The organism is Streptomyces sp. NPDC048650, assembly GCF_043199095.1.
Lineage (GTDB): Bacteria > Actinomycetota > Actinomycetes > Streptomycetales > Streptomycetaceae > Streptomyces.
In genome coordinates this window covers 57,672-111,989 of record NZ_JBICVM010000012.1, presented here as the reverse complement: position 1 = coordinate 111,989, position 54,318 = coordinate 57,672, and the positions used below count along the sequence as shown (strand labels likewise).

Annotated in this window: 57 protein-coding genes, 1 tRNA gene and 1 pseudogene (1 of these 59 cut by a window edge); 28 read left to right on the top strand and 31 right to left on the bottom strand. The window is 70.5% G+C overall.

Going from position 1 to position 54,318, the window contains the following annotated elements; translation table 11 throughout:
• Positions 1-116 precede the first annotated feature (116 nt).
• Positions 117-950, top strand: a complete 834-nt coding sequence (locus ACGFML_RS28965) for a helix-turn-helix transcriptional regulator (protein ID WP_393548546.1) — start codon at positions 117-119, stop codon at positions 948-950.
• A 486-nt stretch (positions 951-1,436) separates the two neighbouring features.
• A pseudogene (locus ACGFML_RS28960) lies at positions 1,437-1,871 on the top strand (transposase); the annotation flags it as partial.
• On the opposite strand, the gene ACGFML_RS28955 reads toward ACGFML_RS28960, so the two are convergent.
• From ACGFML_RS28955 to ACGFML_RS28930, 6 genes are all read right to left on the bottom strand, one after another.
• Complete coding sequence (locus ACGFML_RS28955) at positions 1,872-2,339, bottom strand: GNAT family N-acetyltransferase (RefSeq protein WP_393548651.1); 468 nt, start codon at positions 2,337-2,339, stop codon at positions 1,872-1,874.
• Between the two features lie 334 nt (positions 2,340-2,673).
• On the bottom strand, positions 2,674-3,111 hold the full coding sequence (locus ACGFML_RS28950) for a hypothetical protein (protein ID WP_393548545.1): 438 nt from the start codon (positions 3,109-3,111) through the stop codon (positions 2,674-2,676).
• A 142-nt stretch (positions 3,112-3,253) separates the two neighbouring features.
• Positions 3,254-3,448 (bottom strand): hypothetical protein, encoded by a 195-nt coding sequence (locus tag ACGFML_RS28945; protein WP_393548544.1) that lies wholly within the window; start codon positions 3,446-3,448, stop codon positions 3,254-3,256.
• The gene (locus ACGFML_RS28940) at positions 3,445-3,924 is read right to left on the bottom strand and encodes an SRPBCC family protein (RefSeq protein ID WP_393548543.1); all 480 of its coding nucleotides are present in this window, start codon (positions 3,922-3,924) and stop codon (positions 3,445-3,447) included. Before ACGFML_RS28940 ends, ACGFML_RS28945 begins: the two co-directional genes overlap by 4 nt.
• Positions 3,921-4,274, bottom strand: coding sequence for an ArsR/SmtB family transcription factor (locus ACGFML_RS28935; protein WP_393548542.1), 354 nt, complete (start codon positions 4,272-4,274; stop codon positions 3,921-3,923). The genes ACGFML_RS28940 and ACGFML_RS28935 overlap by 4 nt, the downstream gene beginning before the upstream one ends.
• A 184-nt stretch (positions 4,275-4,458) precedes the next feature.
• A complete protein-coding gene (locus ACGFML_RS28930; RefSeq protein ID WP_393548541.1) occupies positions 4,459-4,914 on the bottom strand; it encodes a GNAT family N-acetyltransferase in 456 nt (151 codons plus the stop codon).
• A gap of 449 nt (positions 4,915-5,363) precedes the next feature.
• Here ACGFML_RS28930 and ACGFML_RS28925 point away from each other — a divergent pair, with 449 nt between their 5' ends.
• Positions 5,364-6,065: an SDR family oxidoreductase gene (locus tag ACGFML_RS28925; RefSeq protein ID WP_393548540.1), complete on the top strand. Its 702-nt coding sequence runs from the start codon at positions 5,364-5,366 to the stop codon at positions 6,063-6,065.
• A gap of 39 nt (positions 6,066-6,104) precedes the next feature.
• Here the strand turns inward: ACGFML_RS28925 and ACGFML_RS28920 are convergent, their stop codons facing one another.
• Both ACGFML_RS28920 and ACGFML_RS28915 read right to left on the bottom strand, forming a co-directional pair.
• The gene (locus ACGFML_RS28920; protein ID WP_393548539.1) at positions 6,105-6,632 is read right to left on the bottom strand and encodes a hypothetical protein; all 528 of its coding nucleotides are present in this window, start codon (positions 6,630-6,632) and stop codon (positions 6,105-6,107) included.
• Positions 6,633-6,677: 45 nt separating this feature from the next.
• A complete protein-coding gene (locus ACGFML_RS28915) occupies positions 6,678-7,601 on the bottom strand; it encodes an endo alpha-1,4 polygalactosaminidase (protein WP_393548650.1) in 924 nt (307 codons plus the stop codon).
• 396 nt (positions 7,602-7,997) lie between these two features.
• Here ACGFML_RS28915 and ACGFML_RS28910 point away from each other — a divergent pair, with 396 nt between their 5' ends.
• Positions 7,998-8,234: a hypothetical protein gene (locus ACGFML_RS28910; protein ID WP_393548538.1), complete on the top strand. Its 237-nt coding sequence runs from the start codon at positions 7,998-8,000 to the stop codon at positions 8,232-8,234.
• Positions 8,231-8,554: a putative quinol monooxygenase gene (locus ACGFML_RS28905; protein WP_393548537.1), complete on the top strand. Its 324-nt coding sequence runs from the start codon at positions 8,231-8,233 to the stop codon at positions 8,552-8,554. Before ACGFML_RS28910 ends, ACGFML_RS28905 begins: the two co-directional genes overlap by 4 nt.
• Positions 8,555-8,720: 166 nt before the next feature.
• Here ACGFML_RS28905 and ACGFML_RS28900 read toward each other — a convergent pair whose 3' ends face one another.
• Both ACGFML_RS28900 and ACGFML_RS28895 read right to left on the bottom strand, forming a co-directional pair.
• The gene (locus ACGFML_RS28900; protein ID WP_393548536.1) at positions 8,721-9,623 is read right to left on the bottom strand and encodes a hypothetical protein; all 903 of its coding nucleotides are present in this window, start codon (positions 9,621-9,623) and stop codon (positions 8,721-8,723) included.
• 225 nt (positions 9,624-9,848) lie between these two features.
• Complete coding sequence (locus ACGFML_RS28895; RefSeq protein ID WP_393548535.1) at positions 9,849-10,358, bottom strand: lamin tail domain-containing protein; 510 nt, start codon at positions 10,356-10,358, stop codon at positions 9,849-9,851.
• A 328-nt stretch (positions 10,359-10,686) separates the two neighbouring features.
• Between ACGFML_RS28895 and ACGFML_RS28890 the strand changes: the two genes are divergently transcribed.
• On the top strand, positions 10,687-10,884 hold the full coding sequence (locus tag ACGFML_RS28890; protein ID WP_393548534.1) for a hypothetical protein: 198 nt from the start codon (positions 10,687-10,689) through the stop codon (positions 10,882-10,884).
• Here ACGFML_RS28890 and ACGFML_RS28885 read toward each other — a convergent pair.
• The 6 genes from ACGFML_RS28885 to ACGFML_RS28860 all read right to left on the bottom strand — a co-directional run bounded on the left by ACGFML_RS28885 (position 10,848) and on the right by ACGFML_RS28860 (position 17,224).
• Positions 10,848-11,309: an SDR family oxidoreductase gene (locus ACGFML_RS28885; RefSeq protein ID WP_393548649.1), complete on the bottom strand. Its 462-nt coding sequence runs from the start codon at positions 11,307-11,309 to the stop codon at positions 10,848-10,850. The two genes, ACGFML_RS28890 and ACGFML_RS28885, sit on opposite strands and share 37 nt — an antisense overlap.
• Before the next feature lie 29 nt (positions 11,310-11,338).
• A complete protein-coding gene (locus ACGFML_RS28880) occupies positions 11,339-11,617 on the bottom strand; it encodes an SDR family NAD(P)-dependent oxidoreductase (RefSeq protein ID WP_393548533.1) in 279 nt (92 codons plus the stop codon).
• Positions 11,618-11,653: 36 nt separating this feature from the next.
• A complete protein-coding gene (locus ACGFML_RS28875; RefSeq protein ID WP_393548532.1) occupies positions 11,654-13,777 on the bottom strand; it encodes an acetate--CoA ligase family protein in 2,124 nt (707 codons plus the stop codon).
• Between the two features lie 335 nt (positions 13,778-14,112).
• Positions 14,113-14,709, bottom strand: coding sequence for a TetR/AcrR family transcriptional regulator (locus ACGFML_RS28870; protein ID WP_393548531.1), 597 nt, complete (start codon positions 14,707-14,709; stop codon positions 14,113-14,115).
• 35 nt (positions 14,710-14,744) lie between these two features.
• Positions 14,745-14,960: a hypothetical protein gene (locus tag ACGFML_RS28865; protein WP_393548530.1), complete on the bottom strand. Its 216-nt coding sequence runs from the start codon at positions 14,958-14,960 to the stop codon at positions 14,745-14,747.
• Positions 14,961-15,184: 224 nt separating this feature from the next.
• A complete protein-coding gene (locus ACGFML_RS28860; protein WP_393548529.1) occupies positions 15,185-17,224 on the bottom strand; it encodes a serine/threonine-protein kinase in 2,040 nt (679 codons plus the stop codon).
• Between the two features lie 187 nt (positions 17,225-17,411).
• Between ACGFML_RS28860 and ACGFML_RS28855 the strand changes: the two genes are divergently transcribed.
• Positions 17,412-18,914 carry an alpha/beta hydrolase gene (locus ACGFML_RS28855; RefSeq protein ID WP_393548528.1) on the top strand — a complete coding sequence of 501 codons (1,503 nt, stop codon included), beginning with the start codon at positions 17,412-17,414 and terminating at the stop codon, positions 18,912-18,914.
• Positions 18,915-19,032: 118 nt separating this feature from the next.
• Positions 19,033-19,108 (top strand) — tRNA-Trp (locus ACGFML_RS28850).
• A gap of 200 nt (positions 19,109-19,308) precedes the next feature.
• Here the strand turns inward: ACGFML_RS28850 and ACGFML_RS28845 are convergent.
• Positions 19,309-19,644: a hypothetical protein gene (locus tag ACGFML_RS28845; protein ID WP_393548527.1), complete on the bottom strand. Its 336-nt coding sequence runs from the start codon at positions 19,642-19,644 to the stop codon at positions 19,309-19,311.
• A gap of 279 nt (positions 19,645-19,923) precedes the next feature.
• On the opposite strand from ACGFML_RS28845, the gene ACGFML_RS28840 reads away from it, so the two are divergent.
• Positions 19,924-21,294, top strand: coding sequence for a tetratricopeptide repeat protein (locus ACGFML_RS28840; RefSeq protein ID WP_393548526.1), 1,371 nt, complete (start codon positions 19,924-19,926; stop codon positions 21,292-21,294).
• Between the two features lie 41 nt (positions 21,295-21,335).
• Here the strand turns inward: ACGFML_RS28840 and ACGFML_RS28835 are convergent, their stop codons facing one another.
• Complete coding sequence (locus ACGFML_RS28835; RefSeq protein WP_393548525.1) at positions 21,336-21,746, bottom strand: hypothetical protein; 411 nt, start codon at positions 21,744-21,746, stop codon at positions 21,336-21,338.
• A 171-nt stretch (positions 21,747-21,917) separates the two neighbouring features.
• On the opposite strand from ACGFML_RS28835, the gene ACGFML_RS28830 reads away from it, so the two are divergent.
• The 3 genes from ACGFML_RS28830 to ACGFML_RS28820 all read left to right on the top strand — a co-directional run bounded on the left by ACGFML_RS28830 (position 21,918) and on the right by ACGFML_RS28820 (position 25,704).
• Positions 21,918-22,922 carry a YdcF family protein gene (locus ACGFML_RS28830; protein ID WP_393548524.1) on the top strand — a complete coding sequence of 335 codons (1,005 nt, stop codon included), beginning with the start codon at positions 21,918-21,920 and terminating at the stop codon, positions 22,920-22,922.
• A 133-nt stretch (positions 22,923-23,055) separates the two neighbouring features.
• Entirely contained in the window at positions 23,056-24,657 is a 1,602-nt protein-coding gene (gene dacB / locus ACGFML_RS28825; RefSeq protein WP_393548523.1) for a D-alanyl-D-alanine carboxypeptidase/D-alanyl-D-alanine-endopeptidase, read from the top strand.
• Between the two features lie 252 nt (positions 24,658-24,909).
• Positions 24,910-25,704 carry a carbon-nitrogen hydrolase family protein gene (locus tag ACGFML_RS28820; RefSeq protein WP_393548522.1) on the top strand — a complete coding sequence of 265 codons (795 nt, stop codon included), beginning with the start codon at positions 24,910-24,912 and terminating at the stop codon, positions 25,702-25,704.
• 61 nt (positions 25,705-25,765) lie between these two features.
• Here ACGFML_RS28820 and ACGFML_RS28815 read toward each other — a convergent pair whose 3' ends face one another.
• Complete coding sequence (locus ACGFML_RS28815; RefSeq protein ID WP_393548521.1) at positions 25,766-26,443, bottom strand: TetR/AcrR family transcriptional regulator; 678 nt, start codon at positions 26,441-26,443, stop codon at positions 25,766-25,768.
• A gap of 101 nt (positions 26,444-26,544) precedes the next feature.
• On the opposite strand from ACGFML_RS28815, the gene ACGFML_RS28810 reads away from it, so the two are divergent.
• A complete protein-coding gene (locus ACGFML_RS28810; protein WP_393548520.1) occupies positions 26,545-27,996 on the top strand; it encodes an amidase in 1,452 nt (483 codons plus the stop codon).
• Here ACGFML_RS28810 and ACGFML_RS28805 read toward each other — a convergent pair.
• The 3 genes from ACGFML_RS28805 to ACGFML_RS28795 form a co-directional block, all read right to left on the bottom strand.
• A complete protein-coding gene (locus ACGFML_RS28805; protein WP_393548519.1) occupies positions 27,990-28,619 on the bottom strand; it encodes a GntR family transcriptional regulator in 630 nt (209 codons plus the stop codon). The two genes, ACGFML_RS28810 and ACGFML_RS28805, sit on opposite strands and share 7 nt — an antisense overlap.
• A gap of 482 nt (positions 28,620-29,101) precedes the next feature.
• The gene (locus ACGFML_RS28800; RefSeq protein ID WP_393548518.1) at positions 29,102-29,788 is read right to left on the bottom strand and encodes a class F sortase; all 687 of its coding nucleotides are present in this window, start codon (positions 29,786-29,788) and stop codon (positions 29,102-29,104) included.
• A gap of 124 nt (positions 29,789-29,912) precedes the next feature.
• On the bottom strand, positions 29,913-30,710 hold the full coding sequence (locus ACGFML_RS28795; RefSeq protein ID WP_393548517.1) for a hypothetical protein: 798 nt from the start codon (positions 30,708-30,710) through the stop codon (positions 29,913-29,915).
• A gap of 748 nt (positions 30,711-31,458) precedes the next feature.
• On the opposite strand from ACGFML_RS28795, the gene ACGFML_RS28790 reads away from it, so the two are divergent.
• From ACGFML_RS28790 to ACGFML_RS28770, 5 genes are all read left to right on the top strand, one after another.
• Complete coding sequence (locus ACGFML_RS28790) at positions 31,459-32,748, top strand: ATP-binding protein (RefSeq protein WP_393548516.1); 1,290 nt, start codon at positions 31,459-31,461, stop codon at positions 32,746-32,748.
• Positions 32,749-33,093: 345 nt separating this feature from the next.
• A complete protein-coding gene (locus tag ACGFML_RS28785) occupies positions 33,094-33,798 on the top strand; it encodes a hypothetical protein (RefSeq protein ID WP_393548515.1) in 705 nt (234 codons plus the stop codon).
• A 305-nt stretch (positions 33,799-34,103) separates the two neighbouring features.
• A complete protein-coding gene (locus ACGFML_RS28780) occupies positions 34,104-35,372 on the top strand; it encodes a cytochrome P450 (protein WP_393548514.1) in 1,269 nt (422 codons plus the stop codon).
• 114 nt (positions 35,373-35,486) lie between these two features.
• Positions 35,487-36,206, top strand: a complete 720-nt coding sequence (locus ACGFML_RS28775) for an aspartate/glutamate racemase family protein (protein WP_393548513.1) — start codon at positions 35,487-35,489, stop codon at positions 36,204-36,206.
• Between the two features lie 107 nt (positions 36,207-36,313).
• Entirely contained in the window at positions 36,314-36,559 is a 246-nt protein-coding gene (locus ACGFML_RS28770; RefSeq protein WP_393548512.1) for a hypothetical protein, read from the top strand.
• A 224-nt stretch (positions 36,560-36,783) separates the two neighbouring features.
• Here ACGFML_RS28770 and ACGFML_RS28765 read toward each other — a convergent pair whose 3' ends face one another.
• The gene (locus ACGFML_RS28765; protein ID WP_393548511.1) at positions 36,784-37,014 is read right to left on the bottom strand and encodes a DUF6296 family protein; all 231 of its coding nucleotides are present in this window, start codon (positions 37,012-37,014) and stop codon (positions 36,784-36,786) included.
• A 241-nt stretch (positions 37,015-37,255) separates the two neighbouring features.
• Between ACGFML_RS28765 and ACGFML_RS28760 the strand changes: the two genes are divergently transcribed.
• The 5 genes from ACGFML_RS28760 to ACGFML_RS28740 all read left to right on the top strand — a co-directional run bounded on the left by ACGFML_RS28760 (position 37,256) and on the right by ACGFML_RS28740 (position 41,322).
• Positions 37,256-38,572, top strand: coding sequence for a serine hydrolase domain-containing protein (locus ACGFML_RS28760; RefSeq protein WP_393548510.1), 1,317 nt, complete (start codon positions 37,256-37,258; stop codon positions 38,570-38,572).
• Between the two features lie 358 nt (positions 38,573-38,930).
• Positions 38,931-39,305: a VOC family protein gene (locus ACGFML_RS28755; protein WP_393548509.1), complete on the top strand. Its 375-nt coding sequence runs from the start codon at positions 38,931-38,933 to the stop codon at positions 39,303-39,305.
• 322 nt (positions 39,306-39,627) lie between these two features.
• Positions 39,628-39,813, top strand: coding sequence for a hypothetical protein (locus tag ACGFML_RS28750; RefSeq protein ID WP_393548508.1), 186 nt, complete (start codon positions 39,628-39,630; stop codon positions 39,811-39,813).
• A 551-nt stretch (positions 39,814-40,364) separates the two neighbouring features.
• Entirely contained in the window at positions 40,365-41,051 is a 687-nt protein-coding gene (locus ACGFML_RS28745) for an alpha-ketoglutarate-dependent dioxygenase AlkB family protein (protein WP_393548648.1), read from the top strand.
• 46 nt (positions 41,052-41,097) lie between these two features.
• Positions 41,098-41,322 (top strand): DUF2277 domain-containing protein, encoded by a 225-nt coding sequence (locus tag ACGFML_RS28740; protein ID WP_393548507.1) that lies wholly within the window; start codon positions 41,098-41,100, stop codon positions 41,320-41,322.
• A 22-nt stretch (positions 41,323-41,344) separates the two neighbouring features.
• On the opposite strand, the gene ACGFML_RS28735 is transcribed toward ACGFML_RS28740, so the two are convergent.
• The 4 genes from ACGFML_RS28735 to ACGFML_RS28720 form a co-directional block, all read right to left on the bottom strand.
• Entirely contained in the window at positions 41,345-42,289 is a 945-nt protein-coding gene (locus ACGFML_RS28735; protein ID WP_393548647.1) for an endonuclease/exonuclease/phosphatase family protein, read from the bottom strand.
• A gap of 168 nt (positions 42,290-42,457) precedes the next feature.
• The gene (locus ACGFML_RS28730; protein ID WP_393548646.1) at positions 42,458-43,075 is read right to left on the bottom strand and encodes a flavin reductase family protein; all 618 of its coding nucleotides are present in this window, start codon (positions 43,073-43,075) and stop codon (positions 42,458-42,460) included.
• Between the two features lie 574 nt (positions 43,076-43,649).
• Positions 43,650-43,991, bottom strand: a complete 342-nt coding sequence (locus ACGFML_RS28725) for a hypothetical protein (RefSeq protein WP_393548506.1) — start codon at positions 43,989-43,991, stop codon at positions 43,650-43,652.
• 167 nt (positions 43,992-44,158) lie between these two features.
• Positions 44,159-44,527: a hypothetical protein gene (locus tag ACGFML_RS28720; protein ID WP_393548505.1), complete on the bottom strand. Its 369-nt coding sequence runs from the start codon at positions 44,525-44,527 to the stop codon at positions 44,159-44,161.
• Between the two features lie 539 nt (positions 44,528-45,066).
• Here ACGFML_RS28720 and ACGFML_RS28715 point away from each other — a divergent pair.
• The 3 genes from ACGFML_RS28715 (at position 45,067) to ACGFML_RS28705 (ending at position 47,367) form a co-directional block, all read left to right on the top strand.
• Complete coding sequence (locus tag ACGFML_RS28715) at positions 45,067-45,372, top strand: hypothetical protein (protein WP_393548504.1); 306 nt, start codon at positions 45,067-45,069, stop codon at positions 45,370-45,372.
• A 1,165-nt stretch (positions 45,373-46,537) separates the two neighbouring features.
• Positions 46,538-47,035, top strand: coding sequence for a hypothetical protein (locus ACGFML_RS28710; RefSeq protein WP_393548503.1), 498 nt, complete (start codon positions 46,538-46,540; stop codon positions 47,033-47,035).
• Positions 47,035-47,367, top strand: coding sequence for a winged helix-turn-helix domain-containing protein (locus ACGFML_RS28705; RefSeq protein WP_393548502.1), 333 nt, complete (start codon positions 47,035-47,037; stop codon positions 47,365-47,367). Before ACGFML_RS28710 ends, ACGFML_RS28705 begins: the two co-directional genes overlap by 1 nt.
• Positions 47,368-47,533: 166 nt before the next feature.
• Here the strand turns inward: ACGFML_RS28705 and ACGFML_RS28700 are convergent, their stop codons facing one another.
• From ACGFML_RS28700 to ACGFML_RS28690, 3 genes are all read right to left on the bottom strand, one after another.
• The gene (locus ACGFML_RS28700; protein ID WP_393548501.1) at positions 47,534-48,685 is read right to left on the bottom strand and encodes a hypothetical protein; all 1,152 of its coding nucleotides are present in this window, start codon (positions 48,683-48,685) and stop codon (positions 47,534-47,536) included.
• A gap of 225 nt (positions 48,686-48,910) precedes the next feature.
• Positions 48,911-49,132 carry a hypothetical protein gene (locus ACGFML_RS28695; RefSeq protein WP_393548500.1) on the bottom strand — a complete coding sequence of 74 codons (222 nt, stop codon included), beginning with the start codon at positions 49,130-49,132 and terminating at the stop codon, positions 48,911-48,913.
• Positions 49,129-49,914: a lysozyme gene (locus tag ACGFML_RS28690; protein WP_393548499.1), complete on the bottom strand. Its 786-nt coding sequence runs from the start codon at positions 49,912-49,914 to the stop codon at positions 49,129-49,131. The genes ACGFML_RS28695 and ACGFML_RS28690 overlap by 4 nt, the downstream gene beginning before the upstream one ends.
• Positions 49,915-50,331: 417 nt before the next feature.
• Between ACGFML_RS28690 and ACGFML_RS28685 the strand changes: the two genes are divergently transcribed.
• Entirely contained in the window at positions 50,332-51,627 is a 1,296-nt protein-coding gene (locus tag ACGFML_RS28685; RefSeq protein ID WP_393548498.1) for a DUF3103 family protein, read from the top strand.
• A 231-nt stretch (positions 51,628-51,858) separates the two neighbouring features.
• Positions 51,859-52,560: a FadR/GntR family transcriptional regulator gene (locus ACGFML_RS28680; protein ID WP_393548497.1), complete on the top strand. Its 702-nt coding sequence runs from the start codon at positions 51,859-51,861 to the stop codon at positions 52,558-52,560.
• A 64-nt stretch (positions 52,561-52,624) separates the two neighbouring features.
• On the opposite strand, the gene ACGFML_RS28675 is transcribed toward ACGFML_RS28680, so the two are convergent.
• Positions 52,625-54,318 carry the 3' portion of a GMC family oxidoreductase N-terminal domain-containing protein gene (locus ACGFML_RS28675; RefSeq protein WP_393548496.1) on the bottom strand. Its footprint extends 166 nt past the window's final position, so only the last 1,694 of its 1,860 coding nucleotides appear in the window; the start codon falls outside the window, past its right edge — the gene reads right to left on this strand; it ends in the stop codon at positions 52,625-52,627.

Here is a 54,318-nt window from a genome sequence, read left to right as displayed (position 1 = left end):
GTTCGACTGGTGCGACCCGTCCAGACTGGGCGCGGGGGCGCGGCCCGGGAACCGACCGCTGAGCCCCGGACCACCAGTCCGTGGCTAAGCGTGGCAACGGGTGCCACCATGAACGGGTGAGCAGAAGGGAACTGGCCGACTTCCTGCGCCGTCGGCGGGAGGCGTTGCCTCCGGAACGGTCACCGGGCACGCACCCGCCGGGCCGACGTGCCCGCCGCACACCCGGATTGCGCCGCGAAGAGGTGGCCGAACTCGCCGGGGTGTCGGTCAGCTACTACGAACGGCTCGAGCAGGCCCGTGCGCCGCGCCCGTCCCCGGAGGTACTCACCTCGCTCGGTGCGGCGCTGCAGCTCAGCACAGCGGAGCGCGATCACCTGGCGCGGCTGGCCGGGCAGGTGCCGCCCGTCACGGACACCGATCGACGGCCGGTTCCCGACGAGGCCCACCGGCTCCTTGACCGCCTCGCGCCGACCCCCGCCTACCTGGTCGACGAGCGGCAGGACATCGTGGCCTGGAATGCCGAGGTGGCCGCGCTGATCCCCGGCTTTGAGCAGATGCACGCAGCGGAGCGCAACACGGTGCGGCTGGCCATCCGCCTTGGCGGCACGTTCTGCTGGGCGGCGCAGGGCGCGGAAGGCGAGTTCGCCCGGCAGTTCGCCGCGCAGCTGCGGGCAGCCAGTGTGCGGTACCCGGCCGACCGCTTGCTCGGCGAGCTGATCAACGAACTTGCCGCCCACAGCGCGGAATTCGCGGCCGGCTGGCGCGATCACGACGTACGGCCGGTCCCCACACTGCGCAAGGTGGTGCGCCACCCTCAGCTGGGCGAACTGGAGCTGATCTGCCAAACCCTGCTGCTGCCGGGAACCGATCTGCAGCTGGTCATGTACCAGGCTGAACCAGGCAGCCCGAGCGCCGCCGCACTGGCCCGGCTCGGAGCACGCAGCCGGTGAATCGGTCGCCCCTGAGCAGACGTACCGGGGCCCTCCCCGCGTGGCGCGGGGAGCAGGCCGGGTGCCGGTGCCGCCCCGGAACCATCCCCGCGCCGGCGGGGATGGCCCCGACCTGGTGTGATGGCTCGACAGCCAGTTGCCAGAACGAGCCCCCTCCTGCCGGCGCCGGGTATCCAGCCGGAGTGGTGTGAGGAGCTGACACGGTAATGGTGCCGACCAGTGCGTTCCCGTTCATCGCAACCCAGCACTCGCCTTTGCTCAGGCGGTGCTGTGTGTCCTGCGGACTTTGGTAGGAGGCGAAGAAGACCCGCCCGGCAGCGGTGTGGTCTGCGTAGGCGCGGTGGAGCAGGAGAGTCAGCTGTTCCACCGAACCACCGGTGTGGAAACGCCTGACCCGCACGGTTTCAGACGGACTTACTTCCGCCGAGTTGATGTTCATCTGCGCCGTCAAGCGCACTTCTGGGGTCTGTCCAGCTCAGTCAGGTCGACGATCGCTTGTGGGGCGTCAACCGCCGCAAGAGGGGCGCTGCGAACACGCTGGCCGCGCTGAAATCGATCCACGCCGCACGGCCCGACGACGCACCGATCTACGTGATCATGGACAACCTGTCCACCCACAAGGGCGCCGGCATCCGGCGCTGGGCGAAGAACCACAAGGTCGAGTTGTCCTTCACCCCGGCCTACGCCTCGTGGGCAAACCCGATCGAGGCACGCTTCGGATCGCTGAGGCAGTTCACCATCGCCAACTCGAACCACCCCCACCACACGATGCAGACCTGTGCCCTGCACGCCTACCTGCGCTGGCACACTGCCAACGCCCGCCACCCCGACGTGCTCGCCGCCCAGCGCAAGGAACGCGCCCGCATCCGAATCGAGAGAGGCACGCACTGGGGAGGCCGACCGCTTCCGGCGGAAGCTTGATCAGACAGGAACTTCACATACGAGTTCGAGGCCGTCTTCCTCGTCCCACTGCTCTCCGACCTCCACAAAGCCGAACCCCGAAATCGTGGCCAGGGATGCGGCGTTGTCTGGACTGATCGTCACCCGCACGGTCCTGACTCGGACTTCGGCAACGGCCCGATGGACCAACGCGGTCAGTATCGCCCTGGCGTAGCCCTGACGACGGTAGACGGGGACCACCGAGTAACCGAGCTCCACCATCCCCGCCTGATCCGGCGGCCCATGGAACCCGGCATACCCCACGACGGCACCTTCCGGCTCGGCCACCACAATCTGGGTGAGCCACCCCGTGCAACCCGGGTCCGAGGCCAGCTGATTGACCCGATACTGCCACACCCACTTTGCCGTGTCGGTGACGAAGTACTCGGTGAGAGCGACACCTGCTTCGGCACTGGCGCGAGCCAGGTCGTCCTTCAGCAAGGCGCTCATGGTCGTGCTCGACAACTCAACAAATCGCACGGACTTCGGGCTCGTGGGTGCCGGGGTCCGGCGCTCGACCTTGTCTGTCACAGCTCGAATCGTCGTGGAGAGTCCAGGCCGTGTCCAACCGTTTCCGCAGTGGCTGATGCCAGATCATCGGTGCCAACAGTCACGGTGAGGGCGACGGCGACGGGCATCCGGTCAGCGGCAAGCTGTTCTCTTCGGCTCACCAGGACCATGCGGTGACCGTGATCAACAAGATCAACGAACTCAACTGACGTACCCCGCAACACCGGGGCCTCCGCATCCACGACAGGATGCGGGGGCCTCTTGTCGTGCGGCCCTACTCTGCGGCTGTATCGGTCTTGCGCCTGCGTGCCGCCCACACCACGGCGCCGCCCGTCAGGGCCGAGCCCACTGCCACGGCGAGCGTCTGCGCCGGGCCCGTCGTCCACACGTCGCCCGGCTGCGGCCCGGCAAAACCTGGGTCGATGTCGTCGGCCTTGAGGGTGTTCACCGTCTGCTGGTGGATGTACCGGCCCCGGATCTCGCCGGTGGTCAGCAGCTCCCACCCGTCCGGCTCGGTCTCGCCCGCCTTGTCCAGTTCGGCGGTCCAAGCCGTGACGAGGCCCTGTCGGGTCTGCGGGATGGACGGGGCCGCAGCCTTAGAGGAGACCGTCACCTGCGACTGATGGCCCCAGGGGGAGGCGACCGCGAGTGCCGTCGCCGCCCCGGCCGCGAACGCCACTGCTCCTATCGCCCACGCCTTCTTGCGTGTCACCGCGCCCCCTCCCGTGCCGCGCCCACCTCCACGGTGCCATAGGGGTGGCGCCCTGTGCACTGGAGCGGCTTTCCGCCGTACTGGGCAGGGGAGTTGTGCGGTCCGGCACCTGGCTACTGGATACTGGCGGCGCCCTGTGCCGCTACTCCGGGCGGGCGCCTGCGGTCCGCCGTGGTGCGGCGGCCTCCCATGCTGTGCGGCGTTCCTCCCACCGGTAGGTGTCGTGGTAGCCGACGATGCGGGCTTCGGTGCAGTGGTGGATGTCGGCGACCTGCCACAGGTCGTGTTCGGACCGGCCGATGGTGAGGAAGGTCCGCGCGACCCGCCACAAGATCAATTATCCGACACGGCCTCATCCCGGTCTGCACCCGGTCGCAGTTCGGCCTCCAGGGCGGTCAGTTGGTCGAGGGTGCCCTGCTCCCGCCAGGCCGGCTGTTCGTGTCCGACGACGTAGGCACCTTGTTCGGTGAGCCGCACGCAGGTCCCCTCCCCGGCGGGGAGGAACTCCACCGTCGTGAGCGACACCGTCGACAGGACCTCTCCGTCGTACAGGTGCGAGGTGTGGACGATCCGTTCGTTCGGCACGATGTCGTGGTACGTCGCGGTGAACGTCAGCGCCGAGCCCTGCGGGTCACGGCCGCGGACGATTTCATGACCGCCGACCCGGAAGTCGAGCTCGTACTCGGCGGCGGGGCCGGCGAACCAGCGGGCCTTGACTTCGGGATCGGCCCATGCGGCGAACACACGGGGCGGCGACGCCGCGTACTCGCGTTCCAGGCTGAACGTCGCGTGCGTGAGGGATGTCTCGGTCATGGTCTGCTCCCGTGTTCCGGTGGATCGGACGTGTCGGCGAGGTAGTCGCCGAGCCGGTCGAGGCGCTGCTCCCAGGTCGTGCGCTGCCGGCCGGTCCACTCCTCGGCCAGGCGCAGCGTCTCCGGCTCGATCTGGCAGGTACGGACCCGGCCGACCTTCTCGGACCGGACGAGTCCGCAGTCCTCAAGGACCCGCAGGTGCTGCATCACGGCCGGCAGGGAGACAGCAAAGGGCCGGGCGAGTTCGCTGACGGCAGCCGGCCCGCGGATGAGCCGTTCGATCATGGCTCGTCGGGTGGCGTCCGCCAGCGCCTGGAACACCCGGTCCAGGCGCTCCGCATGGTTAAGCATGTACTTAACTATGCCTCCAGGGCTCGCCACAGTCAAGCATCCACTTAACTATGGCGAGGGGTGCTCCGGCGGCCACATACGGGAGGCGCGGGCAGCGGCGAGTATCCGGCCGGCGGTCGTCCACGTGTGGTCCGAGCTGGGAGGTCGGCGCCTTCCCCGTCGTCGTCGGGAGGGAAGGCTCAGATCAGCCGCATGCTGACCCGGTGCGCCGCAGGGTGATCCAATGAATGCTGTCGCCCGGTAGGAGGTACCGCTCCACCTCGACGAACCCGTGCTTCTCCGCGAACCGCAGTCCGTCCGCATTGGACGCGAGGACGACGGTTTCGATCTCATCGGCGCCCAGCGTGCGCGCCCGGTCCATACCGCGCGTGCAGAGCTCCTCACCGAATCCCCGCCCGCGGTGCTCGGCCAGGACTCGGGCGATCACCGTCGCCGTGGCGGTCTCATCGGCGGGCGGGCGCACCGTCGTACAGCCGACGAGAACATCGTCGAGATACGCCACCTCCAGGTGGTACCGCTGGGCGCGCTCGCGCACGTCTTCCAGGGACAGGACCGCAGTGGGGATGATCACGTTGTGGACGTACTGCCAGTCTTCGAGCGTGGCTTCGTCGTCCGGCTGCCGGATGCGTAGGCGAGACATCGCCACAGGAGACCTGTACGCACCACGGGGCGTCAACTGCATTGCCACCCAGGATGCGATACGACGACTTGGCTGAGGTCGGGCCACGTTGGCTCGTTGGACGCTGACTCCTGGGCTCCTGGGCTCCTGGGCTCCTGGGCTCCTGGGCTCCTGGGCTCCTGGGCTCCTGGGCTCCTGGGCTCCTGGGCTCCTGGGCACGGTCGCCATCCGCCCGAATCGTCGAGAGCTGTCACCGCGACGCACCGGGTTGACATAGAGCGCGCTCCAACTGATGCAATCCACGGCACGGCATGGGCGAGGGAAAGGGCGGGCGGGGGAAAGGGCGGGCGGCCCACCGCCCGACGTCACGCCGAAAGCTGACAACCGGCCGCGATCCGCCCGTGGCCGGCCGGCCCCGACCGGTATCTGTTCTGCCGTCACCACATGCACACTTCCTGGGGGTTACCACCATGACTGAAGCACCCGTCACACTGATCACCGGCGGTGGCAGCGGCATCGGGGCGGCAACCGCCCGGCAGCTGCTGGACCGAGGGCATCGGGTGACCGTCACCGGACGCGATCAACACCGACTTCGCCGGTTTGCCGAGGAACTCGGCTCACCGGCGGGGCTGTTGACCATCCCCGGGGATTCGGCCGATTACGACACCGTCCGGTCGGCCGTCGAATCCACCGTCGAGGCGTTCGGACGGCTGGACACCGTCGTCGCCAACGCCGGTTTCGCCACTCATGACACTCTTGCCGACGGGGACCCCGCCGGCTGGCGGGAGATGGTGCTGACCAACGTGCTCGGCCCCGCCCTTCTCATCAGGGCCTCGCTGGAGGCGCTGAAGGAGACACGCGGCCGGATCGTTCTCGTGGGCAGCGTGGCGGGCTTCGTCCATTCGCCCGGCAACATCTACGGGGCGACCAAGTGGGCGGTCACCGGACTCGCCGAGAACACCCGGCGCATGGTGACGTCCGACGGTGTCGGCGTGACCCTGATCGCTCCCGGACGGGTGGAGACCCCGTTCTGGGACGGTCTGGGCGAACTTCCGGACGGCGATCTCCTGACGGTCGATCAGGTCGCGGAATCCGTTGTGTGGGCGATCGGTCAGCCGAGCGGCGTCGACGTCAACAACGTCATTATCCGGCCCGTGGGTCAGCCCGTGTGACGGTGAAGGCTCGCCCCCGGCCTGTGCGCCCCGGCCGATTCAGGAGGCGGTGATCAGCGCCTTGTAGGAGGTGCCCTCCAGCGCGTTGAGAAGCACGTAGTTGCGGCCGGGGCCGGTTGCGACCTCGTACAGGCGGGTCAATGCCGCTTCCTCGGTGGGGAGTACGAGGCCGAGCGCGGCGGCCGCCGCGTCCCGGTCCGCGAGAAGGTCCGGGTCGTCCTCCAGATAATCCTGGGCCGCTTCCCGGCTCTCCGCCGCCGTGAAGCCCGGGCAGTCCCGCCACCAGGGCACCGTCAGCACGAGCCGGACCAGCTCGGGCAGGCCGATGGCGACCAGGGCGGCGCCGCCTTCCGAGTCGGCGTACAGGACCGGGCGTTCCTCACCGCCTTCGCCGCAGAAGAAGTACGTGCCGCCGCTGCCGTCCCCCGCGAGACCGGTCAGCGGTTCGTCCGAGGCGAGCCGGACCTCCTCCACGTGGTCGGCCGTGTCGAGGTCGAAGTCCCCCGGGCACAGCAGGAAGTCGGTCGCGGACGGATGGCTCCGGAGGGCAGTGAGCAGCGAGGTCATGGCCGCATCCTAACGGGGGCTGCGGCAGGCGGTGATCCAGGTCGGTCAGCACCTGTGGAACGTGTGGCCCTTGGTGCCGGCGGGCTGTACCTCGAGGTCCCGTTGCACGACGGACAGACGCGCACCCCAGGTGTCACACGTCGTCCGGAAGTCGGCGCGGCGGTACTCGATGTCGAAGACCCGCTGGTGATAGGCATCGGCGAACTCCGCGCACTCACCGTACCGACCGCACTCCTCCACCACGGCGAAGTCGAAGCCGATCGACCTGTGTTCGGGCAGCAGGTCGGTGGCGTTCTTCTGTCCTATCGCCAGCCCGGCCGTGTGCGCACGGTCGGTGAGCAGGGCGGCGAAGGCCGCGTTGTCCGCCTTGCCGAGATGGCCGTCCGACCGTTCGTAGGAGTCGAGGTTGTCCGGCTCGACGGCCTGGAAGCCGCTTCTGGCGCAGCCGTCGATCCAGCCGCCCACGATGGCGGCCAGCCTGGTTCGTTTCGTCGCGCTGGAGATGTCGAGGAGCGCCTCGTTCCAGTCGTCGTCGATGATCAGCTCGCCGTCGCTGTCGCGTAGTAGCAGATCGGGGTGGGTGCGCTGCCACCAGTGGAGGGCGTCGGGCTGGGCTTGGAAGGCGTTGACGTAACAGATGTTGTAGAGCCCCTTGGCGGGCGGCGCGGTACGGTCGCGGGCAACGGCCCGCACTCCGGACGGTGGCGCGTAGGGGCCGCCGAGCTGGTAGTCGAACGTCATGTTCGCCGTGGGCACGACCACCGAGCGAGCCGACGCCTTCGAGCCGGTCCCCTTCGGGCCGGTCCCCTTCGTACCGCTGCTCGGCCGGTCGCTCGGTGAACACCCCGCGACGGCCACAACGAGCCCCAGCAGACAGACGAGTGCCACCCCCGCCTTCCCCTTCGGCCGCCGTCTCGCCCTCGCCGGCACGGCGGACTCCGCCGCGCGCCCGTAGACCCTCACGCCCATCTCCACGCGCCCCATGCCGTCCGTTCCTCCCCTGGGCTTCTGCCCCTCACCATGATTCTCGGTGCTCGATACCGGCTCACGGACGCAGCGGCGCAGGAAATACCTCACACCCCCGCGGTGGAACGGAACGGCGAAGTGGGCTCATCCCGGCGTTTGGCAGCTTCCCCGTGCGTTGACGACCGGGATGCTGCGGCGTGGCGCTCCCTTTTCCCCTCCGCTTCCCCCTCCGCTTCCCCCTCCGCTTCCCTCCCCTTCTCATCCGGCTCCCTCTTCGTCGGCGTCACCCTTCTTCGTCACCTTCTTCGTCTCCGCCGTGGTGCGGAAAGCCGTCATGCGGCGGGCGCACCGAATACGGGAGTGGTTCGCGCGCGGCCGGTACCCGCTCGCAGTCGGCGGATGATTACGCTGGACTGGCTGGCTGGCTGGCTGGCTGGCTGGCTGGCTGGCTGGCTGGCTGGCTGGCTGGCTGGCTGGCTGGCTGGCTGGCTGGCTGGCTGGCTGGGACCCTACGGGCCTGTGGGCGTGGAAATGCGCGGGCCGCGTCCGGATCGGCTGACGCCGATGCCGACGACAGCTCCAGCCGCCATGGTGCATTTCGGGAGAAAGCGCGATTGCTTTAGAGTATCCGGATGATCTTTATTGTGGTGAAGTTTCCAGTGAAGCCCGAATACGTCGACGAGTGGCCCGCACGGGTCAGCGACTTCACTCGCGCCACCCGGGACGAGCCGGGCAACCTGTGGTTCGAGTGGTCCCGGAGCCTGGCGGACCCGGACACCTATGTGCTGGTCGAGGCGTTCCAGGACGACGCGGCCGAGGCGCATGTGAACTCGGACCACTTCCGGGCGGCAATGGAGGAGATGCGCCCGCTGCTGCGCCGTACGCCCGACATCGTCAGCACCACGATCAAGGACGCGAACGGCTGGAGCGCGATGGGCGAGCTCACCATCGACTGACGACCGCCGACTCACGACCGTCGGAGCGGCTGCTCGGAAACTCGGGACCCGGTGGGTCGCCCCAGGTGGCGACCCACCGTTGTCACGCCCACGACCCGGCCGGAGCAGGTGCGGGCAGCGGGCAGCGGGCAGCGGGCACCATCAACGGCATGTGGCGAACGCTCGCTCACCGCTGCGGACGGGGCCGGGGCAGCCGCCATGCAAACGGGAGCAGGTCCTTCTCCCAACCGGACATCCCGGTGAGCGCTGAGGCGGCCTCGGGTGCCCGCAGGAGGCAGCGGTTGCGGAGGAGCTCGCGCCGCTCAGCAGGTGTCAACAGTGCCGCTTCTCCGTAGAGGTCCGCCGGGAGGTCGATGTCCCCGTCCTCGGCGACGTTGAGGAGCGGGGACGTCGTTGTGCGGTAGTCGAGGCGGAGGTCCGTGGCCCACTGCGAGTTGCTCCCCCAGCCATGGGAGAGGTCGACTGCGGGCCGGTAGCTCCGCCGGTGGGCCCAGTACAGCGGAAAGCGGTCGGCGACGCCGCGTTGGGCATGGTTCCTTCCGGCGCGGACACGGACTCCGGCCCGGCTGAAGAGCAGGTCACCGAGCATCAGTCCCGGCCATGCGACCTCGGTGACCTGGATGGGCGCGTCCGGGTCGTCGGCCTGCCGGACCTCGACGATCTCATGGTGGAAAGGGTCGAAGACGGTGTGGTCGAACGGCGTCATGCCCAGTGCGGTGAACCCTTCGAGGTACTCGACGAAGGACGCCCCCGGCCATTGGTCCGGCGGTGGCAGGCGCCGGGCCCAGGGCTCCTCGGACGGAGCCTCGCCGGCGGGCTGGAACGCCACGAGGAGCGCGTCGTTCACGCGACTCAGTGCGTAGAGCTCCCGGATGAGCGGCGTGTTCCCCCAGGCTGTCGCCTTGTCGTTCCACCATCCGTCGGGGAGGGCGGCCCGGGCGAGTGCGGCACGGTAGGCACCGGCCGCCCTTTCCACCCATGGCGCGACGACCGCCCCATAGGTTCCCGGTCCGCCGTGGTGGAGTACGGCGCGGAAGAGTTCCCGCGCGGATATCCCGTCCTCGTTCATGAGGGGAGCTTAATTGCGCTGCCGAGCGGTGGATCGGCCTTTCCGGGCGCCTCGCCAACTCCCTTTCCGCGAAGGCGAAAGGGCAGGGAATGGGTTTTCGGGCCACCGGCGAAAGTGGCGTGCTCTCCGAACAGCACAGTGGGCCGCAGGCGACAGGGCCTGCGGCCCACTCGGGCCGATGCTGCGGTATCAGTCGATATCAGCTCACCGACCGGTCACGGATGCTCAGTGACCGTGACCGTGACCGTGGCCGTGGCCCCGGTGGCCGTGACCGTGGCGCCCCCAGCTCTCCTGGTCGACGACGCGACGGTGGTCGTTGCGCAGCGTCGCGCTGTCGCTGTTGTCCCAGACGTAGAAGCGCCGGTCCTGGAAGAGGTCGCGACGGTTGTCGCGGCCGACGCCGGTGTGCACCCGGATCTGACTGCGTCCTTCCAACCGGACATTGCCGAACCGGTAGGCGTGGCCGGACTTGTCCGACAGGGACCAGCCCTTGAGGCTGACCGGCCAGCGGCCGGTGTTCCGGACCGTGACCCACTCCGCGTTGAGGCTGCGGTTGGAGTTGTCGTCGCGTCCGGGGCTGTCGTACTGGATCGGCCCGAGAGCCACCGAGGAGCGGGCATGGTGCGGAGCCGGGGCGTGGCGGTGGCCATCGGCGGCGGCTGGGAGGGCGGCGGCGACCACGAGGGCCGCGGAGCCGAGAACGGCGCCGGCGATGCGCGAAGCGTTGCGGAACACAGATTCTCCCTTACCTGTGGCACCCGCGGAGGAGTGCCCGAAAACCGGAAGCCCAGCCGGTTTGACCGAGCTCCCACACAGTGACGTCTCGTCATGCCTTGGTGGAAGAAATCCAGTTTGGTGTTACAAAACACGGACATATGCACAACCGTATGGCGCCAGGCGTGCACTCCCCCGCGCTCATCAGTGCAAACGCAACACCCCCTACACGCATCCAGTCGCCCCATGGCCTCCCGGCATCCCAGGACGGGCACGCAGCCTCGCGGCGGGGTCGCGCGGCCTCCTGTGCGGCTGCTCCAAGCAGCGTGCCAAGACGGGGAAGCGCGCTGTGGACGCGACCGTGTTCCCGGTGTCCGCCGGAGCGGAGCCTGCGCCGCAGGCGGGTTGCGCGCTGGTGGTGCTCGGACTGCTCGGCCCTGCCGTGGTGCTGGTGGGGCAGGAGCAGGGAGCGCTGCTCGCCGGGCGGTTCGCCCGGTGGCTGGTGGCGACTCAGGAGCCGGACGAGGAGGCCGGCGGTGCGCCGTAGACCTGTCGGCCCAGCCACTGCCCGCCGTCTGCGGTCAGCACTTCGCCGGTGATGTATGCGGCGCGGTCCTCGAGCAGGAAGGTGGCGATGTCCGCGATCTCCTCCGGCGACGCGAACCGGCCCGCCGGAACGCTGCCGGTCACCCGCCGGCGGCTGTCGTCGTCGGGCCAGAGCGTCCGCCCCGCACCCTCGGTGGCGGTGGGGCCGGGCGCTATGCAGTTCACCCGTACCCCGCGCGCCGCCCACTCGGCGGCGAGCGTGCGGGTCATCGCGAGCACGCCTCCCTTGGCGGCCGCGCTGTGCACGGTGCCGGGGTGACCGGTCCAGGCGTACGTCGCGATCACCGAGAGCACGCTGCCACCGCCCTGTTCGAGCATGACGTCGCCGGCGGCGCGGGTGCAGGAGAAGGTGCCGTTGAGGACGATGTCGATGACGGCTCGCCGGCCGTTGGGGCTCAGCTTTTCGGCGGGGCGACGAAATTGCCGGCGGCGTTGTTCACCAGCGCGTCGAGGCGTCCGTGGCGCTCGCGGACCGCCTCGACGGCCCGGCGCACCTCGTCGGCGTCGCGTACATCGAGGCTGAAGGTGTCGGCCCGGCCGCCTGCGGCATGGACCAGGGCTGCGGTCTCGGCCGGCGGTCCGGTGCGGCGACCGCACACGGCGACGGTGCCGCCGCCCTGTGCGTACCGGAGGGCGGCGGCGCATCCGATGCCGGATCCGCCTCCGGTGATCACCGCGACCTGCCCCGGAACGGCGCGGTGGCACTCATGTCAGTTCATCTCCTCGGTGGTGGGGGCGTGGTCCGTCAGGGCGTCCGGCGCCTCGGCGCGCTCGACGAGTACGTCGACCGCGAGGACCCCGTCCGGTCCCGCCCGCAACGGGTTGATCTCGGCTGCGACGACCGTGCGGTCGCACTCGAGCAGCGTGGACAGGGCGGCGACGGCCCGGGCGAGGGCGTCCACATCGCACGGGGCGGCGCCGCGCCACCCGTTCAGCAGCGGCCAGCAGGTCAGCCGGCGGAGCATGGCCGACGCGCCGTCCGCCGTCACGGGGGCGAGGGCGAGCGTGGTGTCCCGCCACAGTTCGGCCGTGGTGCCGCCGGCGCCCACCAGCACCACGGGGCCGAAGCTGGGGTCGTAGCGCACGCCGGCGATCAGCTCGACGGTCCCGGGGCGGGTGTCCATGCGCTCGACGACGACCGAGCGGGCGCCCAAGCGGGTGGCGAAGTCCTCGTAGGCGGCGGCGACTTCGGCTTCCGTCCGCAGGCCCAGCCGGACCCCGCCGACCTCGGTCTTGTGCGGGTGCCCGACGACCTTCACTACGGATGGGCCGTCCCAGCCCCGGGCGATCCGCGCAGCCTCCTGCGCGGACCGGGCCACCTCGGCCGCAGGGAACGGGATGCCGAGCGCCCGCGCCGTCTCGCGTGCCCGGGGGTAGGAGAGCTCCGGTCCTGGCGGCCCGGGTGGTGCGAGGCGCCGTTCACCTGGCCCCCGCGGGATCATCGCGTGCCAACGGGCGCAGCCGGCCAGTGCGCGCAGGGTGCTCTCGATGTCGGAGTGGACGGGGAGGCCGGCGGCGCGCAGCGTCTCGGTGGCGGGCGAGCGGCCGGCCATGGTGTGCACGAATACGGGGAGGGTCCGTGCGACGGCGGCGAGGCGGACGGCCACCGCCGCCTCTGCGGCGGCCGGCGAGGGCGTGTCCTCGCCGTAGCGCCCGAAGTAGCCGGTCAGCACGAGGGCGTCGTAGGTGCCGGCGGCCGCCGCCCATTCGGCGACCGAGGCGTAGACCGTCAGGTCCTGCTCTCCGGCCCCGGCGAGGTCGACGGGATTGCGCGCCTGTACCGGGGCCGGTGGCGGCGTGGCGGGCGGCGGTGTCAGTTCGAGTCCCCCTTCCGTGGCGAGGTCGGCGGCGAGCGCGCCCTGGCCACCGGAGTCCGACACCACGAGGACGCGGTTGCCGCGCGGCCGGACGCCGAGCGCGAGGGCGTGCGCGAGCTCCGCCGCCTGCGCCGGTGTCACGGCCCGGACGGCGCCGACGTCGCGGCAGACGGCGTCGAGGGTCTCGGCGCCGGAGGTGAGCGCCCCGGTGTGCGACATGGCGGCGGCGCTGCCGGCGGGGCTGGTGCCGACGGTGAGGAGGACCAGGGGCTTGCCGGCTGCCCGGAGCCGATGTGCCGCGTCGAGGAACCGCTGGGGGTTGCGGACGCCCTCGACGTAGGCGATCACCGCCTGGGTGGCGTCGTGCGCGGCGAGGCTGTCGAGCAGGTCCTCGGTCGAGAGGTCGGTCTGGGCGCCGGTCGAGGCGAAGCGGGAAATGCCCGAGTCCAGCCGGGCCAGCAGGTACGCGATCTCCGAACCTATCTGGCCGCTCTGGGTCACCACACCCACCGGGGGGCCGGGGCGGAACTGGCCCCAGGCGAGCTGGAGTTCGGCACGGGTGTCGACGATGCCGAGGGAGCTGGGCCCCAGCAGGCGGACGCCGTGCCCGCGCGCCCGGTCGCCCAAGTGGTCCGCCAGTCGGGGGCTTCCGGTGAGCCGTCCGAGCCCGTCGCTGATCACGAGCACACAGCCGGCCCCCACAGCGAGTGCCTCGTCGAACGCCGCCTCGACCGCCGTCGCGGGTACGGCGAGGACCACCAGCTCGGGTGGTGGGGACAGTTCCCCCAACGAGCGGGCTGCGGGCAGACCGCATACCGTCCCGCCGCGCCGGTTGACGAGGTGTACGGAGCGTTTCGCGCGGCCGAGCAGCGCGCCACGCGCCAGCCAGTGCCCCCACTTGGCCGGGTCGTCGCTCGCCCCGACGACCGCCACGGAGGAGGGCCGCCACAGCGAGGCCAGGGCGTCCGGCGCGCTCGGCGACTGCGGCGCGGGGGCGGTCGCCTCAGGCGTGGTCACGGGAGCTCCGCGCGGGGTCCTGGCCGTGACCGATGGCCGCCGGCCGCTCGGGGCTGCGTTGGGTCAACTCGACGGGACGTGTCACGCGGCCAACTCCTCGGGATCGCCCAGCTGTCGGGGGTAGGCGGCGACGGTATTGATAACTGATGCATCAGTCAATAACGTGGACACGGCGACACACGGCGGGACACGGAGACGCTGGAGACGCTGGAGACGGCAGGCCCGCTACCGCCGCACGACGGGGCAGCGCCGACTCGGGAGCGGCGGGGCGACTTCGCGGCGGAGGGAATGAGGGAGAGGGGAAGGAGCGCGGGAGCGGTTCGGCCGGCCCTGGCTCAGGGCGAGACGACCAGGGTGTCGATGAACGCCCGGCAGGTGGCGCGCATCCGCGCGAGCGTCATGGCGTGCGAGCCCGCGAGCACCTGCAACGCCAGTCCGTCGAGCAGGCCGACCAGCAAGTTGGCGACCTCCACCGGGTCCTCCTCGCCCATCCGACCGGCCGCCTGACACTCGCGCACGATGCCGGCGACGATCCGCCGCCACTCCCCGTACGCACGATCGTTGAGGTCACGCAGCTCCATGTCGTGCAGGGCCGAGACCCACAGTTCGGCCCAGACGTGCCAGGCCTCGACGGTCTCGTCGCCCTGCGGCAGATAGGCCTCCACCAGCGCCCGCAGCTTCACCACGGGTTCCCGGCCGGAGTCGAGGACCGCGGCGCGGCGCTCCAGCGAGTGCAGGAAGTTCCGCTCGAACGCCGCGCGGATCAGCGCCTGCTTGGTGTCGAAGTAGTAGTGGACGATCCCGGGCGAGAGGCCCGCCTCCTTGGCCACGTCCGCGACCCGGAACGCGACAATTCCCGTACGGGCGATGACGCTGCAGGTGGACGCCAGGATCTGGGCGCGACGCTCGACTTCGACGTTCGGTCGCGGCATGCTGGCAGCCCTTCTGGGAACGGGGCGGCAGCATATCAAGATCGACTGACGCGCCAGTCAACCGAGTTGCCGGGCAGCCCCAGCAGTTCGATGGTGACGGCCCCCATGTCGGGCACGTCCTGGCAGGAAGCCACAGGATGGCGGCCCCGCGTCGGGACGGGCGTGCCGGTCGCCTGCGCGGTCGGCGCCACGATCAGGGGCGCGAGGGCGAGGGCCGCGGTGGCGGCCCGGAGTGCGCGGCGGCGCGTCATGGGAAGTCTCTTCCGTCCAGGGACAACCGGCTCGAAGGTCGGTGTCTGTTGGACCGGGCGGCCCCGCGGAAGGTTGCCCCTCCCTCTCCCCGTCCCGGCGTCACAGGGCCGCTCCCCCGGCCGCCGCCGGCGCGTTGGAGGGGCGGAGCGGAGGGAGTGGAGAGACCGGAGCGTGGAGGGAGCGGAGACAGCGGAGGAGCGTGGGGCCGGCGGTGCGGGCGGGCTCAGGCGACCTTGGCGCAGATCATGGTGCCGCCGTCGTAGACGTTCCACGAATAGCTGTAGCGTCCCGGTTCGCTCGGGCAGGCGCGCGTTCCCGACGAGGCCGGCAGCACGGCCGTGATCTGCATGACATAACTGAACTCCCGTGGCACCCGGGTCGCGCTGCAGTTCCACAGTGTGAGCAGGTTCGCACCGCCGGGGCGGCCGCCGGAGGATTTGGCCAGGAAGCACTGTCCGTTGCGGAACTGCCGCTCCACGCACAGATTGGTGGACGAGAAGTCCGCGGCCGCATGCCACCAGCCGCCGCGTCCCCCACCGGATGGGCACGTTCCCGACGTGGCCACCGAGTCCACCCGCAGATACGCGTTGGCCGCGCCGCACCCCACCTCCACCGGTGTCGTACGGCTCCAACTGCCGTAACCGTCCTGGTACGCGTCGAGGCAGTCGCCGCTGCGCACGGCCGCGAAGGCCTCGTCGACCGGGCTGAGGGTGCGGGACGCGGCGGTCGTCGGCGCGGCCACGGTCGCGCCGCTCGTCGAGGAGCCGCTCGTCGACGAACCGCTCGTCGAGGAACCACCCGTGGACGAACCGCTGGTGGACGACGCGCCCGTCCCCCCGCTCGTGTACGTATCGGTCGTCGGCGCGGTTCCCGTCCCGCCGCTCGTGTACGTCCCCGCGCTCGTCGAAGAGCTCGTGGCACCGCTCGTCGAGCCGGTGGTGTCCGCCTCGTCCCACGGCCGCCAGACGAAGAGCACCACGGCGACGAGCACGAGCAGAACCCAGACACCGCCGTCGGACGAGGACGTGGAGGGCGTGGAGGGCGTGGAGGACGTGGAAGGCGTGGAAGGCGTGGAGGACTTGGCCTTCGGATCCTGTTCCTTGCGGGCCCGTTCGGCGCGATCGCGCCGCTTTCGCTCCTCGCGCTCCCGACGCTCTTTCTCGGTCTTCTCCGCGGCCGCCTTCCGCTCCCGTGCCTCGGCCTTTCGGCGATTCTCCGCCGCCCTGCGGTCCCCCTCGGCACGGGCCCGCTGCTGCTCCTTCTTCCGGTGGGCGGCCCGCTCCTCGGTGGCGACGCGGGTGCGCTTCGGCGGGGGCACTTGCCGTGTCCGGGCGTCGATGGTGGGCGCGTCGTCCGCGAGCAGCGCCCGCCCTTGTTCCTCGTACTCCTCGATCAGCGCGGTCCAGCGCGGCGGCAGCCAGTGTTCACCGCGCTGCGATGCGGGTGTGCGGTCGAGTTCGGCCAGGAACTGCCCCAGCACGTCGGCGGGTTCGGGGCGCAGGTCCGGTTCGGAGGAGAGGCACGGGCGAATCAGCGGGGCCAGCTCCGCGGGCAGTCCCGTCAGGTCGAGTGCGCCACGCTGTACGAGCGTCAGCAGCCGGATCGTGTCGTCGGTTTCGGGGTAGGGCGGACGGCCGACGGCGAGGTGGAAGAGCGTCGCGCCGAGGGAGTACACGTCGGACGCGGTGGTGGACGGTTCCGCGCGCGCCTGCTCCGGTGAGGTGAAGGCGATGGTGCCCAGCGTCAGTGACGTACGGGTGATGTCGTTGGCGTGCGAAATACCGAAGTCGATGAGGCGGGGCCCGGCCAGGGGTAACAGGATGTTCTGGGGCTTGACGTCCCGGTGGACGATGTCCACGTCGTGCAGCGCCACCAGGGCTTTCGCCGTGCCCGCGGCGATCCAGCGCACCGCCGCCCCGGGCAGCCTGCCCGCCCGGCGGACCAGATCGGACAGCGGGGGCGCCGGGATGTACTCGATGGCCATCCAGGGCCGCTCGGCCTTCGGGTCCGCATCGAGCACCCGAGCCGTGTAGGCGCTGTCGACCCGCCGGGCCAGCTTCACCTCGCGGGTGAACCGCCGGCGGTCGGCTTCGGTGACCACGCCCTCTGCGAGCAGCGTCTTGACCGCGGCGAGCGACCCGTCCGCCGTGGACCGCGCGAGGTAGATCCGTCCCATCCCGCCGACACCGAGTCGTCCCAGCAGTCGGTAGCCACCGATCTGCTGCGGGTCGTCGCCGAGCGGCCTTATCCCCGTACCGGTCATGCCACGCCCTCCCCCTGGCCCGCAGCCGCGGTACCGGTCACACAGTGGCACGGGACGGGGAGCAGAGGAAGCCGGCCAGGGCACGTGGACTCCTGACCGACTCCGGGCAGCACCCTGGGGCTGCCCCCACCACGGACCTCATGCCAGCCGGATGGGCCGGCCCTCCTCCCTCAACGACCCTTGCCCCATGACCACTTCTCCCCACCGTGCACTGCTCCTCGTCCTCGCCACGGCTGCTGTCGCCACGACAGCGACCGCCACCGTGCCCACGACCCGGGCCGAAGCAGCCGCACCCGGCCTGGCATGGCGGGCGTGCGCCCCGCCCGGCGGTCCGGCCGGCCAGGAGTGCGCCGATCTGCGCGTACCGCTCGACTACCGCACCCCCAACGGACCGCAGCTCACGCTTGCCGTCTCCCGGCTACGCAGCGAGCGACCGGCCGCCCGGCGCGGCACGCTGCTGCTCATTCCCGGCGGGCCCGGCGGATCCGGGGTGGATCAGCTGGCGCGCAAGGGAAAGATGCTGCACAAGGAGACGGCGGGCGCCTACGACCTCGTGAGCTTCGACCCCCGCGGGGTGGGCGGCAGTACGACGACGAGCTGCCGACTGCGCGCGGCCGACCGGCGTCTGGTGGGCCTGCGGTCCTGGCCCGGGCCGGACGGCGACATCACGGAGAACGTCATCAGGTCCCGACGGATCGCCGACGCCTGCCGCCGTCATGGCGGCCCCGTACTCAAGAGCCTCTCCACGGCCAACGAGGTACGCGACATCGACCGTCTGCGGCGGGCCCTGGGCGAGCGGAAGCTGTCGGCCTGGGGCGTCTCGTACGGCACCTACGTGGGTGCCGTCTACGCCCAGAAGTATCCGCAGCACACCGACCGCTGGGTGCTGGACAGCAGCGGGGACCCCGACCCGAAGCGAGTCGAGCGGGGCTGGCTGGCGAACATGGCGAAGGGCGCGGACGACCGGTTCCCCGACTTCGCGGCCTGGGCCGCCGACCCGGAGCGGGCAGATGCGGGGCTGCGGCTGGCCGAACACCCCCGGGAGGTGCGACCGTTGTTCCTGCGGTTGGCGGCGAAGCTGGACCGCATGCCGAGGGAATCCACCACGCCGGGCGTTCCGCTCAACGGCAACCGGCTGCGCCAGGCCCTCCAGATGGCCCTCTACAGCGACGGTTCCTTCGCTCAGCTGGCCGGGCTCATCCAGGCAGCGAGGGCCCCGGGCGGAAAGCCCGCCCTGCCCGAGGCCCTCGCCCAGCCGCTCTCCGGCCCGGACGCGGCCGTCACGATAGCCACGATCTGCAACGACGTCCCCTGGCCGGCTTCGCTCCCCGCATATCGGCGCGCGGTGACCGCCGACCGTGTCCGGCACCCGCTCACGGCCGGGATGCCGGCGAACGTCACGCCCTGCGCCTTCTGGAAGGACGCCCCGGCCGACGGCCCTACCCGGATCACCGCCGACGGTCCCGCCAACATCCTGATGGTCCAGGGCCTCCGCGATCCCTCCACGCCCTACTCCGGGGCCCTGAAGATGCGCGCGGCGTTCGGCGACCGGGCCCGCCTCGTCACCGTCGAGCACGGTGGCCACGGCGTCTACCTGGCCAACGGCAACGCCTGCGGCGACCGCGCGGTCACCGGTTTCCTCACGACGGGCCGGCGGCCGAACCGGGATACGTACTGCGCCGACAGCTAGGGTCTGTCGTTTGGATCGGGCCGAGCCCGACGTGATCCAAACGACAGGCCCTGGACGAGTGAGCCGGAAAATATCGGTGGCCCCCCGGTGACCTGCCGTGCGAAGGTGATCTGGCCGAAGGGGTGTAGCTCAGAGGCCAGAGCGCCGGTCTCCAAAACCGGATGCCGCAGGTTCGACTCCTGCCACCCCTGCCATGTTTGACGATGCGCGGCGGACGACCGCACCGGTCGTCCGACCGTCGCCACCGCTCCCCACGCATGGGGACGGGCCGTCCGCCGACGACGGGGGCCGTGTCCCTGCCGCCGGCAGGGACCTCGCGCGACGGCGGAGGACACCGACTCTCAGTGGCCACACCGACTCTCAGTGGCCAAAGGGCATCGGCCAGGGGAAGGACTCAGCGGCGGAGCACGGCATCGAAGAGCGGCCAGCCGTCGATCTCGATCTCGCCCCGGGCCGAGGGCAGCAGGCCGCGCTCCGCCGCCTCGTCGAGGAATCCGCGGACGACGCCCGGCTCGTGGAGGTTGAGATGGCCGGCAGTGTTCCCGATCCCGCCCGAGTCCCACAGGTACCGCCCTGGCACCGCGTCACTGAAGACGAGGCGCAGGGTGGCCCCGGCGCCCTCACGGTGGAGGCTGAGAACCTCCCGGCAGTCGGGGTGCCGGTGGCGCACCGACCACAGCCAGGACGTGTCTCCGACCGTAAGGCGGCGGGGCTGATGGTGCTTCCTCATGTCGGCACACTACGTGGCGCAAGGCCCCCTGAGGCCGGGACGGTCGCCCGGCCGGCGCCGTCGTCCGCCACGGGGCCGGGTGCGGACGCGGACATCAGAATTCCGTGTTTCCTCGTACGAGTCGCTCTTTCCCCGACACCGCCGAGCAGCCAGGATGGGCCGGGCAAGGGGCGGCGACCGAGTACGGGTGGCGACGTTCTCGTGGTCCTCCGTCGGTCGCCCGCCCGTTCCGACGCCTTCCGGGAGCACCACATGACAGCGGACCGTCACGGGCATCGTATGAGCGACACCGGCGACGAGGCCCTTGTGCACTACGAACAGGCCCTGGACGACCTGCTGTTCTTCCGGCCCGAGGTCGTGGACAGCACACGGTCGGTGCTGGCCTCCTCGCCCCGGTCGGCGATGGGGCAGGCCATGGCCGCGTATCTGGGGGTGCTGGGCACGGAGGAAAAGGACGCGACAGCCGCGCGTTCGGCCTTCACGGGGTTCCTCTCCGGTCTCGACGAGGCGACCCTGACACGGCGCGAACGGATGCACCTCGCGGCCGCGACGGCCTGGCTGAACGGCGACATCCACGGCGCCGGCCGCATCCTCGGGGAGCTCAGCGTCGCCTACCCCCGCGATGTGCTGGCGCTCTTCGCCGGACATCAGCACGACTTTCTCACCGGGGATGCCCAGCGGCTGCGCGACCGCATCGGCGGAGCGCTGGGCGCCTGGGACGCGGACGATCGGCACCACGGGCCGCTGCTGGGCATGTACGCCTTCGGCCTGGAGGAATCCGGGCACTACGAACGCGCCGAGGAAACGGGCCTGGCCGCCCTGGCACAGCACCCGCACGACGTCTGGGGAATCCACGGTGTCGCGCACACCTACGAGATGCGGGGCCGCTTCACGGACGGCATCCGCTTTCTCGACGCCCGCACCAAGGACTGGTCGGCGGGCACTCTGCTCACCGTCCACACCTGGTGGCACTACGCCCTGTACGCGCTGGAGCGGGGCGACACCGCCCGCGTGGTCGAGATCTACGACTCCGCCATCCACCACGACGCCACCCCGGCGGCGGCGATGCAACTGCTGGATGCCGCCGCCCTGCTGTGGCGGCTGTATCTGGCCCGGGAGGACCAGAGCGAACGGTGGGCCCGGCTCGCCGACGCCTGGGAGAGCCGTGCCGACGTTGCCCACTACGCCTTCAACGACGTGCACGCCGTCATGGCGTATGTGGGCGCAGGCCGCATCGCCCAGGCCGAGCGCCTGGTGCGGGACCGGCAGGACTGGGTGGCCGGGGCGGCGGCCGGGGTGTCCAACCATGCCATGACCGCCGAGATCGGCCTGCCGGTCAGCCGGGCGCTGATCGCCTACGGACAGGGCGAGTACGGCCGTGCCACCGACCTGCTGCTGCCGTTGCGTCACCGCCTCAACGACTTCGGCGGCAGTCACGCCCAGCGGGACGCCGTTCAGCGCACCCTCGTCGAGGCGGCCCTGCGCGCCGGCCGTGCCGAGCTGGCACGGACCCTGCTGAGCGAACGCATCCAACTGCGCCCGGTCTGCCCGTACAACTGGTCGGCCCAGGCCCGGCTCGAGGAACAGCTCGGTGCGCCGGAGCGGGCCGCGCTCGCCCGCGAGCGGGCGGTGGCGCAGGCGTCGTGGTGAGCGCGATGCGCCGCGCGGCGGAGGGCCCGAGACGGACCGTCTCAGCCGTCGCCCTCCTGGCCGGCGGTGAGACGTTCGTACGCCCAGTGCGTTGCGGCCTCGGCCTCGCCGACCGTGGTCACGGGACACCCCCAGAACCGGTCGCCGGCGTCACCAGGCCCGGTGTCCGCAGGCCCCGCCGACGGCACGACGAAGGCGAGCCCGCGGCAGTCTCGGGCCAGGTCGGCCCGTAACTCCCTGACGGCGCGGGCCTGTTCGGCCACGAGGCCGTCGCGCCGGGCGGGGTCCCTGGGGGCGAGCTGCGACATGTCGACGACGGCCGAGAAGTTCTGTCCCCGTGCCAGGGCCGTGCGCAACATCTTGATGATCGCTTCGCGGACCGTGTGCGCGGTCTCCCCGTGGGCGGTCACGACCACCATCGGCCACCGGTCCCAGTGCGTTTCCACTGCCACGGATGTGTCTCCTTCTCGATGCCCGACGGGCCACAACGGGTAGGGCGCACCCAAGATAGGCGAACGGTGTTCGCAAGAGACCGCGACCACGGCTCGGCCGCGCAAGCGCCGGTCGGTTCCGCAGCCGCCGTCGCCGAGATCCGCGCCCGTCGAAGTGCATACGATGTGCGCATGTTGGCCTTCGCTCCTGCGGTCCTCTTCTCCTTCTTCTTCGGCGTCGGCGTGCTGCGCGACCGTCGCCGGTTCGGCAACGCCGTCCACCTGGGCTTCGCCGTCACATTCGCGCTGCTCGCCCTCGTCGTCAAGCTGGGCCGGGCCGAATCCCTGGTGGGGAAGCTCGCGATCGCGGCGCTGCTCGTACTGCCGGCGTTGGGGATCGTGGTCCTGGCGTGTTTCCTCATCGTCAACGGCGTCAAGATGGTGCGCAAGGAGGGCCGGCGGCCCGCCAACCTGCTGTCCCTGACGGCCGGCCTCGGCATCCTCGCCGTCATCGCGTTGCTGGTCACGGCCTTCGTACTGCACTCGCGCACCCTGATCGTGGTGGCAGTCACCGCCGTCGCGCTGGTCGGCTACGTCTCCTTCCTCTTCCTCTGCTTCGTCGGTTACGCCTTCCTCTACGGGCGCCTGCGGGTTCGCCGGAACGCCGACTACGTGGTCGTCCTGGGCTCCGGGCTCGTCGGCGGGTCCACAGTCCCGCCACTGCTGGCCAGTCGGCTGGAGCGCGGGCGGTCCGTGCACGAGCGGCTCACCGCGCGCGGCAGTACGCCCGTCCTGCTGACTTCCGGCGGGCAGGGGCCGGACGAGGAACTGCCGGAGTCCCACGCGATGGCCAACTACCTCATCGAGCGCGGGTTTCCCGCGGACCGGATCGCGCGGGAGGACCGCTCCCGCACCACCGAGGAGAATCTGCGGTACAGCAGGAAGATCATGGAGGACGCGAAGCCGGACTACCGCTGTGTCGTGGTCACCAACAACTACCACGCCTTCCGCGCCGCCCTCATGGCGCGCAAGGCCGGTGTCCACGGTCAGGTCGTGGGGTCCCCCACCGCCGCCTACTTCTGGCCCAGCGCCACGATCCGCGAATTCGCCGCGGTCTTCCTCGAGCACAAGGTGGTCAACCTCGGCATCTGCCTGCTGCTGGTGCTGGGGGGCGCCCTCATCTGGTGGATCCGGTGAGGCCCGCGGGGCCGACGGCGAACGGGGGACCCGGGCGCCGTGCCGCGTGTGTGCGGTGGTGGCGAGCAGTACGTTCTGACTGCCGTACGCAACGGCATATATACGACAGAACGGCACTACGGCGGGAGTGCGCATGCCATCGTCCGTCACACGGCGGAGGGTCCGGCGCCGAGTCGTCGGATCCCTGGGGCTGCTGCTGGCCGTCGGCGCCGCCGTCATCGGCCTCGTGCAGGCCACGCCGTCGCCGTCCGGAAGTGACCTCGATCCGCACATCGCGTCGATCATGCGGAAGCCGGAATACCGTCATGCGCAGTGGGGGCTGTTCCGGAAGGACCTCGACACCGGCGAGGTGACGCAGTCCGGTTACCCCGACCAGTTCTTCATCCCCGGATCGTCGGCCAAACTCTTCAGCGTCAGCGGCGCATGGCACACCCTCGGCGGCGATCACCGCTTCGTCACACCGATCCATGCCGTCGGGCAGCGCCGGGGCCCGACCCTCGACGGCGACCTGGACCTGGTGGCGCAGGGCGATCTGACCATGGGCGGCCGGACACGCAAGGACGGCACGGTCGCGTTCACCAACCTCGACCACACCTATGCCAACGACGTCCCGGGCGCCACGCTCACCCCACAGAACCCGCTGGCCGGTATCGACCGGTTGGCCCGGCAGGTGCGGGACGCGGGAATCACACGGGTCAACGGTGACGTGGTCGTCGATCCTCGGCTGTTCCACCCCGACCTCACGCTCGACCCGACACCCACACCGCTGATCATCAACGACAATCTCATCGATCTTCTGGTCTCCCCCGGCGCCGAGGCGGGCGCGCCCGCCCGCCTCGACTGGCGCCCGAAGGTCGCGCCGTACCAGGTCACGTCGTCCCTCCGTACCGTGGCCGCGGGCAGGACCGCGAACGTCGACGTCAGCGCCTCCCCCGACGGCACCCGCATCAGGCTGACCGGCACCATCGCCGCCGGCTCCGCCCCCGTGCTGCGGACGGCCGGCATCCAGGACCCCAACGCCTTCGGCCGGACCGCGCTGATCGAGGCGCTGCAACGGGCCGGGGTCGAGGTCCGCGCGGACGCCACCGGTCCCAACCCCGCGGGCCGGCTGCCGGAGTCCTATCAGGGCGCCCCCACGGTGAGCCGGTACACCTCCCCCACCTACGCCCAGTACGCGGAGCTCATCCTCAAGGTGAGTCACAACCTCGGGGCGAACCTCGCCGTCTGCTTGATGGCCGCGGACTCGGGCAGATCCGACTGCGCGGACGGCTTCCCCGTGCTCGCCTCGTTCCTCGACACCGCGAAGGTGGACCGCGAGGCCGTGCAGCTCGCCGACGGCCGGGGCGGCAATCCGGTCGACCGGGCGACGCCGCGGGCCCTGGCGCAGATGCTGACGTACTGGCAGCACACGCCCCAGGCCGAACGCTTCCGCAGGTCCCTGCCGATCCTGGGCGTCGACGGTACGTTGGCGGATTCCTGCCGCGGCTGCCCCTCACGGGGCAAGGTCTTCGCCAAGACGGGGACGATGGCCGGCGGTGACGCGCTCAACGATCGCCTGGCGGTGAGCGGCGAGACCACAGCCGGCTATCTGGAGACGCGCAAGGGGCACTTCGCCGTGTTCTTCGCCGGGGTGAACGGGGCCTCGACAGCGCACGCCGACATCAAGGGTCTGCTGGACGTGGCCGACGATGTGGCCGACGTCGCCGCGTACCTTCAGCAGAGCGCCGCCCGGTAGGGGCGAGTGCGCGCGGGTGGCGGGTATCCGCGCCCGGGAAGCGGCCCGGTGCGGATCGCGGACGAGACGCGCGCAGCATGGAGCCCGGAACGCGGGGCGTGGGCGTTGCGCCCTGGTGCCCGGCGGCCCCGACCGTATCCGCCACACTGGAAGTACCGGAGGGGCGGCCGGACACCCCGGTCGGCGGGGCCGGATCCGGCACACGGCGACCGGGTCACGAGCGGCAAGAAGCGGAAGAGGAAGAGGAACTGCATGCGTATCGCGCTCTGCCAGATGACGGCTTCGACGGATCCGAAGGAGAACCTCTCGGCGGTACAGGATCAGGTGCGCCGCGCGGCACGGGAGGGGGCACGGCTCGCGGTGTTCCCCGAGGCGACCATGGTGCGGTTCGGAGTGCCGTTGGGGCCGGTGGCCGAGCCGCTGGACGGGCCGTGGGCCGAAGGCGTGCGGACGGTGGCCCGGGAGACGGGGGTGACGGTGATCGCGGGGATGTTCACCCCGGCGTCCGAGGAGCGAGTGGCCAATACGCTGCTGGCCACGGGACCCGACGTGGAGACGTCGTACGACAAGATCCACCTGTACGACGCGTTCGGGTTCCGGGAATCGGACACCGTCGCTGCGGGTTCGCGCGTGGTGACGATCGACGTCGACGGCGTCCGCTTCGGCCTCGCCACCTGCTACGACCTGCGGTTCCCTGAGTTGTTCCGGGCGCATGCGGACGCGGGTGCGGTGGCTTGTGTGCTGCCCGCCTCCTGGGGCGCCGGCCCCGGCAAGCGTGCGCAGTGGGATCTTCTGGTGCGCGCTCGCGCCGTGGACGCGACCGTCTGGCTGGCTGCTGTGGGAGCGGCGGCCCCGGATCCGCAGGCCGACCCGGAGGCACCGACCAAGGCACCGACGGGAGTGGGGCACAGCGCTCTGATCGGGCCGGACGGCACCGTGCGCGCCCAGTTGGGCGCGGAACCGGGTCTGCTCACCGCAGAGGTGGATCCCGAGGAGGCCGAGCGGGTGCGCCGTACGGTCGCCGTGCTGGACAACCGGCGCCTCTGACGGGGCTCCGCACCCATGGCCGCCTCGTGGGTGCGTGGTGTGCGGCACGGCCGGGGCCCGGCTACCGGCCCTTTCGGGGTGGCGTCAGGTCCTGGCCGTCGCCACCCGGCGCCGGATGCTGCGCGAGGGCGGTCCAGGAGCGCAGGAGCAGGTCGAAGGCGTCGACGACGACGTCGTCCGCGATGCCGCCGGGCGTCAGCAGGCGCTGGATGAGCAGGCCGTCCTCCAGGGCGTGGACGATCAGGGCGAGGAACGCGGGATCTGCGGGCGACCCGACGCCGCGGGCGGCGAACGCCTGCTCCAGGCCGGCGGCGTGGGCGTCACGGGCGAGGAGTTCGCGTTCGGCGAGCAGCGGACGCAACTCCTCGTTCCGCAGCGCGTACAGGACGAGCTCCATGCGCAGGGCGAGCCATTCGGGCAGGTGCCGGGCGCGGTCGCGGTTCCAGGCCCGCAGATTGTCCAGCGCTTCGGCGAACGAGACGGCCTCCTGGGTGAGCGCGCGGACCTCCTCCAGCTCGCGGCGGGTGCGGTGCTGGAGCAGCTCGGCGACGAGGGCGTTCTTGTCCTCGAAGTTCCCGTAGAAGGCGCCGCGGGAGTAACCGGCGCGCTCGGCGATCTGCTCGACGGAGGTGCCGTTGACACCGCGTTCGGTGAACAGCTCGGCGGCGGCGGCCAGTAGGCGGTCGCGGGTCTGCTGTCGACTCTCTTCGCGGGTCAGGCGCTTGCGTTCGGGTGTCACGGCGGCATCCTACGACGCACCCCGGCCAAAATATTCACTTCTGTATTCAGATACAGGTCTGTATCTTCCTTGTCGGAACGAAGGAACGAAGGGAAGGTCCGATGGGGACTACCGAAGTGTGGGCGCTGGAGGCGTCGAAGCTGGCCGAGCTGGTGGCTTCCGGAGAGGTATCCGCGGCGGAGGCCGTGGAGGCACACCTGGAGCGGATCGCCGAGGTGAACCCGCGGGTGAACGCGGTGACCCGGCTGCTGGAGGACAGTGCGCGGCAGGCGGCGCGGGAGACCGACCGGCGCCGGGCCGCCGGCGAGCGGCTGGGCCCGTTGGCCGGGGTGCCGTTCACGGTGAAGGAGAACATCCACGTCGCCGGTTCGGCGACCACGCACGGCGTGCCGTACTTCCGCGACTGGGTGGCGCAGGAGGACGCACCCCCGGTGCGGCGGCTCCGCGCGGCCGGGGCGATACCGGTCGGACGCACCAACATGCCCGACCTGGCGATCGCCGGAGTGCACACGGTCAGCCAGCTGTTCGGGGACACCGTCAACCCGTGGGACCCGCAGCGCACTCCCGGCGGCACCAGCGGCGGCGACGCGGTCGCGGTGGCAACCGGCATGGCGGCGCTGGGCCTGGGCAACGACTCCGGCGGGTCGCTGCGCAACCCGGCCACATTCAACGGCGTCGCGGGGCTGAAGCCGAGTTACGGGCGGTTCCCCGCCGACCACCGGATGAACGACCAGGAGCCGGTGCTGGGGCATCAACTCTTCCCGGTGGACGGACCGTTGGCCCGGTCGGTGGCGGACCTGCGGGCGGCGTACGAGGTGCTGGCGGGGGCGGACCCGCAGGATCCGCGGGCGGTTCCGGCGCCGCTCTACGGGCCGCAGCCCGACACTCCGGTGCGGGTCGGCGTGGTGACCGACCCCGGCGGCCGGGGTGACGTCCACCCGGATGTGCGGGCGGCGATCGAGGCGGCGGCCGCCGCCCTGGAGGACGCCGGGCATCCGGTCGAGGAGGTCGAGGTCCCGCGACTGCAGGACGCCCTCGACGGCTACGGCGCACTGCTGCGGACCGAGTTCTCCCTGGCCTGGCCCGTACTCAGGCGGCTGCTCACCGACGAGAGCGCCCGCCACATCGAGTTGGACACACAGCGTCACCCGGCCGTCGACCTGGAGGAATACCTCCGGCAGACGGGTGTGCGCCTCGGCGTCCAGCGCGCCTGGGCCCGCTTCTTCGAGCGCTGCCCCCTGCTGCTCGGGCCGGTGTCCACACAGCCGATCCCGGAGCCTGTGGTGCCGCGGACCCCGGAGGAGCGCGACGCGATGATGCTGCCGATGCGACTGCCGACCGCGACGACATATGTGGGAGTACCGGCCGTGGCCGTGCCCACCGGGCTCGCGGCCGGACTGCCGCAGGGCGTCCAGGTCGTGGCGGGGATGTACCGCGAGGACCTGTGCCTGGACGCGGCGCAGCGGATCGAGGACCGCCTCGGCGTCCTCACCCCGCTCGACCCGCGCCCGCACCGGTCGGCGGAGGCGAGCGGGCACACGCCAGGTCAGTAGGCAGCCAGCAGAATGCGCCGGGTGGCCTGGAGATGGCTGTCGATCGCCGCACAGGCCGCCGCGGCGTCCCCGGCCACCAGACAGTCGAGGATCTGCCGGTGCTCGGCGAGCGCCTGGTCCTGTCGACTGCCCGAGCGGTAGGGCGCGATGACGCCGGCCCGGTCCTGACGGCTGCGCAGCGCGTCGTACTGACGGGTCATCAAGGTGTTGCCGGCGGCGGCGACAAGGGCGGCGTGAAATCGGTGGTCGGCGGCGAGGAACTCCTTGGTGGTGTCCTCGCCCCGTAGCGCTTCCTGCTGGGTGAGGATGCCGGCCATCTCCGACACCGGGACGGCGCCCTGCGCGATGGCGCGTTCGGCGGCGAACCGCTCGATCAGGCCGCGCATTTCCATCAGCTCGCCGATCTCCCTTCCCGACAAGGGAGCGATGTGCGCGCCACGCTTGGGAACCAGGCGTACCAGGTCCTCCGCCGCGAGCAGGAGCAGGGCCTCGCGGATCGGGGTGCGCGAGATGCCGATGCGGTCGGCGAGGTCCTGTTCGGAGAGAAAACAGTCCCGCATCTCCGGATCCGTCAGGACGGTCTCCTTGAGGTAGGCGTATGCCTTCTCCCGCCCTGACTGCATCGTTTTCCCCATGGCGATCCCCACCGCTCTCCCCACCGATCCCCCGTCGCACTTCGCCGTGCGCTTCGGGGCGCGCTGCCCGGGGGCGAATGCTGCATACGATGTGTATGCAGGTGCATACAGAAGTTATCACGGCAGGTGAGGCAGCCGTACGACAGGCACCTGCCGCAGACGCGCGAGCGGATCCACCACGCGCCCACCCAAGGAGCGGAACGAGAAGGCGATCACTTGGGCCACCAACAACCCTTGCACAGGCGTGACTTCAGCGTAGGCGGCCCTCGCCTCCGACCACCGGCCGCTGACGACGGACCGCTGACCGGGGATCGGGGATCGCTGCCCGGGGATCGCCGACCGCGGGAGATTCCCGTTGCCGCGCCGGCGATCCCGATGCCGTCGGAATCAGGGCGGACCGGCGCCGGGGGCACGGTGCCGCCCCCGAAGGCCGGCCCCTTCCGGGGCCGGCTTCGGCTTCCGCGGTCGACTCACTTACGGGACGTCGAGTCGAGGTGGGCGAACACCACCACGTTGGCCTCGTAGTCCTTGGCGGCCTTGTTGTACGCGCCACCACAGGTGATCACGCGCAGCTGCGCGTCCGCGGTGTCGGCGTAGACCTGGTCGTTGGGGAACTGCGATTTGCTGAACGTCTCGACGGAGTCGACCTTGAACGACGCGACCCTGCCGTCCGTCCGCGTGATGTCGATCTTGCTGCCCTTCTTGAGCGAGCCGAGCAGCATGAACACGGCGGGGCCGGTCTTGGTGTCGACATGGCCCGCGACGATCGACGCACCGCGCTCGCCGGGTGTCGCCCCGCCCTGGAACCAACCGACCATGTTCTTGTCGTTGGCCGGCGGTGCGTTGAGCTGCCCCTTGGGGCCGATCGTCAGTGCGGTGAAGGGCGCGTCGACGGCGATCTCGGGGATCGAGATCCGCTTCGGTATGGAGCGCGCCAGCGTCGGGACGGCTCGGTGAGCGGAACCCGGTGTGGCCGTGGCCACCCCCGCGGGGCGGGGTTGCTGCGCCTTCGGGTCGGCGGGCGTGTCTATGGAGTTGTAGACGAGCAGGGTTCCCAGGAGGAACGCCCCGGCGGGCCACATCAGCCGACGGCTGAGGAGGCCGGACCCGGGAGCGGTCCGGGGTGGGTTCGACTGGAACGGCTGCTGGTCGGCCATGGGGCGCTGCCTTTCTTGAACGGGCGTCGGCGGGGTGGGCGGGCCGCGGAATCGCGTCGTCGCGACCACCGTCCATCTGCGACGGTGGCCGCGACAGCACAGCGAACTGTGGGGCGCAGCCGGGTCAGGCCGCGGGGGTCCCCGAAGCGTTCCGACGACGGAGCACATACACCCCGGCGCCGAGGCCACCGAGCATCAGCACCGAGCCGGCGGCCAGGCTGCTGCCGGAGAGGGCCATACCGCCACCACCGGTGTGGACGCCACCGGACGGCTTCTGACCGTCGCGGCCGTTGTCGCGGCCGTGGTCGTGGTCGCGGCCGTGGCCCCAGCCACCACCGTCGCGGCCGTGGTCACGCCCGCCGTCGCGGCCGTGGTCCCGGCCACCGTCGCGGCCGTGGTCGCGGCCACCGTCGCGGCCGTGGTCACGGCCGTGGTCACGGCCACCGCCACCGCCGTACCCACCGCCGTCGCCGCCACCCCAGTCCTCGTTGACGACCTTGGCCATGGCGCCGCCACCGGTGCGGACGCCGCCGGACGGCTTCTGACCGTCGCTGCCGTGGTCACGGCCGTGGTCGCGGCCGTGGCCGTGGCCGTGGTCACGCCCCTTGTCGTGGTCCCTTCCGTGGCCGTGGCCACCCAGGCCGAAGTCGTCGTCGCCCCAGTCGTTCGTCAGGGCGCCGCCACCGGTGCGCATACCGCCGGACGGCTTCTGGCCGTCGCGGCCGTTGTCACGGCCGTGGTCACGGCCCTTGTCGTGGTCGCGGCCGTGGTCACGGCCCTTGTCGTGGTCCCTGCCGTGGTCGTGTCCGCGGCCGTAGCCGCCGTCGTCGCCGACCACAGTGATGGCCTGGGCAGCGGGAGTAGTGATGGCCAGGACCGCGGTAACAGCGGCCGAGGCGAACAGAGTGCGAGCAGTGCGCATGGAGACATGTCCTTTCACATCGCTATCGCGAAGGCCGACTCGTCATCGGCTCACGGGACGCAACGGCGACGTGATCAACGTCAGCCAGAACTCGGCTCGGCACCACCGGAGAACGCCGCATTCGGGGTACAACGTCCGCTTTTCGGGTGGCTCAGGCCCCTATATTCACCCGTTGGATGGCGCGCCCCTCCGTCGTGTCGCGGTCGCGAAGGTGTAGCGGACGCCCCGGATGGCGGACATGAGGCACGAGGGAAGGGGATTCGTCACAATGCGTGACGAAACGGGGCGCCGGGAAGGGTGCGGGAGCGGCGATTCCGTCCGGAGTGGGGGGCCGGACGGGGTCGGAAGGGCGCCGCGCCCTGCGCGACGCGGAATCGGGAAACGCATCTCCGCATTCCCAACTCGACGGGAGAGAGCCCGAGTCGGTCGACCAGGCCATGACTCCCCATCGCCAATTCCGTGACACAGAAGGCGACTTGAAAGAACCCCGCCTTGGACACCCGGACCGACCGCCGGGAAGCGCACCTCTCCACACACAGCCGGCACGGCTGTCCGTCCCGGCCGGCGCGGCTCTCCGTCCCGGCCGGTGGGGCTCTCCGTCCCGGCCGGCGCGGACGGCCCGGCAGGGACGAGTCTGGCTACGTACGGAACGTCGCGGTCGCCGCCTCGGTTTGTGCACGGTGGAGCGGGACCCACCTCCCGGCCGCCCCTAGCCTCGCTGCAACATCACCAACGAGGGGCGGTACCGGTGAACTGGCTCATCCACGACTACCGCGAGAACGATCTCGCTGCCGTGGTCCACCTGATCGACTCCACGGCCGAACTCGGGCAGGAATCGGTCTTCTCGCTCGCCGAGTGCATCAGCGCGCTGAGCTCCCGGCAGCCTGCCGTGGTCGCCGTCCACCAGGGGGTGCCCATCGGCGCGGCGCTCGCCTGCGTCGCGGGTGAGCGGGGCTGGGTGATGCGGATCGCGATCTCGTCGGCCTGGCGTGGCCGGGGGCTGGCGAGTGCGCTGCTGGTGGAGCTGGAGCGGCGGCTGGTCGCCGCGCGGGTGAGCCGTATCGCGTACGTGCTCCCCGAGGAAGACCTCCTGGGCGAGGGGCTGCTCAATGCGGGCTATACGCGGCAGCCCGCGGTGGCCTACTTCGAGAAGGTGGAACCGCACCACGGTCCCGCCGCCAGCCTCCTGGAAGACCTCGGCGGCCGCTTCCTGCCCGCCGACCTGTGGGCCAAGGTGGCCGGCATGCAGGCGGAGAAAGACCTGATCGAACGGCGTGTCGTACTGCCGCTGGCAGAGCCCGAGCGGGCCGCCCGACACGGGGTGCGACCGCCTCGTGCCATCGCCCTCTTCGGTCCGCCGGGGACGGGGAAGACCACGTTCGCCCGAGGTATCGCCGCCAAGCTCGGCTGGCCCTTCGTCGAGCTCCTGCCGTCCCGGCTCGCCGACGAGGGCAATCTGGCGGCAGCGCTGCGCAGCGCGTTCGCCCGCATCGCGGAGCTGGAGCGGGTGCTCGTCTTCATCGATGAGGTCGAGGAGATCGCACCGGTGCGCGGCGAGTCGGCCCAGCAGGGCGGGCTGCACGGGGTGACCAATGAACTCCTCAAGCTCATACCCGGGTTCCGGGAGCGGGACGAACGCCTGCTGGTCTGCGCGACCAACTCCATCCGCTCACTCGACCCGGCCTTCCTCCGTCCCGGCCGCTTCGACTACCTGATCCCGATCGGAACGCCCGACAAGGCCGCTCGCTCGGCGATCTGGTCCCGCTACACGGACGGCCGGTCCGACGTCGATGTGACGGCACTGGTCGCGGCCAGCGAGCTGTTCACCCCGGCAGACATCGAGCACGCCGCTCGCGTGGCCGCCCAGGCCTCGTTCGAGCGGGACCTGGAGTCGATCGGCCTGGGGGCCGGCGCCCAGGGGCGGCCGGGGGCGAGCACCGAGGACTATCTGGCCGCCATCGCCCAGTGCCGGCCGACCGTCACACCGGCGATGATCGACGAATTCGACGCGGACATCACCGCTCACGCACGCTGCTGACGGGGTGGCGGCGGGGCGCGGTGCCGAGTGCGGGGACGTGCGAGGGACGGTCCGGGGTTCGGGCGAGGGACGGTCCGGGGTTCGGTGGGGACGGTCCAGGGTTCGGTGGGGTCGGTCCGTAGCTCGGTGGGAACGGGAGCGGCCGAAAGCGGTCTACGGCTCCACATCCCGTCCCACGGAACCGAATCGGCGTGGGAGTGACCATCGGCCGGCGCACGCCGCCGACCGGCGTTTGGCATCCCCGGACAAATTCGTTCCGGCGGTGAAACAGGCGGTCGATCCCCTCCGTACTGGGCGACATCCAACCCGAGCCAGGGGTTTCACCCTCGAGGACAGGAGTTGTGTGTGTCCCGGAAGAGAAGGATCGGTCAGGGCAAGAAGATCGCCGTTTTCGTCAGCTCGGCGGCACTGGTGGGTGGGATCGCCGTCGCCATGACCGGCACCAGCCATGCGTCGGTGGCGTGTGACGGGCTGACCACCGCACTGGCCAACAACCAGAAGTTCATTACCGCTCAGGAAGCCCATCCGGATGCCCAGTCGGCCGCTCGGATCGCCAACCGCAAAGCCGTGATCGCGCAGATCGAGGCCCAGCAGAAGGCGGCCGGATGCAGCGGCGACGGTGCGGGCGACAGTGCCGATCCGGCGGCCCCCGCACCCGCACCACCCGAGTCGGCGGCACCGTCCGCGTCCGCATCGTCCGAACCGCCTGCATCGGCCGACACACCGCCCGCCCAGGGGACGGCGCCCCCGCAGGACCCGTCCACCGGATCGGACGGTCAGGACCCGGCCCAGCCCGGCGCCGGCGACGTCGTGTGCCCCGGCTCGACGGTCACCCTCTCCGGCGAAGGGGGCGCACCCGCTGCGTCCAGCGACGAATTCCCCACCGGCACCAAGCTGAAGGTGACGAATCTGGACAACGACAAGTCGACGACGGTTTCCGTCACTTCGGCCTCCGGGAGCTGCGTGCTGCTCAACAACGCTGCCTTCGAGGAGGTGCGTGAATCAGGGAAGTTCCTCATCCGTCATGCCCGGATCGAGCGCGTCGGATAGGGGCGAGCCCGGCTGAGCCAGGGCCATGGGCAGGCCGGGCCGAACCATGGGCGTGGGGCCGTGCGGGCACGACCGCGCGGCCCCACGCTCATTCCCGCACTCACTCCCGCGATCACTCCCGAGCCGATCCTGGGGAGGAGGCAGGGGGCACTGCGTGTGGAGGACGAGGTCAGGGTCGGGCTCCTCCGCTCGGCCGATGCCGGCCTGCCCGGCCCCTGCGTACGGTGACGGTGACATAGCGGTCCGGGCTGCTGAATCGTGCGACCACCCGGGCCGGAAAGACCGCCAGAGTATGGGGACAGCAGATGCCGGAAGCTTCGAAGGGTTCAAGGAGCGCAAAGGACCGAGGAGTTCCGGAGGTCGGGAAGAATCCGGGCGCCCCGGAGGTCGTCGACCTCGCTGCATACGGAGCCGACTTCCGCGCGGATCCGTATCCCTACTACGCCAAGCTGCGTGCCCAGGGCCCCGTGCACCGCGCGCGGACACCCGAAGGCCAGGACGCCTGGCTGGTCGTCGGTCACGACGCGGTCCGGACCGCGCTGGCCGACTCCCGGCTCTGCAAGGACTGGCGAGCCGCCGGGATGCAGAGCACGAACGCCGAGGAATCGCCGCTGTTCACGACCATGCTGGACACCGACCCGCCACACCACACCAGGCTGCGGAAACTGGTGGCCAGGGAGTTCACCTCGCGTCGTGTCGAAGCACTGCGGCCACGCGTCCAGCAGATCACCGACGATCTCCTGGACACGATGCTCTCCGCCCCGGACGGCCGCGCCGACCTCGTGGACGCGCTCGCCTTTCCCCTGCCCATGACCGTGATCTGCGAGCTGATCGGCGTCCCCTCCATCGACCGGGACACCTTCCGTGCCTGGTCGAACGAGATCATCGCGCCCACCGGCCCGGAAGCGGTGAACGCGGCCGTCCAGGCGATGACCGCCTATCTCATCGGCCTCATCGATCACAAACGCGACGCACCCGGCGACGACCTGCTCAGCGCCCTGATCCGGACGAGCGACGACGACGGCGACCAGCTCTCCCGCGAGGAACTGGTCGGCATGGCGTTCCTCCTGTTGGTCGCCGGCCACGAGACGACCGTGAGCCTGATCTCCAACGGGGTGCGCGCCCTGCTCCAGCATCCCGCCCAACTGGCCGCCCTGTTGGCCGACGGTGACCTTCTGGAGGGCGCCGTGGAGGAGATGCTGCGGTACGACGGTCCGGTGGAGACGGCCACCTGGCGTTTCACCGCGCAACCGACCGAGATCGGCGGCACGCTCATCCCCGCCGGGCGAGCCGTACTGATCGTCCTGGCCTCCGCCTCCCGCGACCCCGAACGCTTCGCCGACGCCGATGACTTCGACATCACCCGCGAAGCGCGAGGGCATGTGGCCTTCGGCCACGGCATCCACTTCTGCCTCGGTGCCCCGCTGGCCCGCCTGGAGGCCCGCGTCGCCCTCCGTGCGCTACTGGACCGCTGCCCCGACCTCGCATTGGACTGCGAGCCGGCGGACCTGATCTGGCGCACCGGGATGCTCATCCGGGGAACCGAGCGGCTCCCGGTCCGCTGGACGCCCTGATCTTTCGTGGAGGCAGTTCCCCGGATCGTCGGCCTTCAAGGGCCGGGGCCGGTCGGTCCGGGGTGGGGCGGACCGGGGCCGGTCGGGCCAGGGCGGGTGTGCGAAGGTGGCGCCATGAGAACGATCGGGTTGCTCGGCGGTATGAGCTGGGAGTCGTCGGCCGAGTACTACCGCCTGCTGAACGAGCTGACGCGAGAGCGTCTGGGCGGTCTCCACTCCTCGCGATGCGTGCTGTACTCCGTCGACTTCGCCGAGATCGAGCGGCTGCAGGTCGAAGGACGCTGGGACGTGGCGGCCGAGGTGTTGGCCGAGGGTGCCAGGGCGCTGGAGGCCGCTGGTGCGGACATGGTGTTGATCTGCACCAACACCATGCACAAGGTCGCTGACGAGGTGGCCGCCGCGGTCACCATCCCCCTCCTGCACCTTGCCGACACCACAGCGAGCGCCGTGCGCGCGAGCGGCCTGCGCCGCGTCGGGCTGCTGGGCACCGCCTTCACCATGGAGCAGGACTTCTACCGCGCCCGGCTGGCGGCACAGGGCCTGGAGGTGCTCGTCCCGGACACCGCCGGGCGCAGCACGGTCCATCGCGTGATCTACGACGAACTCTGCGTAGGGATCGTCCGCAACGAGTCCCGCCAGGAATTCCAGGCCGTCATCAGGGAGCTCGTGGCCGCCGGAGCCGAGGGCATCGTGCTCGGCTGCACCGAGATCGAGCTGCTGATCAGCGCGGACGACTGCCCGGTCCCGGTCTTCCCGACCACCCGGCTGCACGCCGAAGCAGCGGTCGGCCGGGCGCTGGCAGACGGTCCGCCCAGCCCGCGCGAGAGCCGCTGACCAGCGGGCCCCGCGCCGCTGTCCCACCCGCTGCGCTTGCTGCTGCCCTTTGCAGCAATTCCCGGACTCCGAAAGAGGTCTGAAGTCACGCCAGGTACGCTGACGCGGTGTCGCACACCGAGTTAGAACGACTGGCCAGGATCCGGATGCAGGTCACCGGGGAGACGCTGGAACGCGCCATGGCCGTACTCGTGGGACACGCCGCCGAATCCGAGCCGGACCCCGTCGACGCGCACGGCGACGCCGCCCTGTCCTCCGCCGATCGGACGGCCGAGCCGGACGAGTCCGCTGCGGACGCTGCGGACGCTGCGGAGGAAGGTCCTCGCCCCGGGCCCCATCTGCGAAGCATTTAGCGACCGCGCCCCTTCCCTCCCCTTCCCTCCCCTCCCTTGCGGTGCGGCGCACCCCCGCGTTCGGCGGGGTCCATCGCCCGGGCGGGCCTCGGCGGCCCGGGCAATGGACCCCCGCCGCTTCGTACTAACGCACCTCGTAGTGGACGCCGGCTGCCCTCGTGGGTGTACCCGGCCGGGGGCGCGCAGTCCTCCGCGACAGCCCGACCACGGCTCGATCGCCGGTGTCAGGAGCTGAGCGGCCGCGCCAGCAGTGGCGTACGAGGCGCCTGGTGCCCCCCGCTGGCCAGCATGCGGACCTCGCCCCGATCGCTGATCTCCGCGCGCACGATCCCCGATTCGTCTTCGTAGACCGGATACCCGCCCGCTCCCGCCTGCTCGGTACGCAGGACGACCACCACGTCGTCTTCCACGGCCAGAGCCTGAAAGACCAGCTCATAGCGTTCCGGGTAATCCATCGGGGCCTCCCGAAGTGACTCTCCACTCCATCGTGACGCACACCGGCCCGCCGCGCCTGAGGAGGACCGGGGCAACGGCGGCGGGACGGATCAAGGCCGTCCGCGCCAAACCTGACATTTGTCATCTGGACTTGGGATCAAGGTAGTTCCGAAGGTTGACGGCTCGAAGGCGCGCCCCCACGAGAATCGGTCGCAAGAAAGTTCGCACACCTGCCACGGGCCTTGAACCAGCGGAGCCACCATGTCTGTCGCCCACCGGAACCGCCGCCGCATGCGGCTCGTCGGGACCGCCACCACCGTCTTACTCGCGCTGACAGCCTCGACCGCCGCGACGACCTCGGCTCTCCCGCCCCCCACGGCGCCCCTCACTCACGCCCCCACGGCAGCGACCGCCGACCGGGCAGGCATCGACCGTGCCGCCCTGGAGAAGACCCTCACGGCCTTCCATGAGGCCGGGATGTACGGCGCCTACTCCGCGGTACGGGACGGCTCCGAGCAGTGGCGGGGCGCCACAGGTCTCGCCGACGTCGACACCGGGCGCCCCACCAGCCCCGAAATGCGGCACCGCATCGGCAGCATCACCAAGACCTTCACCTCGGTCGCCGTCCTTCAGCAGGTCGGCAAGGGGCGCATCGAGCTCGACGCCCCCATAGGCCGCTACCTGCCCGATCTCGTCCCCGGAGAGCGCGGCCGCGTCATCACCGTCCGGATGGTGCTCCAGCACACCAGCGGCATCGGCGACTACAGTCCCGCGATCTTCACAACGCCGGAGAGCCTGGAAGACAACCGCTTCCGCCAGTTCGCGCCCGAGCACCTGGCTCGACTGGGCCTCAAGGCCGCTCCATTGGGCAAGCCCGGCGAAGCGCATCACTACTCCAACACCAATTACGTGATCGCCGGTCTTCTCCTGCGCAAGGTCACCGGCCTGGCCCCGGAGCGGTACATCACGACCCACGTCATCCGCAGGGCCGGACTGCGGGACACGTACTTCCCGAGTTCGCCCTACCTCAAAGGCCCGCACGCCAAGATGTACGAAGCGGCCTACGGAGGCTTCGACCCGCCGCACGAATTCAGCGTCTACAACCTCTCCTGGGCCGGGACGGCCGGCTCCCTGGTCTCGACCATGCCCGACCTGAACCGCTTCTACGGCGCGCTGCTGGGCGGCAGGCTGCTGGCCCCCGCCCAGCTCCGGCAGATGAAGACCACGGTGCCGATCAAGGGATCCGTGGCGCGCTACGGCCTTGGGCTGCTGAGCACCAAGCTGCCCTGCGGGGAATTCTGGGGGCACAACGGCCTGGCGCTCGGCGCGATGACCTGGTCCTTGTCGAGCGCGGACGGCCTCCACCAGATATCCCTCGGGTTCAATCTGACGCGCTATCAAAAACTCGACGCGGAAGGCCGGCCCACGCCCAGCCCGATCGATACCGCGATGGATCGGCATCTCGTACAGGCGCTGTGCGGGACGCACAGCACCCCGACGTCGAAAACGCCACGCCTCCTCCCGCAGCAGATCCATGCGCAGCTGCCGGGCGCCGGGCTCATGGCACCGCACCCGTAGATGGAGGGGCCCCGCCCCCGTGCGCTGTCACAGGGGCGGGGCGGGTCCGAGAAGCGCCAGCAGCTCGGATGGTTTACGGAGACCACGGTACGGGCGGCCACTGACAATGGCCGTCCAATCCGAGCACCCCCGTCCGTTGCCAGGTCACGCCCCAGCGACGGCAAGGAGAAGATGATGGCCGGGAACGCCCCAACGGCACCGCCCGTTCAGGGTCACGCCCTCCGGCCCATACCCCCGACCCCGCCACAGTTCCCCACCGATTTCCGCTGATTTCCGCCATTTTCGGCCGACGCACAGTGGGCCCGATGCACCGGCCGGCATCACCCCCGACCATGACTCCGACGGTAGGAGAGAGGCGATGGAAATTCCCGGATTCTCGCTGGCGACGGTGGCAGTGGACTGCCCGGACGCGCAGTTGCTCGCGCACTTCTATCAGCAGCTCTTGGGATGGGAGGTGAAACTCAGCGAACCCGACTGGGTGCTGCTCCGGCCCCCGGAAGGCGGCACGGCACTCTCGTTCCAGTCGGAGGCGGGATACCGGCCCCCGGTGTGGCCGGAACGGACATCGGAGCAACAGAAGATGCTCCACCTCGATATCCGGGTCAACGATCTGGACGAGGCCGAGTCCTATGCGGTCGCGCTGGGTGCGAGCGCTGCGGAAGTCCAGCCGCAGGACGACGTCCGCGTGCTCATCGACCCGGCCGGGCACCCCTTCTGCCTCTTCCTCCACTGAGGAGCGCCTGGGACGGCCAGACCGCAGCATGGGCAGCACGCCTCATCGCCGCCCGTCCGAAAGTCGATTGACGAACCGTTGGCCAATCCGTTGACGATCCGTGGGGGCCGTATGGGTGGATCAACGTAACCGGATGCCCAGTGATCGCGGAGCGTGTGGGACTGGACACATGCAGAGAGCGGGAGGCGTCCGAGCCGCCGACGGTCCTTGCTGGTCAGAGAGTTGAAGATGGCGTCGCGCAGGGAGCAGGAGGGGAGCATGGGGGCGCACGAAGGGCGCGCGTGGTGATGAATTGTCAGTGACTGCCCCTAGCATGTCTCACATGTCCCCAACTCCCTCTCCCCTCAACGGGGTGTCCGTTCCTGCGTCCGAGGCCAACGAATCGATCCGGCGATTTGTACGCACCCGACACGGCTTGGCGTGGACGGCGCAGGACATGGCGGAGTACGCGGTGTTGCTGGAGATCTGGACGCGGGCGGTCCGCTCGGAGGTGGTGAAGGCCGCTTAGGCCTCCCCTCTCGACCTGCACGGCGCAGCCGCTCCGGCCTCACAGCCGCTCCCCCACCCCCACCCTCATCGCGCCGCACACCAAACCTGCCGGCGACGGCAGCGCCGCGCACCCGAGTGGGAACGGGGGCGGACCGTGGCTCCCGGTAACAGTGCGCTCCTCGACCGCGCCGCGGTGAGCGGATGCCCGCCGGCCCCGCCGTTCGTCCACTGCACGGTCCGATGTCCGCGAAATGGCCGACGATCGTCACCCGCGCTCTGGCTCACACCCTCGTACCCGCCATCCCATGGCACGCTGAGAGGGAATCCGAGCGATGCGACGACGACACGCGGCAGCGAAGCCGGCGGCCCACGGCGGAGTGCCCGACGCGCCGGGCTCGGCGCCCCCTCCCGGCGCCGATCACGTCGCACCGCCACCGTGCAGGCGAGACAACGAGGCAGGTCGAGGAGCACATGAGCACGCCACTTCCCGGCTTCGACGAATTCGAACAGCCCAGGGCGCGCACCGCCGCCTCCGGTGGCACCCGCCACACGCCGGACGCCACTGCCCCCATGCTCGACCCTGCCCCCGAAGCAGCACCTTCTGCCCGAGAGTCGCGCGCACTCCGCCGTGAGGTCGCCCCCGGCGCCGTTCACGTTCCCGGCTGGCTGTCCCTGGCCCAGCAGCGGCAACTGGTCACCGCCTGCCGGGACTGGGCGCGCGGCCCGGCGCCGATCCGGCACACCAAGCTTCCCCGGGGCGGCGTGATGTCCGTCCAGACGGTGTGCATCGGCTGGCACTGGCAGCCCTACGCCTACACCCGTACCGCCGACGACGTGAACGGCGCTCGGGTCGCCGAATTCCCTCACTGGATGGTCGAGTTGGGACGTCGGGCTCTGGTGGACGCCTATCAGGACGCAACCGCGGGCGACGGCTACACCCCCGACACCGCACTGATCAACTTCTACGACTCCGAGGCGAAGCTCGGCATGCACCAGGACAAGGAGGAGCGTTCCGGCGCGCCGGTCGTCTCGCTCAGCATCGGCGACACCTGCCTCTTCCGGTTCGGCAATACCGAGACCCGCACCAAGCCGTACACCGACATCGAGCTGGCTTCCGGGGATCTGTTCGTCTTCGGCGGGCCGTCCCGTTTCGCCTACCACGGTGTACCCAAGGTCCGCCCGGGCTCCGGCGATCCGGCGTCCGGCCTGACCAGTGGTCGCCTCAACATCACGATGCGGGTCACTGGGCTCGGCTGAGCCATGTGCCCGGCCCGCAGCCGGGGGCAGGAGGCAGACTGGACACATGTGCCGCAGCATCAAGACTCTCCGCCCGCCCGTCACACCCGAGGTCACCGACGAGGACATCCGGGCCGCCGCCTTGCAGTACGTCCGCAAGGTCTCCGGCTTCCGCGCGCCGGCCGCACACAACCGCGAGGTTTTCGATCACGCCGTGGACGTCGTGGCGGCCGCGACCCAGGATCTACTCGACAACCTGCAGGTCCGTGGCGCAGCCACCCGGCCGCGCTGATCCGGAGCGCGGAGCCCCCGGCTCACCAGTCCAGCAGCGCCTGCACCGGCAGGTGATCGCTGGGAAACTGTCCGTGCTCGGAGAACGTATTGATCGTGGCCCTCCGTGTCCGCACCACCGCCGACGTGAGGATCCAGTCGATCCGGTCCCCGTCCGGCACCAAGGGTCGGTACCCGTGGAACGTCGCGTATGCGGCGCTTCGCTCCGTCGCCTTGTCCCAGCTGTCGACGAGCGCCCCGCCTCCCAGCATCGCGTCGTACACGGGATTCTTGTGGGCCGCGACGTTGAAGTCGCCCGTGACGATCCGCGGCAGTGACGCATCGAGCGCGCCCAGGCGCTCGGTGATCAGCGCCGCAGACCTCTCCCGCGAGTACTGATGGGCATGATCGAGGTGGGTGTTCAGCGCATAGAACTCGCCGCCCGCGCGCAGATCCCGGAACCGCACCCAGGTCGCCATCCGGACGACGGTGTTCCCCCAGCTCGCCGACCCGATCAGATACGGCGTATCGGACAGCCAGAAATGGTCGTACTCGACCGGGGCAAGCCGTCGCACATCGTAGAAGAGCGCCGCGAACTCGTCCCGGCTGCCGCCACCCCGCCCCGTCCCCACCCAGGCGTACTGCGGGCCGAGATCCTCCGCGATATCACGCAGCTGCCCGTAGAGCCCCTCCTGGGTGCCGAGCAGCTGTGGGGCCTCGCGACGCAACAGCGACCGCATCACGGGGCGGCGCTCGGCCCAGGAGTGCGGCCGGGTGTCGGACGCGTAGCGCAGATTGAAGGTCATCACTCGCAGCCCGCGCCCACGACCGGCGACGGTGGGCGAGCCTTCGGCGGCGGGCGCGGCCCCGGCGGCATACGCGGTGCCCGCACCGTACGCCGCGACCGGCAGGCCAACCGCCCCCGCAGCCGCCGCCCGCAGCGCAGACCGCCGGCCGAACGCCGCCGACGAGGCATCGGCGGCGGACACGGCCCCGGCGGCTCCGGGCACAAGAGACTCACGGACGGCAACAAGGACGCTCACAGCGACTCCATTCGCCCAGTGCGCCGGCCCGCGCCGACACCACCCCGCAGGGTCTCGAAGTCCGCGATACGCCGGAAGTACCCACAAGCAAAAACGACGCGAATCCCTCGCGGCTCACTGCTGACCGGCAGGACCCTGCCAGTCCGCATGCCGGATGCGCGAGAGCTCCCGCACACCGCCGACGGTGCCCCACTCGTCCTTGCCCAGGCGCGACAACGGCTGCAGCCGGGCGATCTCGGGGTGCCCGTCGACCAGCACATCGTCCGACACCACGGCATGCACCACCCGGCCGAAAACGACCGTACTGTCCCCGATCCCGAGCGTGCTGTGCACCTCGCACTCCAGCGCCACGGGCGAGTCGGCCACCCGCGGCGGCTTCACCCGCACACTCGGCTCGGACGCGATCCCCGCCGCCCCGAACTCGCTCACCCCGTGCGGAAAGTCCGTAGCACTGTCATTGACCTGCCGGTGCAGCCGCTCCGACGCAAAGCTCACCACGAACTGCCCGGTGGCCTCGACATTCCGCAACGTGTCCTTCCGGCCGACGGAACTGAACTGCACGACGGGCGGCGACACGCTGGCGATGGTGAAGAAGGAGTGCGGTGCGAGGTTGTGCGTCCCGTCCGCCGACATCGTCGACACCCAAGCGATGGGCCGCGGCACCACCGTCGCGGTAAGCAGCCGGTAGAAATCATTGCGGGGCATGGCAGCAGGATCAAAGTCAATGCGCATGGTGATCAGTATCCACACCAACGGCGACGGATCTCGCAGCGGACGGCGACCCCTGCCCTCCGAGCCCGACGGAAAGCGCCTGGCATCGAGGCCGCCGCGAACCAGGACCCGCCACCGTGACGACTGAGACCCTCAGCCGCCGCGCCGAGACCCGCTATCCCTTCCGGGTTCGGTCCGTCCGGGCCTCTTGGATGCCCGTGTCACCGACGTCCACGCCGAACGCCTGCATGCGGCTGGACTGCGGGCGGCACTCGTGGGTGACGGACGCGGAATCGATGGTCGGCCGCACGTATATCCCCTTCCGCAGTCCTCGTCGATCCAGTGCCGGAACTTGGTGCGCTCGTCGCCGTCGCGGACTTCGGCGGCTTGGGGCCGAGATCCGAGATTCCTACGTCAGGCCATCGGGCCTCGGATGCTTGCGGCGTCGCATCCGGCGGGTCCGCTGGTGCCCGTAGGAGGGGCCTCCCTGCCCCCGAGGGGCGGGCCCTCCGTAAGAAGGACCCGCCCCTCGGCCCGGCGGGGCGAGCTTGCTCGTTTCAGCCGGGTGCTCAGCATGGCGTCCACATCGGGAAGTTCAGAGGTTCTGAACGAAGAACGTCTCGCCGACCGCGCACTTCACCGAAAGCGTGGCGGCCGGGGTGGGCGGGAAGATGATGTGCGTTGCTCCTACCAGTTTTCCCTGCTGGTAGAAGGGGGCAGCCAAGGAGATGTAGGACCATTCGGCATTGTCGTCGGACGAAGATGCGGTGGCGAAGTAGGCCCACGCGAGATTGTGGTAATCGCCGGCGTAGGCCCAGCCGCCGGTGCACTTTCCCTCCGTGTCGGCCGCCTGGGCAGGTGCCGCCGTGCCCAGCAGGATGCCGGTCCCCACCGCCGCGGTGGTGAGCAGGGCTCTGATGCGAGTGCGCTTCCTCATGAGTGCTCCTTTTCGATGTGCGTTGCCGATGCGGCCGGTCACCCGATCTCGCGTGATCCGTCCGGGAACTGGGCCCGGAGGGGGTCCTGTGATTCGCGCAGCAAGGAAGCGACACGAAGACAACTGGTCACTGTCCGGAGGGACCAGAGATCATTCACGGACACCGCTCAGACGTGATTGACCGAGTCCCGGGAGTAGATTTCGGCTCCCTTGGCACACTTCATGTAGACCCATGCGGAAGGGGTAGGGAGAATGAGTACGTCGCCCCAGGTATTGAATTCGCCGGAGTCGTGGAACGGAATGGCCAGAGAATTTTCGAACCACTCGGCGTGGTCGTTGCTTCCGCCGCGAATCGAATACTCGATCTTGTAGTGCCAGAGGGCGTTGTGGAAGACGCTCACGAGCTGGTAGTCGCCGGTGCACGTACCCATATGCTCGTACCCCGGCGCGGCCACCGCCGAGGTGGTGGTTCCGAGAGTTACGCAAAGGGTGGCCGCGGTGACGAATGCGGCAACGGCACGTTTCTTGAGAGACATGGAGACCTTCTGTTCTTGAAGCGTCCGCAGAGCACCTCACGTGCAATGTCAGCCGCTTTACGGAAGCCTCGCCGATGCCGTCCCGCCGGAGCTGAGTACTTTCTGCTCAATCGCCGGGAAAATGCAGATCCTTGGGAGGATCCGGGGCTGGAATACCTCCCGACCGGTCGGCATCCATATTCCGCCGGGGGCAGAGCTCCGCCCCCGGCGGCGGCAGGGCCCGCCCCGGCGGACGGGAGTCCGCCTGGCGGAGCGGTCGCGCGGTCATCCTGCGGCACACCGGGCGTCAGGGCGCTGCACCATCCGCGTTCGGTAGCCCTCTACCGGCGAGGCCCGGACTCTTGCATGTTCTCTGCCAGGCGCCATAAGTTACTGAACGGTAGCTCCTTGATCGGAGCGTCTGCTCGCCGACGTCAGGAAGGCACAGCGGCATGTCCGACGACTCTTTCGCACCCCGTGTGGCTGTCTGCCCCTCGGATTCCCGGGGCGGTGGGCTCGTGCGTCCGCGCAGGAGCGACAGTCGGCGTAGCCGCGATCGGATGGTTCTCAGCACGGCGGCCCGGTTGCGCGGGTACGGCGCCGGCGCGACCCGCATCGGCCGGGTGCTCGCGCACAGCGGCGCGCCCCGCGGTTCGGTCCACCACCACTTCCCTGGCGGACGCGCTCAGTTGATCGGCGAAGCAGTGGCGCCGGCCGATGACGTCGTCGCCGGTCTGATCGAGACCGCTGCGCGAGCCGCCGACGCTCTGGAGGCGATCGACGCCTTCTTCCCGCTGTGGCGGGGGCGGGCTGATCGACAGTCACTTCTTCGGAACGGCTGGTGCCTACCACCGGTTCCTCGGTGAGGTGGCTCTTCAGCGTGCGGCGACCGACGGGAGCGAAGAAGCAGAGACCGTGCAGGGACGCACACTCTGGGAACTGCTCCACTTCGACAGCAACACGAACCGCAGTACAGAGGTTGACTCGGGTGCCGACCCGCACGACACCGGTCGTGTCCGGATCCCGGTCATAGGTCACCAGGCCTGACGACTGACGCCCCCGACCGCCGAGGGACGACCAGGCGGATCGAGCTGTCGATGCCGGCCGATCCGGTGCGGGGTACGGTCGTGGGCGACCACCGCCGCACCCTGGAAGCGCATTGCTCGACGTAACCGGCAATCTCCTGCCGATGATTCGCGGCCGCCTGCGGTGGCTCGGCGACCGGATGCGCGACGGAACTTCCTGCCGTCGGCGTGGTGGCCCTTCCGTCCCCACCCCCGTGAGCTTCGGCTCACCACTCACGGGGGAGGAGACGAACCGGCCCGGACCGCACAAGGAGATCAGTCCAGGACCTGCGGCCGGGCGCCTTCCCCAATCCCCTGCCGCTGATCTCCAATAGATCACCGTCCTGGCGCTCCGGGGGAAGTGATCTTTACTCAATCACCGGTGGGGTTCCGGGGCGGGCCCCGGAACAAAAGGCGACCAGATGTTGTGCTCGTGCATCCTCTCGGTCGGTCCGCTGCTCGCTGTGGCGACAGCTCTCGGCTTTATGGAGTGCCTCTCCCCTGAACGCTACTGAGCTGTCCGCGGCCTCGCCCGAGTAGGCATTACTCAGGCCGCGGTCGTGCTCACCATCCAGGCTGGGGAGTCGGCCGTAGGGCAGCGCTCTGTATGCGTGGGCCGCGGGGCTCGCCGGCCGTGCCCGGGTGCACGTCATCGAACGCCGGGACCCTGCGAGGAACGACCAAAGGCACAGAGAAGCGACGCACGATGCTTGCGCGTTCCTCCCGACTCTGTGCGGGTGCCCTGGTCAACGTCCCCCATTGCGGTCCGGCTCCGGTAGGCGGTCGGCCGCTCCGCGAGTCCGTCCGTGGCGCTCGTGTGCCGGAAGTCTGCGGAGTGCGGCGGACGCACCGCAGCGGTGAAGCGGCGACCACAATTCCCACAAGGAAAATAGTTGCCTAAAAGGAAAGGAGATAGTAACTTTCTCGCCAGGCAAGGGAATGCTCGTACGGAAAACAAGGAGCTCGCATGACCGATCGACCGAGTCCGGAGCAGGCCGCTCTCACATTGCAGGGGGCACGAGAGCAGCAGGGTGCGGCACTGACGGGGCGCCGGGAGCCAATGCGGGTGAAGGTCGCGTTCGGTGTGGCAGGGCTGGCGTTCGGCGCCTGTTACGACGTGTTCGACGACCCCGGTTCGATCCCCGTTCTGGCGGTGGCCGCCGCGACCTGGACACACGGGATCGTGTCCAGAACTCCCCGCGGAGCCGCTCTGCTCGGCTACGGCACTGCCGGGGCCCGCAACCGGCCTCCTGCCTACGTCCTGGGAGTGCTCGCCGTGGTCGCTCTACTGATGGCCGTCGGCTACTTCAGCGTCAGCCCCCACACGGCATATCTGGACGACCACGTGCCCTTCTGGCACACGATGGGCATGCTGCTCCTGATTGCGGTGACCACCGCCCTGGCGCCGCTCGATTCGCGCTTCCGGATGTGGCTGTTCAAGCTGACCTCGAAGCGGGGGGTGTAGTGGCCGCGACGTCCATCGCCCCTCTTCTGGTCGATCCGACGCGGCTGTCGATCCTGTCCCTGCTGAGCACGGCGCGGTGGGCGGAGTTCGCCTTCGTCCGCGACACGGTCGGCCTGTCCGACTCGGCGTTGTCGAAACAGGTCGGCAAGCTGAGCGACCACGGATACGTAGAGGTCCGGCGCGGATACGCCGGGAAGCGGGGCCGCACCTGGATCAACCTTGCACCGGCCGGCCGGGGAGCCCTGGAGAGCCACATCTCGGCTCTGCAAGAGATCATCGGCCAGGCCCGAGCGACCGGCGAGGCACACGTTCCTCCGGCGGCCGGCCCCTAGCGGCAGAGCGGGACAATGGTGCCCCTCAGTCAGTCACCCCTCTGCATGGAGCGGGCGGCGACGCGCAATGGGCCGAATGCCTAACGGGTCCGGAGCTCCCACCTGTTGGAGATCCGGACCCGTCGTCGTCTGCTCCCGCGCCGGATCACCAGCGGTTTCGGATGGATCAGCGGGCGGCGCCCGAGCTGTCGTCGACCTTGAGGGCAGCTTCGTCGACGGCTTCGAAGGCGTCGCCGCGCAGCTGCTTGAGCGCGTTCAACTGGTCGTTGTCCCACCGCTTGTCCTCGTCGCCGGAGACGAACCAGCTCGAACCGTTGTCCGCGACGAAGGCGCCGTAGAGCTGGAGCGCCTTGGCGATCACGCGTGCCTGCGGCGGCAGGGCTGCGGTGTGCACGGAGCTTTTCAGGCGCAGCCGGAGGCCCATCGGCGGCAGGCTGTCGTCCGTCGCGGATCCGGCGTCGTGGCGGGCCGGCCAGAGATGCGAGGTGTCCGACCGGGGCACTGTGATCCGCAGGGCGTGATCGATCTCTCCGGCTGCCACCTCGTCATAGCGCACGAGTCCCGGCAGGATCGGCAGACCTGCCGCGTCCGCCGAGGTCCAGCCCTCCGGTCGCAGCGCGTTGGAGCGGAGGTCGAAGACCGCCCCGGATCCGGCGTGCCAGGAGTGCCCTGCTTCGGGCGTGGCGTCGTACAGCTCATAGGACCTGCACCGGTGGCGGTCGAGCACCACGACATGGCGGTCGCCGTCCCCTTGTGGTCCGTTCTCGATCCGTGCGTCGGAGGGGATGCGATAGCCCGCGGGGTCGGACTCGTCGGCGTAGTCGAAGGTGACCTCGGATTCCGGGGCCGGGCTGTCGAGTGTGGTGACGGGGATGCCGAACGGTTTACCGTCGATCGGTCCGGACCCGAAGTCGGGGTGCAGCGGTTTCGCCGCCCCGATGGCTTGTACGTAGGTGTCCGACCGTGCGTGGCGGGGAAGTTGGTCGGCCGGTGTGCGCCAGATGCTGGATGCCGGCGCCACTTCGTCGCAGGACTGCTCTGCGGTCGCCGCCCGGCTCGGCGGTTTCCTCGACGGCTCCGAGGAGGGGTGGGCAGCGGTCCGGGGCCGGGAGGACGCAGACGGTGCGCCGGCAACGTCGGAGGGGAATGCCGACGGCCCGAACGAGGGGCGGGCCGACCGGGTGGCGCCTGCTCGGTGTCCCAAGGGGTCCGGCTCGGTGGCGTTCGCACAGGCCAGATAGCCGCTCACCAGTGCTGCGCCGAGGACCGCCGACGAGGCCAGGAGATGTCGTCGTGCCGGAGGTTTTCTGTGGGTCATGAGGGATCTCTCCGCGCCCACCCGGTGCCAGGGTCCGGTTCCGGGAGCAGCGCACAACGGGCGGTGGCGCTCGGCAGGAGACGCAGGCACCGCGCATGCTTCGGATGTCGGCGGCGACGCTAGTCGAGTCGGACGTGCCGGCGTCAGAGTCCGGTGCAGCAGCGGGGAAAGTTGAGTAATCCCTGCTCACCGCCGGTGGCTTCCGGGGCGGCCGTGCCCGGCCGCTCAATCCCGTGGGCGCACCTTCGGGCGGCCACCGGAGGCGCGCTTGGCCGCGGCGATGCCCTGGCCTTCGAGGGTGTTCTCCCGGATGTGGTTGCGCTCGATCTGCCCTGCGGCGGCGAGAACGGCGAAGGGCATGGCACCTACGCCGTTCTCGTCGGTCCGGAACTCCGCCGCCGTCCGACGGCGGAGTTGGCCGACCACTCGCGCCGGGGACGTCGTCACCCCTTGGCGAATGCCTTCAGCTCGTCGTAGGAACCGTGGAAGAGGTCTTGGTCGCCGGGGAACGTACCGGAGTCGGCAAACTGCCAGAAGGTGTGAGCCGACCAGCCGGCCGGGAGGGTGCCGGGGGACGCGGCATACCGGGCGACCCACAGCGGATTGGTCCCGCCGAAGCTGGTGTCGCCTCCGGTGCAGCGGGTCCACCAGTCACTGGTGGTGTAGAGGACGGGGGCGCGTCCGGTGCGGGCCTTCACCGTGTCGCTGAACTCTCTGATCCAGGACACCATGTCGGCCTGTCCCCGGCCATAGCAGGCGTCCGGGCCGTACGGGTTGTGTTCCAGGTCGAGAGCCGGTGGCAGCGTGCTGCCGTCCGCCGTCCAGTTCCCGCCGTGGTCGACGAAGTGTGTGGCCTGCTCCACCGCGCCGGAGGTGTCCGGACGGGCGAAGTGGTACGCGCCGCGGATCATGCCGGCGTCGTGGGCGCCCTGGAACTGCTCCGCGAAGGTGGGGCTCTGGAAGGTGGCTCCTTCGGTCGCCTTGACGTAGGCCCAGCGGGCTCCGTCGTCCCAGGCGCCCCGCCAGTCGACCGTGCCCTGGTGGCGGCTCACGTCCATCCCGGGGACCTCTTCCGCACCGGCCGCGGCGGAGATGCCGTGCCCGGACGCCGCGGCCTGCGCGGGCGGTGGGAGGGTCAGGAGCGTCGCGGTGGCGGTGACGGTGGCGAGAGCGGTGAGCAGCGCTGTGCGCAGAGCGCTGTGGGGGCGTCGACGTGGAGACAGGGGCATGTGGGGATGCCTTCCGATGGTGTGGTCCGAGGGACCGGGAGTGGTAGGGCGTAACCCGTGGGAGGCGGAGAAGTGCCTGCGCAGCACGGGCCGTTGCGTCCATGACGCGTTGATCTGAAGCGAACATAGGGGGCGTGGGGCGCAGTGACCAGACCCCTGCAGCGATCTTGCGCATCTCCGGCCGAGGACGCGCGATGTTGCTTCAATTCCCTTGTTTTGAGGCGTAGTTGAGTAACGAATACCCATGACAGGTGTCGCCCTCATGGCCTTAATGAGACCTCGGCGCGGAACGCGGTGTGGGTGTGCGTCCGGGACGGTCACGGCCACAAAGCGGTGACGTCGCACGGCCGCGCCGAATCGTGGACCGAGGCGGACGCGGCATCCGAACGCGCCGCCGCGAGCAATGGAGAGAAAACCATGTACCGGTCTGGACTGATCAGGACGGCGGTGGCCGTGGCCGCGTCGTCCGTGTGCCTGGTGAGCGGAGCCGCGGGGGCGTGGGCGCAGCCCGGCGCACGTACCGCGCCGTCCGGGGCACAGCCCACGCGGGCGGACGCCGTGCAGGACGCGAAGCAGGCGGCGGCGCGGAGCCTGCGGGAGGCGTACGCCGCCGGCCAGGTCGAGGAGGCGATGTCCGCCCTGTCGGCCTCGGCGGACAAGGTGGGACTCGATCGACTGCCGGTCCGGTCGACCAGCAACTTCCGCGCGTCGGTGAAGTCCTCCAACAACGCGATCCTCGCGGCCAAGGGACTGCCCGCCTCGACCGGCAACGTCCTGCAGGTACGGCTGGCCAACCCGCAGGCGCGCGCCGCACTGGCCAAGGGCGTGCAGCCGCTGATCGCCGCGGAGCCCTCCGACCGTCGGGCCGATTCACTGACCGCGTACCGGCCCGACGGCACCGCGGTGAAGCTCGGAGCCACGGCGCCCGCCGACGTCCCGGTGCTGATCGTGGGCACCGACGGCGACCGGATCGTGGCTGCCGGCACGAAGGTGATGAGCGAGGGCTTCAAGGCCGCCTGGCCGCAGGCGGGTGCCGACTCCAGCGGCGGCCACTCCGCCCGGAAGCCGCGGACCGCGGCCGCGGCCCGGGCCGCCTCACGCACGGCGCCGCTCCCCCGGCAGGCCGGCCGCGAGCTGCCGGCGGCAGACGCGTCCGGCACCACCAAGGCAGCAGACCCCTCGCAGGGCAAGGACGTCACCCGCATCAACGACGTCTCGTTGCTCCAGAGCAACGAGGAGCCGTTCTGGAAGGGCGGCGCCGAGGCGTTCGCCGTCGTCGGCGGCTGGGACAAGAACGACAAGGCGTTCGCCGAGCCGACCCTGCAGATGCCCTACCTCGACTCGACGGAAGTCGCCTACCACCCCAACCAGAACCTGATCGACTGGAGCCACTTCGGCTACGACTCAGCCGACCTGGTGTTCCTGGAGGAAGACGACGGGACCAACTACCGGGACCTCACCAAGGCGATCGTCGACGCGCTGCTGACGGTCACCGGCTACGGCACGACCGGCATCCCGCTCGCCAACACCATCATGGACGCCATTCCCGAGTCGTGGTGGACCGATGAGACGGATGAGCTGGACCAGGTGTACTCGGTCAGCCACGCCGCCATCGCCAGGGCGCAGAGCTCCGGCGCCGCCGGCCTGACGTACTCCGGCGCCGGCGGCAACATCTCCCTCGGGCTGAGCAACGTATTCATCCCCAAGACCTGAGGGGTTTCCGGCGCAGCCGGAACCGCCGGACGAAGGCCCGCCGCAGACGCGGCGGGCCTTCGTCGAGGGGTGGGCGGGTGCATGAGCGGCCACCGGCAGAGCGGCACCGCCGCCGGTGCCGACGGGATCGGTCAGCGGGCGGAGTTGACGGGCCGCTGCGTCATTGCTTCACTACGAAAATCCCAGTGGCTGAGCCACTGATTCAGCCACCGGACTCCTGGAGACTTCCCCATGCCTGACGAGACCCTCGCACGTCAGTCGGTGGTCGACCTGCTGGAAGCGCGACTGCGCGACGACATCCTGGACGGTGCACACCAGCCGGGGTCGCTGCTCCCCCCGGAACGCGATCTCGCCGCGCAATACGGCGTCACCCGGACGACGCTCAAGCACGCCCTCACCCGCTTGGAACAGGCCGGCATGCTGCGTACCCGGCACGGCATCGGCACCAAGGTCCGGGACATCCTGAAGGTAGGCGGCGCCGAGCTGCTGCCGATGCTGGTGGCGCGGGACAGCACCTGGCTCGCGGAGGTCTTCGAGGCCCGCCGGCACATCGGCACGCTCATCGCCCGGCGCGCCGCCACTCGGCGCACCGCTGCCCAGGGGCGACGGTTGTCCGCGCTGCTGGCGGCAGTGGCCCAGGCGGCGGACGGTGACGCCGCGCAGCTCGCCGACGTCGAAGTGCACCGGGAACTCGCCCGGGCCACCGGCAACAGGGTGTATCTGCTGCTCACCAATACGTTGTTCAATGCCTATCTGCCCGTGCGGCTCGCCCTGCGTGCGCCCTTCGAGCGGCCCGCCGAGGCCGCCGCCCAACTCGCCCCGCTCGTGGAGGCGGTGCGCGACGGCCGGCCGGAGGACGCCGAGCGCGCCGCGGAGCGCTATCTGCGGGCCACGGAGAAGCAGATGCTGCGTTCCCTGGAGACCGCACGCTGATCGGCATGCCGGTCCCGCCGGGCCCCTGCAGGGCGGCCGCGGCGGGCGGTCTTCGTCTCGCCGGTCAGGAGGCATCCGCCGTGCGGAGTGCCTTGCGGCTCACAGCGAGGGCGGTGGCCATGATGGAGAGTTGGGGATTGACCTCCGGGCAGCTGGGCAGGGCGGACCCGTCTGCGATGAGTACGCCGGAGATCCCTCGGAGCCAACCGTCCTCGTCCGCGGGGCACACCTGCGCGTCGGTGCCGATCGCGACCGTTCCGGTGGGATGGAAGGCGGAGAGGTGAAGCTGCCGGGCCGAGAGCGTGCGCACCGTCTCGTCGAGTTCGTCCGCGGACCGGGCCCGCGGGGCGGTGGTGACGCCCGTGAGGACCTCCTCCGCGCCCGCGGCGAACAGCAGCCGCCCCATGGCGCGGACCGCCCTCAGCAGGCGGTCCCCGTCACGCGGGTGGAGGGCGTAGCGGATCAGTCCGCGGCCGCCCACCCGTCCGGAGGGGCGGTCGGCGACCATCGCGCCGAGGGTCGCCAGAGAGCCCGCGTCCGCCAGCTCCGCGCGCAGTTCCCGTCCGAGGCCGGGGAGGATGAACGAGCTCATGCCCGGCGGCCCTCCGGTCGCCTCGATGAGGATCCCGTCGCTGTGCAGTTCCTCCACGCCGACACTCTGCAGCACCCCCCGCCATGACTCGACGGGCTCAGGAAACCGACCGGCGACGCTGGTTGCGGGATGGATCGCCAGATTCCGTCCCAGCCTCGGATGGCGGGCGAGCCCGGATCGCCACAGCAGGGGCGGGGACTGCAGAGCGCCTGCCGCCACCACCACCAGCGGGGCGAGGATCTCGCATTCGCTGCCGTCCGTCCGCCGGACGACCACACCGCAGGCTCGCGGCCCGCCCGGACGATCCGGCTCCGTCAGGATGCGCAGCGCCTCGGCCTCGGTGACGATCCGGGCGCCGGCCCGGCACGCGTCCGGGAGCACGGAGAGCTGGACGCTCTGCTTGGCGCCGGTCGGGCAGCCGACCACGCATTGGCACGAGCCCTTGCATCCGGTCGCGTTGCGCCGCAGCGGCGCGGCCTGCCACCCGAGGCGCTCGGCGCCGCGCAGGGCGGTACGGCCGTTTCGGCCCAGGAGGTCGACGGGTGGGGTCGTCACCCTCAGGGTGCGTTCCACGTCATCGAGGCAGGCGCCGAACGCGGCCGTGTCAGCGATGCCCAGTCCGTAGACGTCGCGCCAGCGGGCCAGTACATGGTCGGGCGTGCGGAAGCACGTCCCTGAGTTGACGACGGTGGTGCCGCCCACTGCGCGCCCCACGGGAAGCAGTACCGGCGGATTCCCGACGGCGAAGGTGGCCCCACCGTCGCGGTACAACTCCCCGAACCTGTCGAGGGGCACCCGCCGTGCGAATTCCGCGGTGGTGTGCTGCTGCCCCTCCTCCAGCACGATCACCCGCAGGCCGGCCTGGGCGAGCGTGCGCGCGGCCATCGCCCCGCCGGCACCTGATCCGACCACCACGGCGTCGGCGGTCGAGCGGTCCGGCCACGCGCCCGAAGGCACGCAGTCCAGCGGCGGGTCCTCCGGTGTCGTGGCGGCGGAGTCGACGGTGGGGGCGTGGTGGAGCATGCGTGCCGTGCCCGCGGCCAGGAGTACCGGCATCTTCAGCACGTCGAACTGCGCGAGCAGTCCGGGCCGCCGGCTGATCGCGGCGAGCAGGTCCTCCCGCTCGGCGGGCAGCAGTTCGCCGAGCCGGCGGCCGGTCCGCAGGG

Coding starts and splice junctions, on each gene's coding strand:
- ACGFML_RS28680 (WP_393548497.1), top strand. CDS start 51,859: ATGCCTGACGAGACCCTCGCACGTCAGTCGGTGGTCGACCTGCTGGAA.
- ACGFML_RS28725 (WP_393548506.1), bottom strand. CDS start 43,991: ATGAGGAAGCGCACTCGCATCAGAGCCCTGCTCACCACCGCGGCGGTG.
- ACGFML_RS28860 (WP_393548529.1), bottom strand. CDS start 17,224: ATGACCGGTACGGGGATAAGGCCGCTCGGCGACGACCCGCAGCAGATC.
- ACGFML_RS28730 (WP_393548646.1), bottom strand. CDS start 43,075: ATGCGCATTGACTTTGATCCTGCTGCCATGCCCCGCAATGATTTCTAC.
- ACGFML_RS28845 (WP_393548527.1), bottom strand. CDS start 19,644: ATGAGGAAGCACCATCAGCCCCGCCGCCTTACGGTCGGAGACACGTCC.
- ACGFML_RS28920 (WP_393548539.1), bottom strand. CDS start 6,632: ATGACCTCGCTGCTCACTGCCCTCCGGAGCCATCCGTCCGCGACCGAC.
- ACGFML_RS28940 (WP_393548543.1), bottom strand. CDS start 3,924: ATGACCGAGACATCCCTCACGCACGCGACGTTCAGCCTGGAACGCGAG.
- ACGFML_RS28865 (WP_393548530.1), bottom strand. CDS start 14,960: ATGACGCGCCGCCGCGCACTCCGGGCCGCCACCGCGGCCCTCGCCCTC.
- ACGFML_RS28760 (WP_393548510.1), top strand. CDS start 37,256: ATGTCTGTCGCCCACCGGAACCGCCGCCGCATGCGGCTCGTCGGGACC.
- ACGFML_RS28840 (WP_393548526.1), top strand. CDS start 19,924: ATGAGCGACACCGGCGACGAGGCCCTTGTGCACTACGAACAGGCCCTG.
- ACGFML_RS28810 (WP_393548520.1), top strand. CDS start 26,545: ATGGGGACTACCGAAGTGTGGGCGCTGGAGGCGTCGAAGCTGGCCGAG.
- ACGFML_RS28795 (WP_393548517.1), bottom strand. CDS start 30,710: ATGCGCACTGCTCGCACTCTGTTCGCCTCGGCCGCTGTTACCGCGGTC.
- ACGFML_RS28720 (WP_393548505.1), bottom strand. CDS start 44,527: ATGTCTCTCAAGAAACGTGCCGTTGCCGCATTCGTCACCGCGGCCACC.
- ACGFML_RS28830 (WP_393548524.1), top strand. CDS start 21,918: ATGTTGGCCTTCGCTCCTGCGGTCCTCTTCTCCTTCTTCTTCGGCGTC.
- ACGFML_RS28715 (WP_393548504.1), top strand. CDS start 45,067: ATGGTTCTCAGCACGGCGGCCCGGTTGCGCGGGTACGGCGCCGGCGCG.
- ACGFML_RS28925 (WP_393548540.1), top strand. CDS start 5,364: ATGACTGAAGCACCCGTCACACTGATCACCGGCGGTGGCAGCGGCATC.
- ACGFML_RS28820 (WP_393548522.1), top strand. CDS start 24,910: ATGCGTATCGCGCTCTGCCAGATGACGGCTTCGACGGATCCGAAGGAG.
- ACGFML_RS28905 (WP_393548537.1), top strand. CDS start 8,231: ATGATCTTTATTGTGGTGAAGTTTCCAGTGAAGCCCGAATACGTCGAC.
- ACGFML_RS28910 (WP_393548538.1), top strand. CDS start 7,998: ATGATTACGCTGGACTGGCTGGCTGGCTGGCTGGCTGGCTGGCTGGCT.
- ACGFML_RS28765 (WP_393548511.1), bottom strand. CDS start 37,014: ATGGATTACCCGGAACGCTATGAGCTGGTCTTTCAGGCTCTGGCCGTG.
- ACGFML_RS28700 (WP_393548501.1), bottom strand. CDS start 48,685: ATGACCCACAGAAAACCTCCGGCACGACGACATCTCCTGGCCTCGTCG.
- ACGFML_RS28805 (WP_393548519.1), bottom strand. CDS start 28,619: ATGCAGTCAGGGCGGGAGAAGGCATACGCCTACCTCAAGGAGACCGTC.
- ACGFML_RS28915 (WP_393548650.1), bottom strand. CDS start 7,601: ATGGGCGTGAGGGTCTACGGGCGCGCGGCGGAGTCCGCCGTGCCGGCG.
- ACGFML_RS28780 (WP_393548514.1), top strand. CDS start 34,104: ATGCCGGAAGCTTCGAAGGGTTCAAGGAGCGCAAAGGACCGAGGAGTT.
- ACGFML_RS28800 (WP_393548518.1), bottom strand. CDS start 29,788: ATGGCCGACCAGCAGCCGTTCCAGTCGAACCCACCCCGGACCGCTCCC.
- ACGFML_RS28690 (WP_393548499.1), bottom strand. CDS start 49,914: ATGCCCCTGTCTCCACGTCGACGCCCCCACAGCGCTCTGCGCACAGCG.
- ACGFML_RS28750 (WP_393548508.1), top strand. CDS start 39,628: ATGTCCCCAACTCCCTCTCCCCTCAACGGGGTGTCCGTTCCTGCGTCC.
- ACGFML_RS28930 (WP_393548541.1), bottom strand. CDS start 4,914: ATGTCTCGCCTACGCATCCGGCAGCCGGACGACGAAGCCACGCTCGAA.
- ACGFML_RS28955 (WP_393548651.1), bottom strand. CDS start 2,339: ATGAGCGCCTTGCTGAAGGACGACCTGGCTCGCGCCAGTGCCGAAGCA.
- ACGFML_RS28900 (WP_393548536.1), bottom strand. CDS start 9,623: ATGAACGAGGACGGGATATCCGCGCGGGAACTCTTCCGCGCCGTACTC.
- ACGFML_RS28775 (WP_393548513.1), top strand. CDS start 35,487: ATGAGAACGATCGGGTTGCTCGGCGGTATGAGCTGGGAGTCGTCGGCC.
- ACGFML_RS28855 (WP_393548528.1), top strand. CDS start 17,412: ATGACCACTTCTCCCCACCGTGCACTGCTCCTCGTCCTCGCCACGGCT.
- ACGFML_RS28870 (WP_393548531.1), bottom strand. CDS start 14,709: ATGCCGCGACCGAACGTCGAAGTCGAGCGTCGCGCCCAGATCCTGGCG.
- ACGFML_RS28685 (WP_393548498.1), top strand. CDS start 50,332: ATGTACCGGTCTGGACTGATCAGGACGGCGGTGGCCGTGGCCGCGTCG.
- ACGFML_RS28935 (WP_393548542.1), bottom strand. CDS start 4,274: ATGCTTAACCATGCGGAGCGCCTGGACCGGGTGTTCCAGGCGCTGGCG.
- ACGFML_RS28745 (WP_393548648.1), top strand. CDS start 40,365: ATGCTCGACCCTGCCCCCGAAGCAGCACCTTCTGCCCGAGAGTCGCGC.
- ACGFML_RS28740 (WP_393548507.1), top strand. CDS start 41,098: ATGTGCCGCAGCATCAAGACTCTCCGCCCGCCCGTCACACCCGAGGTC.
- ACGFML_RS28755 (WP_393548509.1), top strand. CDS start 38,931: ATGGAAATTCCCGGATTCTCGCTGGCGACGGTGGCAGTGGACTGCCCG.
- ACGFML_RS28710 (WP_393548503.1), top strand. CDS start 46,538: ATGACCGATCGACCGAGTCCGGAGCAGGCCGCTCTCACATTGCAGGGG.
- dacB (WP_393548523.1), top strand. CDS start 23,056: ATGCCATCGTCCGTCACACGGCGGAGGGTCCGGCGCCGAGTCGTCGGA.